The organism is Pseudomonas ovata, assembly GCF_003131185.1.
Classification (GTDB): Bacteria; Pseudomonadota; Gammaproteobacteria; order Pseudomonadales; family Pseudomonadaceae; genus Aquipseudomonas; species Aquipseudomonas ovata.
Genome location: NZ_QFFU01000010.1, coordinates 56264 through 112393, shown reverse-complemented (window position 1 = coordinate 112393; position 56130 = coordinate 56264). Strand labels below are relative to the sequence as shown.

Here is a 56130-nt window from a genome sequence, read left to right as displayed (position 1 = left end):
CAGCCAGCCCACGGCACCCATGTCGGCCCAGGTGAGGGTGGGGTAGTTGAAGATGCTCGAGTACTTGGCCTTGCCGTTGTGCAGCTTGGCGAATTCTTCGTCGCGGTCGGCACCCAGGGTTTCCATGGCGCTGTACAGGTACAGGCCGTGGCCGGCTTCGTCCTGGATCTTGGCCATCAGTTGCAGCTTGCGCTTGAGGGTCGGGGCGCGGGTCACCCAGTTGCCTTCGGGCAGCATGCCGACGATCTCGGAGTGGGCGTGCTGGGAGATCTGCCGGATCAGGGTCTGCCGGTAGGCGTCGGGCATCCAGTTCTTGGGCTCGATCTTGATTTCGGCGTCGATCTTTTCCTGGAAGGCGCGCTCTTCGGGGGACATCTCATCCAGCGACTTGATCCGCTTGACGCCGGTCTCGACCAGTTGTGCGTACATGCTGTGTCTCCAGCTCGGTTATCGGGTGGCTTGTGCCATGGGTGTAGTTGTAAGCGATACCGAAAAAAATATCAAACGTAAATTTATGTTTTGTTTTTGGTTTGTGTATCGCTTTGATGGGTTTTTCTTGGCTTTTAGGGGTTTTTGTTGGTTTCTTCGGGGTTTCATGGGTGTTCGCTTGGTTAGATAAGCGATACGGAATGTGATTTCTATTGTTGGTTTATGAGTTTTAATCCGTAGGAGCGACCAACGGTCGCGAAGGCGATGGGGCAGGCGATACAAGAGGGATGTCTTGCAAGAACGCTGTGTTCTGTCTGCCACAAAGGTTCCGGCCCTCTTCGGGCCGGAACCTCTCTAAAGGCCAGTCAAAGCAGCCCCGAACAACGCCGTATCAATAGGCGCCAGCCAGCACTTTGATTACCCATGACCGTAAGTCAGCCATCGCCGGCAAGCCGCCTCCCACAGGTGAGTGTCAGGCCAGAAATCCGGGGTTGCCGCCATCGACCGCGCTGGCCTCAACCCCGTGGGCGATTGTCAAACACATGGCACGCCTTGCCCTCGGACCGCTTGAGCGCATGGAACGGCTGGATCAACACCCGCGAACTGATGCCGATATGCGTCTTGATCTGCCGCCCCAGCTCATCGGCCACGCGCTTCTGCTGGTCGGCCTCCATGCCTTGCAAGTCATGCTTGAGCTCGACATGCACATCCACACTGTCCAGATTGCCGTTGCGATGCAGGTGCAGTTCATAGACCTCGGCCAGTTGCCTGATCTTGAGAATCTGCTCCTCGATCTGTGTCGGGAACACATTGACCCCACGGATGATCAGCATGTCGTCGCTGCGCCCGGTGATCTTGTCGATGCGTCGCATCGGCCGCGCCGTGCCCGGCAGCAGGCGGGTCAGGTCGCGGGTGCGGTAGCGGATCATCGGCAGCGCCTCCTTGGACAAGGAGGTGAACACCAGCTCGCCCATCTCGCCGTCCGGCAACACGGCACCGGTGACCGGGTCGATGATCTCGGGGTAGAAATGATCCTCCCACACGGTCGGGCCGTCCTTGGTCTCGGCGCATTCCATCGCCACGCCCGGCCCCATGATTTCCGACAGGCCATAGATGTCCAGTGCGGTAATGCCCAGCCGTTCTTCGATGGCGCGGCGCAGCTCGGCGGTCCACGGCTCGGCACCGAAGATGCCCAGGCGCAGCTTCAGATCATGCGGGTCGATGCCCTGGCGCTCGATCTCGTCGGCCAGGTTGAGCATGTACGACGGCGTGACCATGATGATGTCAGGCTGGAAGTCGCGAATCAGCTGCACCTGTTTCTCGGTCTGCCCGCCGGACATCGGGATCACCGTGCAGCCCAGGCGCTCGGCGCCGTAGTGCGCGCCCAGCCCGCCGGTGAACAACCCGTAGCCATAGGCAATATGCACCTTGTCGCCCCGGTGTCCGCCGGCGGCGCGAATCGAGCGTGCCACCACGTTGGCCCAGGTGTCGATGTCGTTCTGGGTGTAGCCGACCACCGTCGGTTTGCCGGTGGTGCCGCTGGAGGCGTGCAGGCGCACGATGTCGCTTTGCGGCACGGCGAACATGCCGTAGGGGTAGTTGTCGCGCAGGTCGCTCTTGCCGGTGAACGGGAATTTGCTCAGGTCGTCGAGGTGGTGCAGATCGTCGGGGTGCACGCCGGCTTCATCGAAGCGCTGGCGATACAGCGGCACATTGTCGTAGGCGTGCTTGAGGCTCCAGCGCAGGCGATCGAGCTGGTGCTGGCGCAACTGGTCGATGCTGGCGGTTTCAATGGGGTCGAGCAAGGCGGTGTTGGTGGCGATCATGTTCATGGTTCACTCGATTGTTTTTGTGCGGGCCACGGTGCCCTGAGTGTCAATGGCGAGGATACTCCCCGCGCCGGTAGTCACGCTTTTGTCTGCGTGTCAGAAGCTTTTGTGTTTCAGACCCGCTCGATGATCAGGGCGATGCCCTGGCCGACGCCGATGCACATGGTGCACAGTGCATAGCGGCCCTGACGCGCTTCCAGTTCATGCAGCGCGGTAGTGATCAGGCGCGCGCCGCTCATGCCCAGCGGGTGGCCCAGGGCGATGGCGCCGCCGTTGGGGTTGACCCGCGGGTCGTCATCGCCCAGGCCCAGTTCGCGCAGCACAGCCAGGCCCTGGGCGGCAAAGGCTTCGTTGAGTTCGATCACGTCCATGTCGGCCAGCGACAGGCCGGTCAGGGCCAGCACCTTGCGGGTGGCCGGCACCGGGCCGATGCCCATGATGCGCGGCTCGACCCCGGCGCTGGCCATGCCCACCACCCGGGCGCGGGCCTTCAGGCCGTGCAGGCGGGCCGCTTCGGGGCTGGCCAGCAGCAAGGCGCAGGCGCCGTCGTTGACGCCCGAGGCATTGCCGGCGGTGACGCTGCCGCCCTGGCGGAAGGGCGTGCCCAGCCGGGCCAGTTGCTCCAGGGTGGTGTCACCGCGTGGGTGTTCATCGTGCTCGACGACCTTGCCAGGGCCCTTGCGCTGGGCAATGGTCACCGGGACGATTTCCTGGGCCAGGCGACCACTGGCCTGGGCGGCGGCGGCCTTGTGCTGGCTGCGCAGGGCAAAGGCGTCCTGGTCGGCACGGGACACGTTGAACTGCTCGGCGACGTTCTCGGCGGTCTCGGGCATCGAGTCGATGCCGTACTGGTCCTGCATCAGCCGGTTGACGAAGCGCCAGCCGATGGTGGTGTCGAAAAGCTCGGCGGCGCGGCCGAACGCCTGCTCGGACTTGCCCATCACGAACGGTGCCCGCGACATCGACTCGACACCGCCGGCAATCGCCAGCCCCGCTTCGCCGGTGCGAATGGCCCGTGCGGCACTGCCCACCGCGTCCATGCCCGAGCCGCACAGGCGGTTGAGCGTCGTGCCGGGCACCGTGACCGGCAGGCCGGCCAGCAGGGCCGACATGCGCGCCACGTTGCGGTTGTCTTCGCCGGCCTGGTTGGCGCAGCCGTAGAACACCTCGTCGATGTGGCTGAAATCCAGCTCCGGGTGGCGCTCGATCAGCGCCCGGATCGGCACGGCACCCAGGTCGTCGGCACGCACGCCGGACAAGGCGCCGGCGTAGCGGCCGATGGGGGTGCGGATGGCGTCGATGATCAGCGCGTCAGTCAAGGAATGGCTCATTGGGGAAGCTCCGGGTCGATCAGGGTGCCGCGCACCTGGTAGGACTTGCCATGGAACAGGGCGATCAACTGCCCGTGCTGGTTTTCGATGCGCACGTCGTAGTTGCCGGTGCGCCCGCTGCGGCTTTGCTCGCTGGCAGTGGCGGTGAGTTCGTCGCCCAGCCGGCCGGGTGCCACATAGTCGATGCTGCAGCCAAGGGCCACGGTGACGGCGTTGTAGGTGTTGCAGGCAAAGGCAAAGACCGAATCAGCCAGGGCGAACAGATGGCCGCCGTGGCAGGTGCCGACGCCTTGCAGCATGTCGGGGCGTACGGTCATGACCATTTGCGCGTGGCCGGGGCTGATCGACAGCAGGCGCATGCCCATGGCTTTGCTGGCGGCATCGCGCTCGAACAGGGTGCTGGCGCAGGCTTCGGCCAGTTGCTGCGGGTCAGTGGTCATGCAGGGTGCTCCCTTGTTCGGCGCAGCGACGCAGCAGCAACGAGGGGCGATAGCGCGCCTCGCCGTACGCGGCCTGCAGGTTTTCCAGGGTCTTGAGCACCGGCTCAAGACCGATGGCATCGGCCCAGGCCAGCGGTCCGCGTGGATAATTGACGCCAGCACACAGGGCCAGATCGATGTCGGCGGCACTGGCCACGCCGTGCAGCAGCGCGTCGCAGCCTTCATTGGCGAGCATGGCCACGGTGCGCAGCACCACCAGTGCCGGGGTGTCGCTGAGCAGGCTGACCTTGATCCCGGCGCGTTTCAGCAGGGCGATCGCCTGTTGCCGTGCCTGAGGTGAAATGCCGGCGGCGCAACTGATGGCCAGGCGTTCGGCGCGTTGGTAATCCAGCGCCAGGTCGATCAGCACCAGATTGTGCAGCCCGTCCTGGCGGGCGCGCTGGCTGGCCAGCCGGCCATCGCTGAGTGCCAGGGTGGCGTCGCCGACCCGCAGCAGGCCGTGGCCGTCGCGCCGGGTGATGGTGATGCCGGCCTGTTGCAGGCGCTCGACCAGCGGGCCCGCGATGCCCAGGTCGCCTTCGACCACGCAGCTGTCGACGCAGGCGGTGCTGTGGGTTTCAACCGGCTGCGGGCGCTCGGCGCCCTCGTGGTAGGCGTAGAAGCCCTGGCCGCTCTTGCGTCCCAGGCGACCGGCATCCACCAGTTCTTTCTGGATCAGCGAAGGCTGAAAACGCATGTCGCCGTAGTAGGCGTCGAACACCGAGCAGGTGACCGCATAGTTGACGTCATGGCCGATCAGGTCGGTGAGTTCGAAGGCACCCATGCGAAAACCACCGGCATCGCGTAGCAGGGCGTCGAGGGTGGCGCAGTCGGCGGCGCCTTCCTGCAGCAGGCGCAGGCTTTCGGCATAGAACGGCCGCGCCACGCGGTTGACGATAAAGCCCGGGGTCGAGCGGGTGTGCACCGGTTTTTTGCCCCAGGCCTGCGCCGTGGCGTACAGGCGTTGGGCCAGGGCCGGGTCACTGGCCAGCCCTGACACGATTTCGACCAGCGCCATCAGCGGCGCCGGGTTGAAGAAATGCAGGCCGATGACCCGCTGCGGATGGGTCAGGCCCGCCGCAATGCCGGTGATCGACAATGACGAGGTGTTGCTGGCCAGGATGCACTCGGCGCTGCATACCGCTTCGAGCTGCGCAAACAGCCCGCGCTTGACCTCCAGGTTTTCGACGATGGCTTCGATCACCAGGCCCGCTTCGGCCAGGTCTTGCAGGCTGTTCGCCGGTTGCAACCGTGCAACCGTAGTGCGGCGGGCCTCGCCGTCGAGCTTGCCCTTTTCGACCAGACGGCCCAGTTGTCGGTCGATGCCGGCAATCGCCTGGGCGGCCGCGCCTTCACGGGTGTCGTAGAGCCTGACCGGGTGCCCGGCCTGCGCGGCCACCTGGGCGATGCCGGCGCCCATGGCGCCGGCACCGATCACGGCGACGACGGTGCGCGTATCGAGTGCGGTCATCGCTCAGCGTCCTTTGAAGGTGGGGGTGCGTTTGTTCATGAAGGCCGACACGCCTTCGCGGTAATCCTCGCTGCGCCCGGCCAGGCGTTGCAGGTCGCGCTCCAGCTCCAGTTGCTCGTCGAAGCTGTTACTGGCGCTGGCATTGAAGGCACGCTTGATCAGGGCCAGGCCATAGGTCGGCTGGGTGGCCAGGTGGCGGGCCAGCTTGAGGGCTTCATCGCGCAGGTCGGCGTCGTCGACTACCCGGTAGATCAGCCCCCATTGCTCGGCCTGCTCGGCGCTCAGGCGCTCGCCCAGCAGGGCCAGGGCCTTGGCACGGGCCGGGCCGACCAGGCGCGGCAGGTTCCAGGTGCCGCCCGAGTCGGGCACCAGGCCGATCTTGCAGAACGCCTGGATAAAGCTGGCCGAGCGCGCCGCCAACACCAGGTCGCAGGCCAGCGGAATGTTGGCGCCGGCACCGGCGGCCACGCCATTGACGGCGCAGATCACCGGCAGCGGCAGGTCGCGCAGGCTGCGGATCAGCGGGTTATAGAGCTGCTCGATTGACAGGCCCAGGTCGGGCATTTCGGCACCCGGTGCGACATTGCGGTCCGACAGATCCTGACCGGCACAAAAGCACCGGCCTTCGCCGGTCAGCAGCAATACGCGCACTTCATTGTGCTGGCGCACCTGCTTGAGGGCTTCGCGCACTTCAAGATGCATCGCGGCATTGAAGCTGTTGAGCTGCTCGGGGCGGTTGAGGCTGAGAAGGGCGACACCGTCCTCGATGGAAAACAGGATGTGCTGGAAGTCCATGCTTGCGCTCTCTTATAGGAATGAAGGGTTACTGGCCGGTGAAGGTCGGCCGGCGTTTTTCCTGGAAGGCCTGGATGCCTTCGCGCCGGTCGGCCGTGCCGGCCAGCACGGTGAACGCCTGGCGCTCGAAACGCAGGCCGCTGGCCAGATCAAGGTCTTGCGCCTTGAGCAGCGCCTCCTTGGCCAGGCGCACCGCCAGCGGCGCTTTTTCAGCGATGCTGGCGGCCACCTGCAGGGCGCGCTCGACGGTAAATTCCGGCTGGGTCACCTCGCTGACAAGCCCGGCGCGCTGGGCATGGCGGGCGTCGATCGGCTGGCCGGTGAGGACCATCTGCATGGCCAGTGACTTGCCCACGGCGTGCAACAGGCGTTGGGTGCCGCCGGCCCCGGGCATGATCCCCAGGTTGATTTCCGGCTGGCCGAAGCGGGCGTCTTCACCGGCGATGAGGATGTCGGCGTGCATGGCCAGCTCGCAGCCGCCACCCAGGCAGAAGCCGTTGACGGCCGCGATCAGGGGTTTGCGAAAGGTGCCGATGCGTTGCCAATAGCCGGCGCGGGGATCGTTGAGAATGCCCACCAGGTCGCGCTCGGCCATCTCGTGGATGTCGGCGCCGGCGGCAAAGGCCTTGCGGCTGCCGGTGATGACCACGACGCGGGTCTGGCTGTCGTGCTCGGCTGCTTCCAGTTCGGCGGCCAATTCGCCCAGCAGCTCGGTGTTCAGCGCGTTGAGCGCCTGCGGGCGCTGCAGGGTGATCAGGCGCACGCTGGCAACAGGGGTGGTCACGGCAAGGGTGTGAGGCATTCGAGAATCCTCCGGCGGCACGGGCGGCGTCGTGTGCGCCGCTGATTATTGGAATGGGCCCGCGTGGGGCCGTGCTGGGCTGAGTATAAGCATTAAGCGATACAAGACAATATGGTTTTTAATGATTTTTTGTGTCTTGATTGATTTTTGAAGAATCTAAAAAGAAAACGTTTTTATCTGTTAAGGCCGTCTGGATAGCGGTTTTTGCACGGTTTTTCGAGTGGGCCTGTATTCGATACGTCACTTGTGTTTTTCTGTGGTCAATTGTTGTGATACAAGAATTTAAAGCAGTTGCGATGCAGCGGCGTTTATTACAGGAGGATTTACCATGACCTGCTACAGCCTCGATGGCCTGACCCCGGTGATCCACCCCACCGCTTATGTGCACCCCACGGCCGTCCTGATCGGCGATGTGATCATCGGCCCTGGCTGCTATGTCGGCCCGCTGGCCAGCCTGCGCGGCGACTTTGGCCGCATTGTGCTGGAGGAGGGCGCCAATATTCAGGACACCTGCGTGATGCATGGTTTTCCGGACAGCGACACGGTGCTGGGGCGCAATGGCCATGTCGGCCACGGCGCGGTGCTGCACGGCTGCCGTATCGGCGAGGATGTGCTGGTGGGCATGAATGCGGTGGTGATGGACTATGCCGAGATCGGCGCGCGTTCATTCGTGGCGGCCACCAGCTTCGTCAAGGCGCGCTTCAGGTGTGAGGCGCAGTCGCTGGTGATCGGCTCGCCGGCGACGGTCAAGCGGGCACTCAGCGATGATGAAGTGGCCTGGAAACAGGCCGGTACCCGTGAGTACCAGCAACTGGCCCAGCGCTGCCTGGCGTCGCTGGTGGCGTGCGAGCCGCTGAGTGAAATCGAACCGCAGCGTCCGCGTATCAGCGACAGTGCATTTCGTCCCAAGGCCGGCGGTTGATGGGCAGGCTCGCCGCAATTGGTGCCGGGCAGGTATATTCGACGTCTTTATCGTCGTCGCCCGGTAGGCCCATGTCGTCCCTTGCTCCGTTGAACCACCTTATCCAGCGCTTTCAGGAGCGCACGCCGATTCGTGCCAGCTCGCTGATCATCACCCTGTATGGCGATGCCATCGAGCCGCACGGCGGCACGGTCTGGCTGGGCAGCCTGATTCAATTGCTCGAACCGATGGGCATCAACGAACGGTTGATCCGCACCTCGATCTTTCGCTTGAGCAAGGAGGGCTGGCTGACGGCCGAGAAGGTCGGGCGGCGCAGTTACTACAGCCTGACCGGCACCGGGCGGCGACGTTTCGAAAAAGCCTTCAAGCGCGTGTACAACGTCAACGTGCCGGCCTGGGACGGCGCCTGGTGCCTGGTGGCGCTCTCGCAACTGCCGGCTGACAAGCGTAAGCAGGTGCGTGAAGAGCTGGAGTGGCAGGGCTTTGGTGCCATTGCCCCGACCATGCTGGCCAGCCCTCGCAGCGACAAGGCCGATGTCAATGCCACGTTGCAGGAGCTTGATGCGCTGGAAGACAGCATCGTGTTCGAGACCCGCAGCCAGGACGTGTTGGCGTCCAAGGCCCTGCGGGCGCAGGTGCGCGAGAGCTGGAACATCGACGAGCTGGGCAAGCACTACAGCGAGTTCATCAAGCTGTTTCGCCCGTTGTGGCAAGTGCTGCGCGAGCAGGACAGCCTGCGCGGCGAGGACTGTTTCCTGGCCCGCACCCTGCTGGTCCACGAATACCGCCGCCTGCTGCTGCGCGACCCGCAGTTGCCTGATGAACTGCTGCCCGGCGACTGGGAGGGACGTGCAGCACGCCAGCTGTGCCGCAATATCTACCGGCTGGTGTGCGCCCGTTCCGAGGAGTGGCTGAATGCCGCGCTGGAAACGGCCGACGGGCCGCTGCCCGATGTGGGCGAGGGGTTCTACCAGCGGTTTGGCGGGTTGCGCTAGAAACAAGCCTACGCACAAGACCGGATTCTCCCACAGGTTTGATGTGACCCTGAGTTTCGTGTCTGGCACCAGGATTGGTGTTGTCCAGGATCTTGTGCCTGGCCCCGACTGTGGGAGGCAGCTTTGCTGGCGATGGCGGTGTGACAGGCGCAGCAGATGTGCCGGTCGTGCTGGCCGGTTAAAAATCCCCGCGCAAAGTCAGCACGTAGCTGCGGGGTTCGCCAAACAGGTTCGAGCGGTCCAGGGCCGCCGAGGTGGTGTAGTACTTGCGGTCGAACAGGTTCTCGGCGTTGAGCGACACTTTCCAGTGTTCGTCGAGCTTCCAGCTGGCGCGGGCGTCCCAGATGGCATAGCCGGCCACGCCGTAGTCGATCCCGGCAGTGTTGGGCACCGCGTACGCCGACTGGGTGGTGACGCCGGTGCCCAGGGTCAGGCGGTTCCAGTCACCGGGCAGGTTGTAGCTGGCGTTCAGGCGCAGCATGTGTTTCGGGGTTTCGTAAGTCAGCTGTTCAGAGGTGCTGCTGCGCACCATGTTGTAGGTATAACCGCCGAACACTTGCAGCCCCGGCAATACTTCACCGCTGGCCTCGATGTCGAAACCCTTGCTGCGCTTGACCGTGCCGTTGGAATAGCAGGTGCCGAACGAGTCGTTGCTCAGGCAGGCGCCGGAGTTGTCGACGTCTTCGACGGCCACATCTTCCTGCTTGATATAGAACAGCGCCATCGACAGGTTCAGGCGCTTGTCGAACAGCTCGCCTTTCAGGCCGGTTTCATAGTTGGTGCCCACCGCCGGATCCAGCGGCGAGCCGCTGACGTCGCGGTAGTTGCCTTGCGGGGTGAAGATGTCGGCGTAGCTGGTGTACCAGGTCCAGTTCTCGTTCAGGTCATACAGCAGGCCCACGAAGGGGGTCAGCTCGCGGGTTTCCTTGGAGGTGTAGCTGTTGGCCGCGCCGGTCTTGACGTCGTAGTCGTAGCTGTACCAGGTGGCGCGGCCGCCGAGTACCAGGCTCAACGGCTCCGCCAGGCGCAGACGCACGTTGCCGTACAGCCCGGAGCGCTCTTCGGTAGCATCGATGTCGGTGCCCCAGGCCGGCCGCGACGGCCTGGCCAGGGCATGATGATTGACGTCGAAGACATTGATCGGCGAGTTGACCGCGACTGTGGCCTGCTTGGTGTTGAATGCCTGACGTGACCAGGTGGCGCCGAGGGTGACCTCATGCTCAAGGCCGAAGGCGTCGAAGCTGCCGTTGAGGTGGCTGTCCAGGCCGGTGCTCTTGACCTCGTCGCTGCGCAACAGCACGCCCTGAAACCGCGAGCCGGCCAGGGTCGCCGGGTTGATCGCGCCGCGGGCGTAGGCGATGGCCTGGTCGAAGCTGCCTTCTGAATAGGTCAGCGAGGTCTTGCCGGTCCAGGTGTCGTTGAAACGGTGCGCGACCTCGGTGAACACCTCGTTCATGTCGCTTTCCAGGCGGTTCCAGTCCTGGGCCAGGTTGGTCGAGCGTGAGATGTCCAGGGCATTGCCGTTGTTGTAGCGCGGCAGGCCATAGATCGAGTAGCCGTTGATGACGTTGGTCTGCCGGCGCAGGCTCATGGTCAGGGTGGTGTCTTCGTTCAGGTCGGCCTCGACGATGCCGTACAACAACGGCGTGCGGCTGTCGCGGGCATCCATGTAGGAGCCGGCGTCTTCATAGGCAGCCACCAGGCGACCACGCACGCTGCCCGACTCGTTGAGGCTGCCGCTGCCGTCCAGGTCCAGGCGGTAGTTGTCCCAGGAACCTGCCCGGCTGGTGACCGAGAATTGCGGCACGGCGGTGGGGCGCTTGCGCACCATGTTCACCGCGCCACCCGGTTCGCCTGCCCCGACCAGCAGGCCGGTGGCGCCGCGCAGTACTTCGATGCGGTCATAGATGGCGGTGTCGGGTTTCATCCAGCCGGTGACCTGGTAGGCCTGGCCTGGCACACCGTCGTACAGGAAACTTTCGGCGGCCATGCTGAAGCCGCGCGAGGTGTACAGGTGGCCGCCGAAGTTACGGTATTGAAAGCTGATGCCGGGGGTCTTTTCCAGCACCTTGTCCAGGCTGTTGAGGTTCTTGTCATCGAGAAACTGGCGCGTGACCACGGTGACGGTCTGCGGCGTTTCACGCAGCGACTGGGTGCTCTTGCCAATGGTCGTGGCGCCGGTGGTATAGGAGCCGGTGCTTTCGGTAGTGGTACCCAACTGGCTGGAATTGACCGTGGTCGCGCCCAGTTCCACCTGCCCATTGCTCACCGCCACGCGTGGCACCACCCGGTAACCGCTGCCGGCCGCCAGTGCCTGCAGGTTGGCCGGCGCCAACAGCTGCTGCAAGGCCTCCTCGACGCTGTAGCGCCCCTGTAGCCCGGCACTGCGCAGGCCCTGGGTCAGCGAGGAGTCGACGGCGATCATCACGCCAGCCTGCTGGCCGAGCGCACCCAGGGCCTTGTCCAGGCTGCTGGCCGGGATGGCGAAGGCCTGACGCTGGGCGTCGTCTGTTGCCGCCTGGGCGGGTGCGGCCAGAACGACAGCGCTGGCACTGGCAATCGACAGACCAAGCAGGGTAGCGCGCAAGGCGCGGGCAAGCGGGGTAGGGCGGGTGAGCATTAGAGCGATCCGTTTGATAAATGAAGGCAAGGGCGCGCTGTTATTCAGCGTCTACACCTGTCTTGATGCTCGAGACGGGGAAAACTGCCTTGGTAGATGAAAAATAGTTTTATTTGCATTGAGGCAGTTGCAGAGCAGGGGGTAGCGAAACAATGAACTGGATATGAACTGGCCGGCTGTAGGAGCGCGCTTGCCGGAATGCCGGACCACCGCGACCGAGTGCGAAGCGCTCGTAAAATCTGCGAAACGCCACAAATTTACGACTGCTGCGCAGCCGGTCGCGGGCAAGCGCGCTCCTACGCAGCAGGCCCTAGGGTCTGTTGCCGTTTCAGCACGAGCCGCGTTGCTGGGCCAAATCTCGCCAGGCCAGGCGGAGGACGCAGAAAAGGGTCGCTCCCTTTTCAAGTCCTCCAACACCGCCTGGCGAGATTTGGCACGCAACCCGAAGGGCCGGGCCTGTTTTGCCGCGAGACTGCGTTACTCGCCACTCATTTGGAATGACCAAACGTCGCGGCTCCTGCCTTGCCTCGCGGCAAAACGGGCGCCGGCGCGGCCGTGATGAAACGGCAACAGACCCTATGCCGGGACGACGTTGGTCCAGTAGCCCAGCACGGTGTTGACCTGCACTGGCAGGGTGCGGGCCAGCAGGTCGAGGCTGGCCTCGGGACGGTCCAGGGAGAAGGCACCGGAGACCAGCAGGCCGGCCACGGCCGGGTCGCAGCGCAGCAGGCCGCGCCGGTAGCGGTCCAGTTCGGTGATGACTTCGCCCAGCGGGGTGCGCTCGGCGATCAATTGGCCGCGGATCCAGGCAGTCGTCGCCTGCGCCAGTTCTTCGGGGCGGGCGACGTGTCCGGCGTCGAACCGAGTCTGCTGGCCGGCATTCAGGTCTTGAGGTGTACCGCGGTCAGGTTGCAGCAAGGCCTGGCCGCTGAGCATCTGTACGTGAGTATCGCGGGCCTGGGCGACGATCAGACGGGCTTGCGCCGCCGGCCTGACCCAGCCGTTGGGGGTGCGAATGGCCAGGTCCTGGTCGGTGCCATTTTCCAGCCAGACCCGGCCACGGGTCAGCATGAGCTGTTGTCCGGTGCCCCGATGCTCAATGTCCAGCAGGGTTTGCGTGTCCAGTTGCAGGTCCAGGCTGCCCAGGCGCAGGGTGCGCCGTTCGCCGGTGCCGGTGTGGTAGTCGCTGAACAATTGCGGCAGCAGCACCCGCTCACGCGCCCCCCAGCCGGCGGCCGTGACGACGCCAAGCCCGGCAAAGCCCTTGAGCAGAGTGCGCCGCGAGGTGCCGCTGCGTGCCTTGAGCAACTGGCGGGTCTGCCGGGCCGGCAGGTTGGCGGCACCGCTGCGCAGGTCCTGGCCGATGCCCATCAGTCGTTGCCAGGCTCGCTCATGCTCGGCGGCGGCCTGGCGCCAGGCGGTACAGGCCGCCTGCTGGGAATGGTCGGCGGTGCCCGACTGCAGGGTCACGGCCCAGAGCATGGCCTGCTCCAGCACCTGCGGGTCGATCGGGCGACGATTGTCCAGGGGCTGGAACAGGCTCATTGCTCATAGACTGCGGCATAGCAATGCCGCAGCGCCTTGAGCATGGCCTTTTGCACGCTGTTGACGCTCAGGCCCAACTGTTCGGCAATCTGCGGGTAGGTCAGGCCATCGAGTTGCGAGAGCAGGAAGATTTCCCGCACCTTGCCACCCAGCCCGTCCAGCACCCGGCCCACTTCGTCCAAGGCTTCGAGCACCAGCAGACGGGTTTCCGGGGAGGGCCACAGTTCGGGCTCAAGCAGGGCCAGCGAATCGGTGTACGCCCGCTCCAGCGCCTGGCGGCGGTAGTGCTCGATGCACAGCCGGCTGGCAACAATATTCAGGTAGGCTCGCGGCTCGCGGATCGGTGGCAGCTTTTCGCTGCGCAGGATGCGCACGAAGGTGTCTTGCGCCAGGTCCAGGGCCGATTCCCGGTCGCCCAGCTTGCGCCGCAGCAATTGCACGACCCAGCCGTGATGCTGGCTGTAGAGCTCGCCCACGATGCGTTGCTGGGAGGAAGTGGCGGTCATGAAGATCGATCCTGTGCGAAAGGCGGTGGCAAATGCGACGTTCATGGTAATGGTTCTTATTAAGTTGTTGAATGATTAATTGCACTTTCGGATGAACGCAGGCGTCCATGTGCCTTCGCAGGGGCTGGATTGTCTTTGCCAGCGGACGGTTTTTCTCGTAGCGTGCTGCTGTCGTCTTGCCAGTGCGGTAATCCGCCCCACCCGTGCCGGACCGGCGTCTCAATTTCAGGATGTAACGCTGTGACCGATTACGATATTCAAGCCCTGCGCCATCGCGTCAGCGCCCTGGAAGCCGAAAACCACCGCTTGCACGACCAGCTCTCGCTGCGCAGCCAACAGGCCGATGCGGCCCTGGCCCGCTCGCAGGAACGCTATCGCTTTTTGTTCGATTCGATGGACGAAGGCTTTTGCATCATCGAGTTCTTCGATGGCCCGCACGGCCCCCTGAGCGACTACATCCATATAGAAGCCAACGCGGCCTATGCCTTTCATGCCGGAATTGCGAACGTGGTCGGGCAGAAAGTGCGCGAGATGGTCGGCGCCGAGGCCGACGGCTGGATCGAGCTGTACGGCGGGGTGCTGCGCACCGGTGTGCCGATCCGTTTCGAGCGCGAGCTGGTGGCCACCGGGCGTTACCTGGCCCTGACCGCCTTTCGTATCGAGCCTGCCGAACGTCATCAGGTTGCGGTGCTGTTTCAGGACATCACCCAGCGCAAGAACGCCGAGCGTGCCTTGCAGCAATTGAATGCCACCCTGGAAACCCGGGTGCGCGAGGCCGTGGCCGAGCGCAATGTGCTGGCCGACGTGGTCAATGGCACCGATGCCCGCATCCATGTGATCGATCTGAATTACCGCTGGCTGGCGGTCAATGCCATGGCGACCTGGGAATTCGAGCGCCTGTTTGGCGTGGTACCACGGGTCGGGCACAGCCTGCTCGAAGCCCTGGACGCTGAGCCCGGTATCCGCGAACAGGTGCGTCTGCTCTGGGCGCGTGCGCTGGCGGGTGAGGAGTTCATCGAGATCACCCGTTTCGGTGAGTCGGCGCGGGATTTCGAAATCCGCTACAGCCCCCTGCGCAACGCCGAAGGCCAGATGGTCGGCGCCTATCTGTTCGCCTATGACATCAGTGAGCGATTGCTGGAGCAGGAGCGTCTCAAGCAGGCCGAGGAGGCGCTGCGGCAGTCACAGAAAATGGAAGCGGTGGGGCAGCTCACCGGTGGCATCGCCCATGACTTCAACAACCTGTTGACCGGGATCAACGGCTCGCTGGAGCTGTTGCGCACACGGCTGAGCCAGGGGCGCTACGGTGAAATCGAACGTTACGTGTCTGCCTCGCTGGATGCCTCGCGTCGAGCGGCATCACTGACTCACCGATTACTGGCGTTTTCCCGGCGCCAGACGCTGGACCCCAAGCCGGTGGACGTCAATCGCCTGGTGGCGGGCATGGAAGAGCTGATCCGCCGCTCGGTAGGGCCGCACATCACCGTTGAGGTGGTGACAGCCGTGGGCCTGTGGTCGACTTTCATTGATGCGCCGCAACTGGAAAATGCCCTGCTCAACCTGTGCCTGAATGCCCGCGATGCCATGCCCGGCGGCGGACGGATCACCATTGAAACCGCCAACAAATGGATCGACGAGCGCGCGTCGAGGTTTCGCGACCTGTCACCGGGACAGTACCTGTCGCTGTGCGTGACCGACACCGGCACCGGCATGACGCCGGAAGTCATGTCGCGGGCCTTTGACCCGTTCTTTACCACCAAGCCGCTGGGGCAGGGCACCGGGCTTGGGTTGTCGATGGTATACGGGTTCGTGCGCCAGTCCGGTGGGCAGGTGCGTATCTATTCCGAGCCTGGGCAGGGCACCACCATGTGCCTGTACCTGCCACGCCATTATGGTGACGAGGTCGAGCAGTCAACGCAGGAAACCGGGGATGAACACGAGGCGCGCAAGGCCACGACCACCCGTACGGTCATGATCGTGGACGATGAGCCCACCATTCGCATGTTGGTTGGCGAAGTGCTCGCCGACCAGGGCTACAGTTCGCTCGAGGCCCCGGAAGGCGCCAGCGCGCTGCGTATTCTGGAGACCGATGTGCGTATCGACCTGCTGGTCACCGATGTCGGCCTGCCCGGCGGCATGAACGGCCGGCAACTGGCCGATGCCGCTCGCCTGCTGCGCCCTGAACTGAAAGTACTGTTCATCACCGGTTACGCCGAGAACGCCATTATCGGCAATGGCCATCTTGACCCAGGCATGTGGATCCTGACCAAGCCGTTCACCATGGAAGCCTTGGCCAATCGCATTCACGAGATGATCGAGCTGGATTAGCCGGCCTGAGCACCTTTGGCCTTGGGCTGGCTGGCCTGGGTGCGCGGCGCTGGCGTCTTGAGCAGCGCCTGGATGGCCTGGCTGTAGGCCTGGCGGCCCAGGCGCATGCTGTTGTTGTGAGTACCGCCGGGGATCAGCAGCAGGTTCTTGGGCTCGGCGGCGGCGGCAAACAATTCTTCGCTGAAGCGCGGCGGCACATAGCGGTCGGCGGTGCCGTGGACGATCAGCACCGGCATGTGGATGGTGGCGATCTTGTCCTGTGAGTCGAATTTCTGCGACAGCAGCCAGCGCACCGGCAACGAGGTGTAGCTGCTGGCGACCGAGGTGGCCACGTCTGCCAGGTTGGTGAAGGTCGACTCGATGATCAGGCCGCGTGCCTGCACCGGGCTGTTGTTCCTGGCGGCGTCACGGCCCAGTTCGGCGGCCAGGTCGACCGCGACCGCACCGCCCAGCGAATGGCCATAGATCAGGCGTCGGCTGGGGTCCGGCTGCAACAGCTTCAGACGCTCCCAGGCGATGCGCGCATCTTCATAGACGCTTTTTTCCGACGGCAGCTCGCCCACGCTCTGGCCAAAGCCGCGGTAGTCGATGGCCAGCACCGAAAAGCCCAGGGCGCGCAATTGCTCGATACGGAACAACTGGCCGGTGAGGTTCCAGCGCGAGCCATGCAGGTACAGCACGGTGGCGGCATCCTTGCGTGGCGCCGGCCACCACCAGGCATGGATATTCTGTTTATTGCCCAGCGCCGGGGTCTTGAGTTCCAGTTCTTCAACGCCGGCGGGCAAGCCGCCGTACCAACTGGCCGTGCCCGGCTCGATGCGAAATACCAGCTCGCGCTCCTTGCGCTCAAGAACCACGCAGCCGACAGGCAGGCCGATGATGATCACAGCCATCAGCGCCAGGACAAGGCGACGCCATTTGCGAGAAGCAGGTCGAGACAGCGGCATGCAGGCAATCCGTTCATCAAAATGAAATAGAGGCTGTTTATGCCGTGGCATTGCACCGCACGACAGGCATTATGCGTTACAGGATATTGCCCGAACGGACTGTTCGTGGATAACCGACTGCCGGCCTTGCAGAATCCTGTGTTGGCGACCCTTCAGGGGCTGTGCAGGCGGCTCGGGTTGTCAGGTCGCAGGGGGCGTGTCATTTTGCCTGCACGGATTAAAAGTCTGGCGGCTGCCGGGGGGGATATGGTTTATTCAACCGGTGTCACAGGATTTCACACCCCCCGCTGCAGCGCGTGTTCTTCAATTTCTTCAAAAGGTATTCGCAATGTTCCTACATCGTCCCATGGAAGAAAAAGACATCGCCGCCGTCTGTGCCCTTCCTCAGAATCCCGATGAGCTGTTCTACATGTTTCCCCAGGCGGTGTACCCGTTCACCCCGGCGCAACTGCAAGAGTCGCTGGAGCAGCGCTCCGACCCCACCGTGGTCGAGCTGCATGGTGAAGTGGTCGGCTACGCCAATTTTGTGCGTTGCGTGTTTCGTGATCGTTGCACGCTGGGTAACGTCATCATCGCCAGCCACGCGCGTTCCAAGGGCGTGGGGCGTTATCTGATCGCCTGCATGGCCGAGATTGCCTTCGACAAGCATGAAGCCCGTGAAGTGACCTCCTCGTGCTACAACCACAACGTCACCGGGCTGGTGTTTTACTCCAGGCTCGGGTTTCGGCCATTCTCCATTGAAGAGCGGCGTGACAAGCAAGGCGCACCGGTGGCGCTGATTCACCTGCGTCTGACACGGCCGGAATAAGCCCTTGCGTTGCCACCGGATCTGGTGAGTCAGATCCGGTCCGGGGCGGGCCGCTGCGCTTCACATCCCCTGTTCAAACGTTAACAAGTCTTACTCGTCCGGCCGCTAAAAATAAACTGTTTATAAGATGAAACGATTTTCCTTTGTCCGTTATCAAATAAATAACGGGTTGTTCTGCTGCACGTCGAAACTTCATTGCCGGTGCTGCCGCCAGCGCGTATAAGGGTTGAAGTTAACCGCTGCCTGCGGTGGCCGTTGTTGGGCAGGCCCGAGGCCTGTCTGTTATTAACACCAATAAGCGTAAGCGCCGGATGGATGATTCAAGGTGCTCGCAATAAGGAGATAGCAAATGATCGCTTGTGGACTGTCTACGCTCGAACTACGCAGTATTGTTGAAGGTGCTTTTCTGCCGCTCAGTTGCACCTGCACCATTGCGCCGGATCGCTCCATGACCATTCAGATCGCAGAGCCCACCACCGGGCGTGTCGATCTGCTGGTCACCGGCATTGACCTGATGCGCCTGGACAGCAGCCGGGCCATCAATGACCTGGTGGCCGGCCTGCGCGAAGAACTGGACAGCGTCAGCCGTCCCCAGGTCTATTCGCGTCGCGCCTGAAGCACCGCAGCACCTCCGAACACCCTGGTCGACACGGCTCTTGTGTCGACCTGCGGCGTTGCCATTTTATTGGCGTCGGTTTCCGGCGGCCCCGCGCAACACCCATCTAAAAAAACAACCAGGCCGGCGGGCCACGCGTGCCTGTCACGACCGCTTCCCGTTTGCGGAGGTTGGGCGAAATTGATCTGAAAATCAGGGCGTTGCCTAGCACTGCAAGTGTATTCAAGCCCCGGCTGGTTATTTGACACTGTGCCGGAATCTTTGTAACTATCGCGCCCAACACATGGCCTTGAAGACGGCCGCTCAACGCCTTTACCGGTATCACCTCAAGCGCTGTCGCGTGGGGCGGTAGCGTGGCTGCGTATTGTTTGAACTCCCTTTGCTTATTACAGTCACTGCCCGCCCGGTCGGGGGCGTGAGTGTGGCGCAAACGTTTGTCCGTTGCGTTATAACTTTGACAGGCCTGCAACGGGGTTAAAGAAGTTGTGCAACGTGATGATTCACAAGCCTCCACCACAGGAATGTAAGTTGTTGTTTCCTGCATCGGGAACTTGCCCTTCCGATGACGCAAGACAGGAACCTCTTATCAACAGGCCAAGGAAGACACTATGTTTGAAGATCATATGCACGTGACGTGTGCCTGCGTTGTCGGTGGCGCAGGGGTGGCGGGCATGGGCTTTCTGTTCAATGCCTTGAAAACCGGAACGCTTGCCGAACTGGCACGCAATGGCCTGATCATTGTCGACGCCAGCGAGACCCCGGGCATCGGCAGTCTTGGAAATTACTGCATCACCGCCAATTCGGTGGGCGATGTGTTCATCGATTGCCTGCGCGACCCGCGGCTGGCCGACATTTTCGAGCCGCTGGAGTATTCGCCGGCCTATTGGCGCATTCGTCGCCAGGCCAACAGCGCGCCACCGCTGGCCGAGGCCGGGGAACTGATGGCCGAGGCTTCGCAATTGGTGCTGCGCCATATTGTCCAGCACTATGGCGTCAGGATCTGGCACAGCACCACGATCACCGAAGTGATCTGGCAACCGGGTCAACTGTGCCTGCGGGTCGAGACCGCCGGGTACGAGCGGCGTATTCATTGCCAGGGCCTGGTGCTCAACCTGGGCGGTCGCCAGGACCCCCGGCATCTGGTCGAGCACCTGGCTGCACAGGGGCTGCACCTCTCACGATCAGCCCGGATCCTGGGCTCGGACGCCATCTTGCGCATGAATGCCGTGCAGTTGCGCGAGCAACTGATGCCCTTCATTGCCAATGGACAACGCATCAGCGTGATCGGCGGTTCGCACAGTGCCTTTTCAGTGCTGGAAAATCTGGCCGATGCGCTGGAGTTCGCCGGCTTGCGTGAAGTGACCCTGATTCACCGCACCCCGATCCGGCTTTTCTACGAAACGGTCGAGCAGGCGCAAGAGGAAGGTTGCCAGTTCGACCCGCAACAGGATGTGTGCCCGCTGTCCGGACGGGTCAACCGCTCGGGCGGGCTGCGCTACCGGGCGCTCGACATTGGCCGCGAAGTGCTGGCCCGTTCACGTATCGGCAAGACCGGCGTCGGCGTGCAACGCATGCAGACACACCAGGGGCCGCCGGGCGATCTGGAGCGGGCGGCGCAGGCCCTGGCTGAACCGGGTGCGGTGATCCAGTGCACCGGTTATCAACCCGTACTGCCTGTACTCAGCCACGCCGACGGTACGCCTGTCGAGTTGCGCCAGGCTCGCGGTGGCCTGGATTCCGATGCCAACGGTTGTCCGCTGGACCAGCAAGGGCGGCGGCTGGATGGCCTGTACCTGTTCGGCATCGGCTCGGGGCTGGCGGCCGATCCGCAGTTGGGCAGCGAGCCGTCGTTCGAAGGCCGTATCTATGGCGTCTGGCAATTTCACCATGATGCCAGCCGTGTGGTGATCGAGGCGTTGCAGGCGCGGTTGCGACGGCTGGCCTGTGCCGCGGATCATCCCCGGCAGACCCTGATCCAGGTCCTGGATGAGCGCATGCACCTGTTGCTGCCAGGCCTGGCCGGCAAGCGCTGAGCGCGCTTTAGCCGGTGCAGTCCCCTTTGTCCCGTACAGTCATCAGGCTGTCGGGATTTTTTTTGCGTCATCTATTCTTGTACGCGTTGAACTTCATCGTCCGATGCCTATCGATTGAGGGCATCAAGTCCGATGCACGCCATTCGGATCAAGCCAGGGAGAGCCACTTCATATGCGCATTCTGATGGTCGGTGCCGGTGCAGTAGGCGGTTACTTCGGTGGCCGGCTGCTGGAAGCCGGTCGTAATGTCACTTTTCTGGTGCGGCCACGCCGCGCTGAAAAACTTGAGCGCGACGGCCTGCGGGTGCGCAGTCCGCACGGCGATATTCATTATCCGTCACCGCCGTGTGTGCTGGCCCACCAGTTGACTACACCCTTTGATCTGATCGTGCTGACCTGCAAGGCCTACGACCTTGAAGAGACGATCAACGATTGTGCGCCGGCAGTCGGACCGGGCACGGCGATCCTGCCGCTGCTCAATGGCATGGCTCACCTGGACCGGCTTGTCGAGCGCTTCGGCCCTCAGGCCGTGCTGGGCGGGCAATGCCTGGCATCACTGGATCACAATGCCGATGGCGTGATCCTGCACCTGGGAATGCATCATCAATTGCGTTTCGGTGAACTCAGCGGCGCGTCCAACCAGCGCATCCTGCGGGTGGCTGAAGCGCTGGCCGATGCCGGTTTCGACGCCAGTTTCAGCCAGCACATCTTGCAGGACATGTGGGATAAGTGGTGCTTTATCGCCACTCTGGCCGCCGTGACCGGTACCCTGCGTGCCGCGCTGGGCGATGTGCTGGCTGGCGGCGGCGAGCCGCTGTTGGTCGCGACCCTGCAAGAGTGTGCGCAGATTGCCCTGGCGGCGGGTCATCCTTTGAGTGCCCAGGCGCAGCAGCAGTGCCTGGCAATGCTGACCACACCGGGTTCGACCTTGAGTGCTTCATTGCTGCGTGACATCGAGCGTGGTGCGACCACCGAAGGCGAGCATGTGCTGGGCGACCTGCTGGCGCGTCGTCAGGCGCTGGGTGTGGCGCCCAGGGGATTGTCGATGCTTGAGGTGGCGTGTATCCATCTGCGGGCCTTCGAGGTACGACGCCGGCGTGGAGGTTGAGCCTGGCTGGCTGACACCCTGTGGCCTGCTACCCTTAGGATTCCTTTTCATCCGATGGAGGCCGATTCATGCCAGTCAAACATGATCTGTACGCGGATTTGCATTTGAGCAGGGAAGACGTCATGGCGCGTGGCAAGCGCGACGAGCGTCTGCAGCAGTTGCTCCATGAGTACCAGCAAGCCGATGATGACGTCATCAAGGCCGAAAAAGGACCGGCAGGCGGCATCGGTGACGAGGAACTGAGAAAGCTCAAGGAGCATCGGCTGTTGGTCAAGGACCGCATCGCTGCCCGGCTTGAGGCCGCCGACTGAACCAGGCCGTGCGCGGCCCTGCCAGTGCAGGGCCGCTGCCCTGGTTCAACCCAGACCCGCCGAGGTGGTTTGCAGCGGGTCGTGCCTTGTCCACTTGCGCTCGACCGGCGGCAGGCTCCGGCCCAGAGCGGCACCCAGCGCCACGGCGATGCCTGCCAGGACCAGCGGCTGCTGATGCGCCAGATCACTCACGCCGGTCTGCAGGCGTTGGCCCTTGATCTTGAGTGTGCCTTCGGCGCTGCCTTTGTCAGGCGTCAGCTGACGGGCTTTTTCCTTCAGGCGCGAAGCCGTGGCCTGCACCTTGCCCTTGACGTTATCGACGCTGTCGGCGAGCGGTTCAAGCAGTGAGCCGGATGAGCCGCCGGCACGGGGCGAAGTGTTGCGCTGGCCGACCACCAGCCAGGCCACGCCCACCGACATCAACAGCGTGGGCAGCGGGTTCTGCCGCACGCTCTGCCCCAGGTTGCCGACAAACTCCCCACCGTTTTGCCGCGTATAGGCCAAGGCCTGATCGATCCATTGGCCGGGTGACATCTTTTTCTCCAGGGCATCGACGATCTGGCCGATGCTGGAGCGCTGGGCGTCGACTTCACGCTCCAGTTCTTCAGGGCTCTTTTGCCCGGGATCGGTGGCCTGGGCGGCGGTGTCAAACGTGCTGTCGTTGCTCATGATGCTTTCCTCTGGAGGGTTTGCTTGTCCTTGTTCAAGGCCTGGGCGGTGCGTTCAGGCGTCAGGTTGGAAAGGTCGAACTGGCGGTTGCCGGCCTTGAGCAATACGGCCCCTGCAATCATCGCCGCGATGCCGACGACCAGTGCGGCCAGCCACAGCGCGATGTACCAGGCCAGGATCTGCACCACGGCCAGCAAGACCACCACGAGACCGGCGAGCAACAGCACAATGCCACTGGCGATCGAGCGGGCGCCGTTACGCGTGGCCACCAGCGATTCGCGCAATTCGGCCTTGGCCAAGGCCATTTCCTTGCTGACCAGCAGTGGCACTTCATGGGCCAGTTGGCGCACCAGTCCCAAAACCGACGTGTCGCTGTCGGGACCTGGCGTGTTTAGAGAGTCGCTCATCGTCAGACTCCTTTTCTGGAGGATGCAGGAAGGTCCGGAACGGGCCCGGTAGTGGGCACGCCCGGGTCGCTGAGGTCAGCCGTACTGGCAGGTCCGGGCGGCACGCTGTTGTAGGCCATGCCGGCGGTTTCCTGAGCGGGGGTCGAAGGCATGGCCAGATCGGACGATTCTGTAGCCGCGCCGGGTCCAGCCTGTGGACTGTCGGTCCTGAAGGTACGTGACAGCGCAAAGCCCAGCGCAACACTGCCCAGCATGAACAGCGTCGGGTTGTCTTGAGCCATCTTGACCGCCTGCTGCAGCGCCTGGTCGGCATTCTGGTTGCGCAGGTTGTCGGCCAGGTGCGCAATGCGCTCGGCCAGTTCGTCGATATAGCCGGCCAGGCTCTGGGTATCGCTGTCTGCCGGGGCGGGCGAGGAGGCGAGCCGATCGCCGCTGGCAGCGGTTTCAGCGTACAGCGGGTCCAGCGGGTCCCGGATCAGGGAACCCTCTTTGCGGGCAGTGTTGCCCGCAGACGTTTGGTGGGTGTTTGCCATTGTCATTCACCGTTCGGGTTGACGGATAAAATGCGCGGCTCACTGCACACAACGGGCGGGCATCGAACAGGGTGTTCGCTTCAGATGGACTCAAGGGGAAGCGCCGGCGTTCCGGCAGAATGACCAATGGCCTGCCGGGCGGGAACCGCGACAGCAAGCCGATAACACAAATGAAAACGGCACCCTGGTGGGTGCCGTGATGCCATCCACCTGTTCAGGCAGTGCCGTTCGGGTGGATCGCTTGAATCAAGGGGGGAGCGCCAGGAATTATTGGGAGTTCTGGGTCGGGGCCAGTTCTGCCTGGATACGCTTGTAGATTTCTTCACGGTGCACGGAAACGTTTTTCGGTGCATTGATGCCCAGGCGTACTTGCAGCCCTTGAACACCAAGAATCGTCACGGTGATGTCGTCACCGATGTTTATGCTTTCGCCTACTTTGCGAGTGAGTATCAACATAATCTTTTCCTTGATGGCCTCTTGTAACGCCTCTATCAAGAGGCTGGCGTTTGCCTTTGCGTGGTGATTGTTGCCGAGTGCATCCAAATGCGTCCATCAGTATGACGTTGCAGCGGTGAATTTAATTCCCTCGGTTCATTACCCTGTCACCTTGATTTGCATCAACACAGTCAGGAGTGGACCAATTCTGCCCGTTTTATCCTGTAAATGCCCGTATTTACTGGTAAATGCTGCAAAAAGCCCTGATTGGATCCAGATTGACATGATCACTGCGCACGCATTGCAATGTAGGACACTGCACCTGATTGCGTAGTCCCTCGCCGACTTTCAGCGTAGGCGTTTGCACGCATCATTGCCTGAGGTTTCTGATAATTCAATTGGAAGAAGGTGATATCAGGTAGGAAACAGCGATTATGCAGGCGTTTGAACAGCGCGATCGAGCGGGCAGCACACAGGGGTGTGCGCCAGTCGACAAGAACAGAGTGTGTTGTTGAGCAAGTGTGCGGCTGTCGGAGGAATTGTCCGACAGCCGCCAGGGTGCAGTAGAGGCGTGAGGCGGAGGCTTTAAAGCAGGGTCGAGAGCAACATGATGAAGATGATGCCGACCACCGAAAGAATGGTTTCCATCACCGTCCAGGTCTTGAAGGTTTCGCTGACCGTCATGTTGAAGTACTGCTTGACCAGCCAGAAGCCTGCATCGTTAACGTGCGAAAGAATCAGCGAGCCGGCGCCAGTGGCCAGCACCAGCAGCTCACGGTTGACCCCTGGCACCATGCCGACCACGGGTGCGACGATACCGGCACCGGTGATGGTCGCCACGGTGGCGGAACCGGTGGCGATACGGATCACCGCCGCCACCAGCCACGCCAGCATGATCGGGTTGAGTTGCGCCTGCACGGCCATGTGACCGATCACATCGCCCACGCCGCTGGCGACCAGCATTTGCTTGAAACCACCGCCGGCACCGACGATCAGTACAATGGCGGCCACCGGCGTCAGGCTGTGGTCGAGCATTTTCATGATCTGCGAGCGATCAAAGCCGCGTGCTGCACCAAAGGTGTAGAAAGCCAGCAGCAGGGCCGCGAGCAGGGCGGTGATCGGGTGGCCGATAAAGTCCATCCAGATACGGAAAATGTTGTTTTCTGCCAGCACGACGTCAGCAAAGGTCTTGAGCAGCATCAGAAACACCGGCAGCAGGATCGTCACCAGCGTGATGCCAAAGCCGGGCAGGTTCTGGGTATTGGATTCCTTGGCGATCTGGTCCATCAGCTCTTGCGAGGGGCTGCCAGGGATGTATTTGGAAATCCACTTGCCATAGATGGGGCCGGCGATGATGGCGGTCGGCAAGGCGACCAGCAGGCCGTAGAAAATGGTCTTGCCAATGTCGGCACCGAAAATGCCGATGGCCAGCAGCGGGCCCGGGTGTGGCGGTACCAGGCCGTGTACGGCCGAAAGACCGGCCAGCAGCGGGATGCCGATCTTGATGATCGACACGCCGGTGCGCCGCGCAACGATGAACACCAGCGGGATCAGCAGCACGAAGCCGATTTCGAAGAACAGCGGGATGCCCACCAGAAAGGCGGAAAACATCATTGCCCAGTGCACCTTCTGCTTGCCGAAGACGCGGATCAGGGTCTGGGCAATCTGGTCGGCACCGCCGGAGTCGGCCATCAGTTTGCCCAGCATGGTGCCCAGGCCAAGAATGATGCCGACAAAGCCCAGCACGCCGCCGAAGCCGTCCTGGAATGCCTTCATGACCTTTTCCACCGGCATGCCGCTGGTCAGGCCGAGAAAGCCGGCTGCCAGGGTCAGGGCGACAAAGGGGTGAACCTTGAATTTGGTGATCAATATCACCAGGCCGACGATCGTAACCAGCGCGTCGACCAACAGGTAGGTCTCGTGGGTCATTCCGAACATGAGTGTTCTCCGGTTGTCATTATTTTATGGAGCGGTTGGGCGTGTGAGTGTTCATTTAAGGTAGCGCTGTCTTTTGCGCCCAGGCGTCTGGCCCGAGCGTTAGCCCTGTCGTGAAGCCTGCCACCAGTCGGCGGCCTGACGGCCAATATCCTCAAGGCTGTGGCGGGCATCGACCACCAGGGTGCGCGGTTCGCCATCGGGCTTTTCCAGCGCGGCAAACTGGCTGTCGACCAGGCTGGCAGGCATGAAATGGTCAGGCCGTTGGGCGCAGCGCTGGCGAGCCATTTCCGGGGACAGTTCGAGAAATACGAAGCCCAGCTGCGGTACGGCTTCACGCAGGCGCTCGCGATAGCGGCGCTTGAGCGCCGAACAGGTCAGCACCGGGCGTTCGCCACTGGCCACGGCGCGGGCCAGTTCTTCCCCCAGGCGCGTCAGCCAGCCGGCGCGATCGTTATCGTCCAGGGCAATGCCGGCGCTCATCTTCTCGATGTTGGCAGCCGGGTGAAAACTGTCGCCTTCGATCAGGCGGCCTTCAGCGTGGTCGGCAATACGCTGGCCGACCTCACTTTTGCCGCAACCGGAAACGCCCATGATCACCAAGGCAGAAATAGCAGTCGTATCTGTTGTCACTGTGGCCATCCTTGCTGAAGACAGCGCTGTCTTTCGCGCATTGGGCGTAAGACCAGCTGAACTGTTCCAGCGCTTGTCGTTGTTTTTGTAGGTAATATCCGCATCGCGCATCTCCGTGTGCCTGGCAGGCAGCAGGTGAGAGGCGCAATTCATTGCCACGGGCGATGAGATAGCGCTACCTTAGTGCCGCCCCGGCACCTTGGCAACCCCTCTTTCAGTTGGCAACACATGGCACGCATTGGTTCCCGCTCCACTGGCCGTCCGACCCTCAATGAAGTGGCGCACCTGGCCGGCGTTTCTCCCATCACCGCTTCCCGGGCTTTGCGCGGGGTGGCTACCGTGGCCCCGGCGCTGGCCGAAAAGGTCCAGGCGGCCGCCCAGCGGCTGGGTTACGTGGCCAACCCGGCAGCCCGGGCGCTGGCGTCTTCGAGCAGCCCGACCGTAGTAGTGCTGGTGCCCTCGCTGTCCAACCAGTTGTTCATCGAGACCCTGGAAGCGATCCAGAATGTGTTGCGCCCACGCGGGCTGGAAGTGGTGATCGGCAACTACCACTACAACCCCGCAGAAGAAGAAAAGCTGTTGCGCAATCATCTGGTCAACCGCCCGCGCGGCATCCTGCTGACCGGGCTGGACCACACCCCGGCGGCGCGACGCCTGCTGGCCGCCAGTGAGGTGCCGTGCGTGCACATGATGGAGCTGGACATTACCGAACAGGCGCACTGCGTCGGTTTTTCCCAGCACCAGGCCGGTGCCGAAGCGGCACGGCACCTGCTGGCGCGCGGGCGTACACGCCTGGCCTACATGGCCGCGCAGCTCGACCCGCGGGTGTTGCAGCGAGGTGCCGGTTTTCGTCAGGCGCTGGTCGAGGCGGGCCTGGACGATCCGCAATTGCACGTCATGTCACCGTTGCCTTCATCCATCGGCCTGGGCTGTGAGTTGTTCAGCCAGTTGGTCGAGGCGCACCCCGACGTGGATGCGGTGTTCTTCTGCAACGACGACCTGGCCCAGGGCGCGGCGCTGGAAGCCTTGCGCCGGGGCATCGATATTCCGGGACAGGTGGCGCTGGTGGGGTTCAACGACTTGCCGGGGTCGGCCCATATGGTGCCGCGCCTGACCTCGATTCGCACCCCGCGTGAGGCGGTCGGCCAGCGGGCGGCGCAGATGCTGCTGGCGCTGATTGATGAGCAGACGCTCGAAACCCAGGTTGACCTGGGTTTTGAGCTGGTGGTACGCGAGAGTTCTTGAGGATCACCGCCTGGTCGCGAACAACAGCAGTGCCAGCGCCGGGAGTACCGCGCCGGCCAGGGCAATGCCGCTCCAGGCAAACGACTGGTAGAGCATGCCGGCCAGTGCCGAACCGAGGGCGCCACCCAGAAAGATACTGGTCATGTACAGCGCATTGAGCCGCCCGCGGCTGGCCGCGTCCAGGGCGTAGACCTCGCGCTGGCCCAGCACCATGTTCATCTGCACTGCAAAGTCCAGCAGGATGCCGGTCAGGGCCAGGCCCCACAGGCTGGCGCCGGGCTGGCTGACACCGATCAGCATGGCCAGTGGCGCCAGGGCCATGGCCACCTGCGAGGCGCGGCGGGTGTGGCCGGCATCGGCCAGGCGTCCGGCAATCGGCGCGGCAATGGCGCCAATGGCACCGACCAGGGCAAACACCGCAATCTGGCTTTGCGACAGGCCGTGCGCCTGCATCAACTCGATGGGCACAGCGGTCCAGAACAGGCTGAAGGCCGCAAACATCAGGGCCTGGTACAGCGAGCGCTGACGCAGCAGCGGATAACGGCGCAGCAGGGTCAGCAACGAGCCCATCAGTTGGGTGTAGCTGGCGCGGTGCTCAGGCAGGCGACGTGGAATGAGCAACGACAGCAACGCAATGATCCCCAGCATCACCAGCGCCGCGCCCATGAACATGATTCGCCAGCCGAAATGATCGGCCACCAGGCTCGACAGGGGCCGCGCCAGCAGAATGCCCAGCAGCAGGCCGCCCATGATCGACCCTACCACCCGGCCACGGCTGTGTTCCGGCGCCATGTGCGCGGCCAGGGGAATCAGCATCTGCACGGCCACCGAGCTGAAGCCGATCAACAGCGACAGTGCCAGGAATACGCCACCCTGCTGACTGAGTCCGGCCAGCAACAGGCTGACTGCGGCGACCAGCGAGGTGCAGATCATCAGCTTGCGGTTTTCCACCAGGTCAGCCAGCGGCACCAGAAACAGCAAGCCCAGCGCGTAGCCGATCTGCGTCAGCGAGACAATCAGGCCGGCGCTGCCGGCGCTCAGGTGCAGGTCGGCGGCGATCAGTCCGACCACCGGCTGGGCGTAGTAGATGTTGGCGACGATGGCGCCGCAGCAAAAGGCGAATAGCATCACCAGCAGGCGCGACAAGGTGTGTGGGGGCGAGGCGGGGACAGCAAGGCTGGCATTCATGGCGGTGGCTCCGGCAAGGCGTGAGTGAACAGTGCCATGAAGGTTAGGTTTTGCGTGAAGTGGAGAGAATCCGTGCAAGGCGCAACACAGCATTGCGCCTGGCGCAAAGGCGTCATGCATCCACATCCTGGGGCGTAGGAGCGCGCTTGCCCCGCGACCGGCTGCGTCAGCAGTCGTAAATTTTCAGCGTTTCGCAGATTTTTCGGCCGAAAACCATAAATTTTCAGCGTTTCCGAGATTTTTCGGTCATTCGCTGTAGATTTTCAGCGTTTCCACAATTTTGCGAGCGCTTCGCACTCGATCGCGGGCAGAGCGCGCTCCTACAAGGGGTTGAACTGGATATCCAGCACTTCCTGCAGGAAATCGATAAAGGCGGTCACGCGCCGTGAGCCGCGGTGGTTGGGCAGGTAGAGGGCGTTGATGCCGTGGCTGGCCTGGTCCGGGTTGCATTGCCACTCAGGCAGCACCCGCACCAGCCGGCCGGCGCGCACATCTTCAGCCACCAGCCAGTCGGCCAGCAGGGCGATGCCTGTGTCGTCGAGGGCGGCCTGGCGCAGGACATCGGCATTGTCGCTGCGCAAGCGCCCCTGGATCGGTACGTCAATCTGTTCATCCAGGCGCTTGAAGCACCACACCTGGCGCGCCGCGCCATAGCTGAAGCGCAGGCAGGCGTGGGTCGCCAGTTGCTCTGGGCGTTCAGGCTGCCCATGGGTGGCAAGATAGGCCGGGCTGGCCACGCTCCAGCGTCGAAAGTCCGCCAGGTGCCGACACACCACCTCGGCGTCGGTGGCCGCCTCACCCAAACGGATGGCAACATCGAAGCGGCCATCGAGCAGGTCGTCGAAGCGATCACTCAGACTGATGTCCAGCGCAAGGCCCGGATACTGCTTGAGCAGTCGCCCCAGGTGCGGCGCAATCAGCCTTCGGCCAAACTCCACCGGCACACACACGCGCAGGCTGCCCACTGGTTCCAGGCCACGGTCGGCGACTTCGGCGTCGGCCTCGGCCAGGTCTTCCAGCAGGCGCCGGGCCTTGTGGTAATAGCGTGCCCCGGCGTCGGTCACGGAAATCTGCCGGGTCGAGCGGTTGAGCAGGGTGGCGCCCAGTTCGCTTTCCAGCGCGTCGATCGCCCGGCTGACCGAGGACGTCGCCAGCCCCAGCTTGCGCGCTGCGGCGGAAAATCCGCGGGCATCGACCGCTTCGACGAACAGCGTTATCGCCAGCAACTTGTCCATGCCTGTTTCCTTGCCCTGATCGAGTCGCGATTCTACCCACTGTGCGCCTGCGCCATGTCCACTAACCGTTCAAGCAGGGCGGCGCATGGCGGCAGCAGATCCTGTTGTTCCAGCTCGCGCAGGACCTGGGCGTAATCGAGGCGATGGTAGTCCAGGGCCTGCAACGTGGCGGCCATTGGCGAGCCGGCCGGCTCGGTGCTGCCCAGTTGCGCCCGACCGCGCAGGCCGCAGGCCAGGCCGACCAGGCGATTGCGTTGCTGCACAGCCTCGACGCAGGCGCTGTGATCGGCGTCGACGCTGGCATCGCACGGTAAAGGATCGGTGCCCAGCCAGGCAAGACGCGCTGCCACGGCCTGAACGCAGGCTTCAAGGTTCAGCGTGGTGCGCCAGTGCTGGTCGATCAGCCCGGCCTTGAGCGTATGCGGGGGCAGTTCGAGCAGGGTTTCCAGGCGCTCGAACAGCAGATTGACGAACGCCGTTTCCTGAGGTCCTTGCAGGTACGGCACCAGCAAATAGACACTGCCGGTTCTGGAGTTGCCACGCCTTTGCAGATCGTGCAGGGCAATCAGGCTGCCCAGCAGGGAGTCAAGTATCAGGGCGGGAATGGCCTGGCCGTGGGCGTCGAGCATCACGGGGCAGTACCGGTGCAGGCCATTGACCCGCAGCAGCAACAAGGCCCGCCCCGGCAGCCTCAATTCGCCCCCACCGGCGGCCTGGTAGTGTCGGTCGGCCGCCAGTTCGCCGGCCGGGTACAGGCCGCCTTGCATCAGGGCCAGCCAGTGACGATAGAGGGTGAACCGGTCCAGTGCCGTGCCGGTGTCGACGATCACCGACACCGCCGCTTCCAGCAGTACATCGCTGATGCCGGCAACATCGCAGACGCCGGCCCGGCTTTGCGCGGCGAGGCAGATTTGCAGGTGCAGGCCGTGGTGCCTGAGCAGGATCGCGCTGGGCTGCCGGGGGTCGCCCTGAAAGCCCAGGTAGTGCTGCGGGTGCTGCAGGCCGGTCTGCTCACCGCCCACCCGGGTCACGGTCAACTGGCCGTTGATGATCCGGTAGTGGCGGGCATCGACATGGCTGCCGGTAGCCAGTGGCGCGACGCTGTCAAGCCATTCACGCGTGCGCACCACGACGTGCGCGGCGCGTTGCGGGTTGTGCCCGGCGTCGGGCTCCAGGCCCGGCTCCAGGGCAATGGCTTCGCTGTTGTATAACGCCTGGTACAGCGAGCCCCAGCGGGCGTTGGCAGCCTCAAGCAGTGGCTTGAGCAGGGTGGCAGGCACTTGCAGGCACGGGCCGTACTGGTCGCTGATTTCCAGGTCGACATTGGCCGTGCTGGCACGAAAGGGCGCCGGCACGGCTTGCAGGTAGCCGATCTGTTGCAAATGACGATGCCAGTCACCGGGTGCAACGGACTTGCCCGCATGGGCCTGATGCCAGTGGGCGAGGGCGTGCTGCAGGCGCTCGCGCTCGACCAGCAGGTCGCGCACCAGAGGGGCCAGCTCATGGACCAGTGCATCGCAGCGCTCCCAGAACAGATCCGCTGCCAGAGGAATACCGACCAGCACCTGCTGCTCGACGAAACGGTGCAGGCTGGCGGCGACTTTGAGGCGGTTGCAGCACACATAGTCCATCATCGGGGCTCCTTTCGAAGAGGCCGTGCGGGGTGGATGAAACGCTCATCCGTGTCAGGCCGGCACCCGCAAAGGGCTCGAAAGGCGTGCGGCAGTGTTGCTCAGTCGGCGTTCAGGACCTGGATGCCGACCTTGGCCACCTGGGCATCATGTTCAGACTTGACCCCGGACACGCCCACGGCGCCAATCACCTGGCCATCAATGATCACCGGCACGCCGCCTTCCAGCGATGTCAGCAGTGGCGCGCTCAAAAAGGCGGTGCGGCCACCATTGACGATTTCTTCATAGCCCTTGGACTCACGGCGACCCAGGGCGGCGGTCCGGGCCTTTTCGATACTGATATAGCTGCTGATCGGGTTGGCGCCGTCCAGGCGTTCGAAGGCCAGCAAGTGACCGCCGTCATCGACGATGGCAATGGACACGGCCCACTCGTTGGCCAGGGCTTCCTGGCGTGCAGCCGCCAGGATCTGGCTGATTTCGGTCTGGGTCAGTACGGCTTTGATTTTCATGCAGCATCCTTTTCAATGGGGCAACGGGTGCCCTGTACGCGATCAAGGTTGGCAGCATAGCGGCTGCTGCCTGAACGGCAATACGCCTGATCATTGTGGCGCAGCGCCTGGATTGTCCATGCACAAACTGCCGGTCTGCGCCTGCCAGTGCCTCGGCAGTGCGGCCAATGCATTGGTAAAGTCTCGACGATTCAAAGGCTTATAAAGCACTTTTACGTTCGTCGCCGCGCTCTGGCAAAGTCAATGGTTTGCCGCGCTATGCACAGCGCTTGACTCAGGCTAGTCTCAGGGAATGAAAATCCTCGCCTTGCAGTTGCTATTCGGAGACTTCCTCGCCCGCAGCGTGCGAGGTATCTCGTGCGCGCCGCCTCGCAAAAGCTGAACGCCACCCAGGGGGCACCCCCTGAAAACCCGCGTGTTCACTTTTCTGCAAGGAGCCAGACCATGGCTGATCTCTACGACAACCCGATGGGCCTGATGGGCTTTGAATTCATTGAGCTGGCCGCGCCCGCGCCTGGCATTCTGGAGCCGGTGCTGCACAAACTGGGCTTTACCGAAGTGGCGATTCATCGCTCCAAGGCGGTGAGCCTGTACCGCCAGGGCGATATCAACCTGATTCTCAATAATGAACCGCACAGCCTGGCGTCGTACTTTGCTGCCGAGCATGGGCCTTCGGTGTGCGGCATGGCGTTCCGGGTCAAGGACTCGCACAAGGCCTACGAGCGCGCCCTGGCACTGGGTGCCCAGCCGCTGGACATCGCCGTCGGCCCCATGGAGTTGCGCCTGCCGGCGATCAAGGGCATCGGTGGCGCGCCGCTGTACCTGATCGACCGGTTTGGCGAAGGCACCTCGATCTATGACATCGACTTCAATTTCATCGAAGGCGTCGATCGTCACCCGGTGGGCGCCGGGCTCAGGTTCATCGATCACCTGACCCACAATGTGTACCGCGGGCGCATGGCCTACTGGGCCGGGTTCTATGAAAAACTGTTCAATTTTCGCGAGCTGCGCTACTTCGACATCAAGGGCGAATACACCGGCCTGACTTCACGGGCCATGAGCGCCCCTGACGGCATGATCCGCATTCCGCTCAACGAAGAATCGTCACGCGGTGCCGGGCAGATCGAAGAGTTCCTGATGCAGTTCAACGGCGAAGGCATCCAGCATGTGGCGTTCTGCACCGATGACCTGCTCAAGACCTGGGACGCACTCAAGGCGTTGGGCATGCCGTTCATGACGCCACCGCCGGACACTTACTACGACATGCTCGAAGAACGCCTGCCGGGGCATGGCGAGCCCGCAGACCAGCTCAAGGCCCGTGGCATCCTGCTGGACGGCACCTGCGAAGGCGGCCAGCACCGGCTGTTGCTGCAGATCTTTTCCGGGACCTTGCTGGGGCCGGTGTTTTTCGAATTCATCCAGCGCAAGGGCGATGAGGGCTTTGGCGAGGGCAATTTCAAAGCGCTGTTCGAGTCCATCGAGCGTGATCAGGTGCGGCGTGGGGTGCTGGCAAGCGAATGATGGCGATGGCACAAGAACAACATCAGGAGACCGCCATGACAACCCTGCCTGCCTTGAACTACCAATCCGGCTTTGGCAACCATTTCACCAGCGAGGCGCTGCCCGGCGCGGTGCCGGTCGGGCAGAACTCGCCGCAGCGCCCGGCACTGGGGCTGTACGCCGAGCAGTTTTCCGGCACCGCCTTCACCGTGCCGCGCAGCGAAGCGCGGCGTACCTGGATGTACCGGATCATGCCGTCGGCGGCCCACCCGGCCTACACGCCACTGGCGCGTCAGATCCGTGGCAGCGAGGACGGCACGCCGACCCCCAACCGATTGCGCTGGAACGCCTTCGACGTACCGGCCGAGCCCACCGACTTTCTTGATGGCCTGGTGGCCCTGGCGCGTACCGCCGCCGCCGAGCAGGCCGAAGGGGTCAGCGTCTATGTGTACGGTGCCAACCAGTCGATGCAGCGCGCGCTGTTCAATGCCGACGGCGAATGGCTGATCGTGCCGCAGCAGGGACGCCTGCGCATCATCACCGAACTGGGCCTGATCGAGGTGGCGCCACAGCAGATCGTGGTGCTGCCACGCGGGCTGAAATTCAGTGTGCACCTGCTCGATGCCACGGCACGTGGCTATATCTGCGAGAACCATGGCTGCCCGTTGCGCCTGCCGGAGCTGGGGCCGATCGGCAGCAATGGCCTGGCCAATCCGCGCGACTTCCAGGCCCCGTGCGCCTGGTTCGAGGATCGCCAGGAACCGGTGGCGCTGGTGCAGAAGTTTCTCGGCAGGCTATGGACCACCACCTTGAGCCATTCCCCGTTCGACGTGGTCGGCTGGCACGGCAATAACGTGCCGTACCGCTATGACCTGCGCCAGTTCAATACCCTGGGCACGGTCAGCTTCGATCACCCGGACCCGTCGATCTTTACCGTGCTGACCTCACCGGGCGCCGTGCCGGGCCAGGCCAATGTCGATTTCGTGATCTTCCCGCCACGCTGGATGGTGGCGCAGAACACCTTCCGCCCGCCGTGGTTTCATCGCAACCGGATGAACGAATTCATGGGCCTGATCGAAGGTATCTACGATGCCAAGGCGGCAGGCTTCATGCCCGGCGGTGCGTCGTTGCACAACTGCATGAGTGCCCACGGCCCCGATCACCTCACGGTGCAGAACGCGATGGCCGCTGACCTGGTGCCGCACAAGATCGAAAATACCCTGGCGTTCATGTTCGAGACCGGCAAGGTCCTGCGGCCCAGCCACCATGCGCTGGCGTGCCCGCAACTGCAAAACGATTACGATCACTGTTGGGACGGCATGGCCCGCACCTTCGGGCGGGAGCCGCAGGCATGATCACTGCGATGCAACGCCGCAGCTGGCTGGCCTCTGCCAACGGTCACCCGGACTTTCCCTTGCAGAACCTGCCGCTGGGTATTTTCAGCCATGGTGATGAGCGCCGTCGGGGCGGGGTAGCCATCGGCGACCAGGTGCTGGACCTGGGGGCGGCCGTGCAGGCCGGGTGGTTCGAAGGGCTGGCCCACACGGTTGCCCACATCGCCAGTGGGCCGAGCCTCAATGCCTACTTTGCCTTGGGCGCACCGGCCTGGCAGGCACTGCGCCGCGCCTTGCAGGTGCTGTTTGACCAGGACAGCCCGCACCCCCAGGCGCTGGCGGCCTGCCTGGTGCCCATGAGCGAGTGCCACATGCATCTGCCTGCACAGGCAGGCGACTACACCGACTTCTATGTCGGCATTCATCACGCCACGAATGTCGGCACCCTGTTTCGCCCGGACAACCCGTTGCTGCCCAACTACAAGTACGTGCCCATCGCCTACCACGGGCGGGCGTCGACCCTGTGTGTTTCCGGCACGCCGATCAGCCGGCCCCATGGCCAGATCCTGCCGCCGGGTGAGTCGGTGCCGGTGCTGGCGGCGTGTCGCCGGCTGGACTATGAGCTGGAGCTGGGTGTCTGGGTCGGACCCGGCAATACACAGGGCCAGGCCATCGCCATTGCCGATGCGCCCGGGCACATTGCCGGTTTCTGCCTGCTCAACGACTGGTCGGCGCGTGATGTCCAGGCCTGGGAATACCAGCCTTTGGGGCCGTTCCTGTCCAAGAGCTTTGCCACCAGCCTGTCACCCTGGGTGGTCAGCGCCGAGGCACTGGCGCCGTTTCGCCGTGCACAACCGGCGCGACCGGCCGGCGACCCGGCGCCTCTGGACTATCTGCTCGATCCGGCCGACCAGCAGGGCGGCGCGCTGGACATCGAGCTTGAGGTGCTGCTGCTTACCGAGCGCATGCGCCAGCAAGGGACGCCGCCGCAACGCCTGGGGCTGAGCAACAGCCTGCACATGTACTGGACCGTGGCGCAAATGATCACCCACCACAGCGTCAACGGCTGCAAGCTGCAGGCCGGGGACCTGCTGGGCACTGGCACCTTGTCCGGTCCGCAGGCCAGTGAACGGGGCAGCCTGCTGGAAATGACCCTGGGCGGCCAACAGGCCGTGGTGCTGGATAACGGCGAAGAACGACGGTTTCTGCAAGACGGCGACGAAGTGATCCTGCGCGCCCGCTGCCGGGGTGAAGGGCAGGTGTCGATCGGCTTTGGCGAATGCCGGGGACGGGTGGTGGGGTAGGGTGCATGGGTCATGAGTTCTGACTCGGACCCTGATTCAAGACAACTGATACCAGCCCAGAAACAGGTCCAGCGCCGACTCCACGACATCATGGCGTTTTTGTTCGTCCAGCAACGGGGCGTTGAGAGTCAGTTGTGGCCAGAAGGCAAAGGCCTTGAGCAGGGCGTGGATCTGGGTGGCGGCAAAGTCCGGGTCGACGGTCTTGAGACGGCCATCCTGCTGGGCCGCACGGATCCACACGGTGAAGGTTTCTTCACGCTCATTGAGGCGGTTCATCCAGTCCTGGGCGCGGTCCGGCGAATGCATGGTCGCCCCCAGCACCACACGGGCCAGGTCCAGGAAGTTGCTGTCGTTGAGCGTGTCCATCTTGACCTGCAGCAGGTCGCGCAATTGCTCGCGCAAGCCGCGCTCTGCGCTGTAGGCCGCGTCGGGCCGGGGCGCCGCGCAGATCCACAGGCGCTGGAGGATCTCGGCGAACAGTTCTTCCTTGCTCGGAAAATGGTTATAGACCGTGCGCTTGGACACCTGCGCACGGGCGGCAATACGGTCCATGCTGGTGACTTCGAACCCCCGGTCGCGAAACTCGGCAATGGCTGCCAGGACAATGGCTTCGCGTTTCTGGTCGGTCAGGCGTAGGGGGGTGCTCATAAGGTCCGTGGCTTCAAACGTGCGTTTAGAGAAAATTACACTCGGCAGTTTACTTGCCTCACGCATTCCTGCAAGCTTAAAACTACACCGTGTAGTGTAATTGTTTCGTCTTGTTACCTTGCCTTCATCGTCATTCGCACACCCAAGGAGCTGCGCCCCATGGCCAAGACCCACCGAACCCCGGACGTCACGACCTTGCCTGTCTTGCCTCGCGAGCAGGGGCGCTACCGTAATCAGGCGGCGATGAAGCCCCTGAGCCTGATGCGCACCCTGGGCGTGTTCTGGGACCAGTTGTTCAATAAACCCGCCGGCACCCGGCCGGCCGGTCCGATTCCCGTGCAGGCCTTGTCGCGCCAGCAATTGCTGGCGGCGCCCGACAACAGTGTCTGGCGCCTGGGCCACTCCACCGTACTGCTCAAGCTGCGCGGCAAATTCTGGCTGACCGACCCGGTGTTCGCCGAGCGGGCCTCGCCGGTGCAATGGGCCGGTCCCGAGCGCTTTCACCAGCCACCGATCAGCCTTGCCGACTTGCCGCCGCTGGAGGCGGTGATCCTCTCGCACAACCATTACGATCACCTGGACCACATGACCATCCAGGCCCTTCAAGCCCGAACCGCATATTTCCTGGCGCCGCTGGGCGTGGGCGACACCTTGGTGCAATGGGGCGTGCCGGCCGGCAAGGTGCGTCAGTTGAACTGGTGGCAGTCCACAGAAGTGGCGGGCATCGAATTCATTGCCACCCCGTCACAGCATTTTTCCGGGCGCAGCCTGTGGGACAGCAATCGCAGCCTGTGGTGTTCCTGGACAATCATCGACGGTTCGCAGCGGATCTTCTTCAGTGGCGACACCGGTTATTTCGATGGCTTCAAGCTGATCGGCGAGCAGTATGGGCCGTTCGACCTGACCCTGATGGAAACCGGGGCCTATAACGTGCAATGGCCCATGGTGCACATGCAGCCTGAAGAAACCCTGCAGGCGCACAAGGACCTGCGCGGGCGCTGGTTGCTGCCGATCCATAACGGCACCTTCGACCTGGCCATGCACGAATGGCACGAACCGTTCGACCGCATCCTGGCGCTGGCCTGGGAGAACAACGTCAACATCACCACACCGAGGATGGGGCAGGCGTTTTATCTGCAATACCCCAGCCACGGCGACACCTGGTGGCTGGAGGTCGACGAGGCGCCCGAGCCTGGCGTACAGCCCAAGGCGAGCCCGTTGCGGTGCAGCGGCCATTGCGCCGGTCGGCGGCAGAACGCCTGATCCTGATTTTTCGATAGGACGCGCTGTTTTCTGATTTGCACCCGTCGTGCACCGTTTTGCCTAATGAGGGCCTGACCCGGACAGGAGAACCCCGTGCAAGACGCCCCAAGCCCCCCATTGCCCATGACCCGCCTGCAGCGCTTCGGGCTGCTGGCCTGCCTGATCGGTGTCGCCCTGAACCTGCGCCCGTCGATGGCCGCGGTGGGGCCTTTGCTGTCGGCGATTCGCCTGGAGATACCGCTGGGGTTCGGCCTGGCGTCGCTGCTGACCATGCTGCCGGTCATGGCCATGGGGCTGGCGATGTTCTTCGGCCTGCGCCTGGCCGGCCATTTGGGGCTGTACCGCAGCATCAGCCTGTCGCTGTGGGTGATCGGCCTGGCCACCGTGGCACGTCTGTTTGCCGACTCCAGCCTGTACCTGATTGTCAGCGCCGTGCTGGCAGGTGTTGGCATTGCCATGGTCCAGGCCTTGATGCCAACCCTGATCAAGACCCGCTTCAAGGACCATGTGTCGCTGTGCATGGGGCTGTACGTGACAGCGATCATGGGCGGCGCGGCGCTGTCGGCGTCACTGGCGCCCTCGGTGCTGAGCCTGACCGGCAGTTGGCGGGTGGCGCTGGCCATCTGGGCGGTTTTGGCAGGTGTGGGCCTGATGCTGTGGACCTGGCAGCGCCGCCGCCTGCACGACGGCAGCGCGCCGGTCTCCACGCGTGGGGTTTCGTTTGCCCGTGTGCCGCGGGCCTGGACGCTGGGCGTGTTCTTCGGCCTGGGCACGGCGGCCTACACCTGTGTACTGGCCTGGCTGGCGCCTTATTACGTGGAGCAGGGCTGGAGCGAGCAACACGCCGGCCTGCTGCTGGGCTACCTGACCCTGATGGAAGTGGTATCGGGGCTGGTGGTGCCGGCCCTGGCCAACCGCAGCCGCGACAAGCGCCGGGTCGTGGCGGCGTTGCTGGGCTTGATGCTGTGCGGCTTTGCCGGCCTGATCCTGGCGCCGCAACAGGCCAGCCTGGTGTGGGCCAGCCTGTTGGGGCTGGGCATTGGCGGGTTGTTTCCCATGAGCCTGATCGTGTCCATGGACCATGTGGAGGACCCGCAAGGCGCCGGGGCCTTGACCGCGTTCGTGCAGGGCATCGGTTACCTGATCGCCAGCCTGTCGCCCTTGCTGGCCGGGATACTGCGCGACCAACTGGGCAGCTTCAGTACCGCCTGGTGGTCATTGCTGGTCGTGGTCGCGGTCATGCTGGCGATGGTGGTGCGTTTCGACCCGCGGACCTATGCCCGCCACCTGCAAGTCAAGGCAGAGAAGGCGCCGGTGCCTGCCGTCTGAAAGGGTTTGATGCTATTGTGCTATCGGCGGATCCGATCAGCGCCGGCGAGACCTCACCATGCTCAACAGCAACGCCCTTCGCAAACTGGACATGCAGGACCTGATGGTCTTCGTGTCGGTCTATGAGCAGCGCAACCTGACCCTGGTGTCCGAGGCGCTGCATGTCAGCCAGTCGACCGTCAGCTACTGCCTGAAAAAAATGCGGGCCCAGTTTGACGATGACCTGTTCATCAGCACCCGCAACGGCATGCACCCGACCCGCAAGGCGGTGGCCATGCTCAGTCATGTGCAGCAGATCCTGCATCAGGTCAACCTGTGCCATGACGGGCTGATGACCTTCGACCCGCGCCAGCAAGCCATCACCTTCAACCTCTGTGCGCCGGAGTATTTCGAACTGCTGGTGTTGCCGCACCTGATGCGCGGCTTCGACGAGGCGGGGTTTGCCGTGACCGTCAATGTGCACAAGCTCGACCGGGACCTGCCGGCCGATGCCCTGCAGGATGGCCGCTACGACCTGGCCTTGTGCTTTGGCCCGGGTTTTCATCGACTGCCGGCCGGGTTGTGCAGCCAGGTGCTGCTCGAGGACGATCTGGTGGGCGTGATGGACCGCCAGAGCCTGCCGGTCGATGCCCGGCTGGAGCTGGAGGCCTACGCCGCCAGGCGGCACGTCTACCCCACGCCGTGGACCTCGGACAACAACATGGTCGATGGCTGGCTGCGCCAGCAGGGCCTGACCCGCGAGATTGCCGTGCGCAGCAACAGCTACCGTGCGGCCCTGCAACTGCTCGAAGGCAGCGATTGCGTGCTGGCACTGCCCCGACGCATCGAAGCCCTGCTGGGCAACGAGCCCTGGCTGGGCGTGTGCGAACTGCCGTCGCAGTTGCCAGGCTTTACCCTGGACATGATCTGGAGCGAACAGGCCGAACGCCTGGAAGCCAACGGCTGGCTGCGCGAGCAGGTGGTCAAGGTCTGCGCGGCAAGAGGGCTGTTATAAGCTACTGAGGACCTTCTTCGGCCGTGCCATCGGACTGCTCCCGTGGTCTTGGCTGCTCGCCTTTTTCATTGGCCTGCTTGTTCTGCTCACCCACGTTGCCGGCGTTTTCCGGCTTGTGGTCGAGGTCTTCGCGTTGCGCGTGTTCTTTATCATTCGCGGCAGTCATGGTCGTTCTCCATCAGGGAATCACTTGAGATTGGGCCGCAGCCGACGCACAAGATTCCCTGAATCGCTCACTCGCCTGTCTCTTGTGCCGGGGCACCGAACAGCGCAGTCCAGTAGATACCGGCATTGCTTTTCGGGTCGGCGGCATAGGCGGCGCCCACCTCGCTGTAGCCAGGGTTCATCAAGGCTGCGCAATGACCGGGACTGGCCAGCCAGCCGTCGACCACCTTGCGCGCGTTGTCTTGCCCGGCGGCGATGTTTTCGCCGATCTGCTGGCCCAGGTAGCCGGCCAGTTCGGCGCGATCACCCGGGGTATCGCCGTTACGGCCCTTGTGGTCGAAAAAGTTGTTGTTGGCCATTGAGCGGCTGTGACCTTCGGCAGCGGCGGCCAGGTTGGCGTTCCAGCTCAGCGGGGCGGCCGCGTTGAACGCCTGCTCGCCACATTGGCGTGGCTGGCTGCGGGCAGTATTGAGAAAACTCAGAATGGCCTGGCCTTCGCTCTGCGAGGGGCCCAGGCGCGAGGTCAGCAGCGGGCGAGCCAGCACGATGCGCCAGTCGCGGCCTTCGCGGCTGATACCGATGTCGACGAATTGCGGGTCGAGCACCACCTGGCAGAAGCTTTCGCGGATCGCCTGCATGGCGGCCTCGGCATCACGCGGGCCCGACAGGGTGATGGCCTGCACCGTGACCATCGGATAGGACGCCTGGGTCATGGCCTGGCGCAGATCGATGGTGTTGCTGACCGGCATGATCAGGCGCGGATCGCGTGCCAGCGGCGGCAGTTCGGCCGAGGCCTGCCCGGCACAGGGTTGCACCTGGCTGCGGTAACTGTTGATCGATTCCTGCAGGCGGCCTTCTTCACGGGCCATGACTTCATCGGCGGTGGCCATGGCGCTGAACGTCAGACTCAATGACAACGCCGCAAGCGGCACAAGGGTGGATATCAAGCGCATGGAGAACTCCCTTACAACAGTGGGCACATGATGCGCGATTTCACCGGCTGCGGCGACCTGCCTGGCTTCGCGTTATCATCGTGAGCCTCTGACAACGGATGACGTCATGCAACTCCCGGACCTTAATCTTTTGATCGCCCTCGACGCTTTGCTCGATGAGGGCAGTGTGGTGGGCGCGGCGCGGCGCATGCACCTGAGCCCGGCGGCCATGAGCCGGACCCTGACCCGTATCCGTGAAGCGCTGGGCGACCCGGTGCTGGTGCGCGCCGGCCGCGGCCTGGTGCCCACGCCCCGGGCACTGGCCTTGCAGGCCCAGGTGCGCGAGTTGTTGGAGCAGGCCGGCCAGGTGTTCCAGGCCCGTGACGAGGTGGACATGAGCACCCTGCAGCGGTGTTTCAACGTGCGCTCCAACGATGTGTTCTTCGGCACCTTCGGCGCCCGCCTGATGGACGCCATGCGCGCCGGTGCACCGGGCTGCACCTTGCGCTTCGTGCCCGAGGGCATGGGCGACGACAATGCCCTGCGCGAGGGGCACATCGACCTGTACATCGCCTCGCGGCGCAATTTCGGTCCGGAAATCAAGATGCAGAGCCTGTTCACCACGCGCTTCTGCTGCCTGGCAAGGGAAGGGCATCCGATTTTCGAGGCGCCCATCACGCCTGAGCGCTTTGCCGCCTTCGACCATGTCAGCGTCTCGCGCCGTGGCCGTGCCCAGGGGCCGATTGATCCTGCGCTGGCGGCGTTGGGGTTGCAGCGTCGGGTGGCGCTGATCACTCCGCATTTTCACTCGGCCATCTTCGGCGTGGCCGGTTCAGACCTGCTGTTGCCGCTGCCGGAGCCGGTGATCTGGGGCATGCAGGGGCTGGGGCTGCGCATGCGTGCCTTCGATGTGCCGCTTGATCTGGAAGAAGTGACGGTGATCCAGGCCTGGCACCCGCGCTTCGACAAGGACCCGGCGCACCGCTGGCTGCGCCAGACGCTCAAGACGATCTGTGCAGTGCTGCCTGGCTAGCCGGGCCATTCACCTGCGCGCGATGACTGGCCGGTCCACGTGCACGGCTTCAGGGCTTCCAGAATCGCAGGCTTTGCAGATGGCGTTCGATATCGTCCATTTCATCCTCCCCGAGCGTCGTGTCGAATTTTTTGCTGATGATCTTTCTGGCCTTGGCCAGCCGATGAGTGACGTTTTCATCATCAATGAAATCGGTGGTAGCTTTGCGGTACTGCGCGACAGGTTTGTCGCGGTAGTAACTGCCCATTTGATGCAGCGAAATCAGGATGAACTCTATCTCTGCCAGCACTTCAAGCGCTTCTTCGCCGGTCAGGGCAATGTGTTTGTTGCTTTCGAGCATGGTGTTCTCACAAAAATCCGGTTCGGCTGAGCAGTCCGGCTCGCAGTCATGCCGGTAATGGGTGTTCATCAAACATCGGCCTGTTCAGCCGGGACTTGCATCCGCCATGGCTTGAGCCACAGCCCCAGCCCGGCCAGCAAGGCCGCACCATACAGCGTGGCGAGGGTCAGTTGCAGCACGATCGATTGCAGCGGGTGCAACAACAGCGCTGCCAGCAGCATGACGAGCATGGCCAGCAGCCCATGACGGCGCCAGGGCGTAACCTGCGTCAATCCCTGGCGACGCAGCAACAGCGCACCGGTGAGCAGCGCACCACCCAGCGCCGCCAGGGCAATACCATCGATGCCCAACGCCCAGGGCAGCAGCGCCAGCAGCACGGCATTGCACAGGCTACCCAGCAGTTCGCAGTTCAGCGGCAGGCGGGTGTCGCCGTCGGCATAGGCATAACGCGCCAGCAAGGCGTTCCAGGCATTGAACAGCAACGGCGTGGCAAACCAGGCCAGCAGGGCCGGCAAGGGGCCGCCGTGGGTCTGTTGCGGCAACAACAGCACCACCAGCGCGCCGGCCGCGCCGATCAGCCCGGCCACCGCCGGCAAGGTCAGCAGCGTGGCACTGGCCAGGCCGCGTCGCAACAGGTCCAGGCGTTGCTGGCCGGCGCTGGCGCTCATCAGGCCAAGCAGCACCTGGTTAAGGCTCATCAGCGCAATCAACGGCAGGTTGATCAGCTTGCGCGCCAAGTTGATCCAGGTCACCGCGCCTTCACCGAGCAACGAGGCAACCATGCGCTCCAGCAGCGCCAGGCCCTGGCTGGCCAGGTTGCTGCCCAGCAAAGGGCCGATCCGCTGCAGCAGTTCACGCACCGCGAAGGTTTCGGCGTCGCGTTGCCAGGGTCGCCAGCCAAGGCGGCACAGGCTGGGCAGCAAGACGGCGGGCATCAGCAGGCTGCCGAGCAGGCAGGCACCGGCCAGGCCCATCGGGCTGGCGACATGGCCCTGGACCGCCAGGTACAGCACCGGCGGCAGGTTGAACAGCAGCGAGCCGAGCCCGGCCAGGACAAAGCGCGCCCTGGCCTGCAACGGCACGCACAGCAAGGCATGCAGGACAAAGCCCGGTGCGCACCAGGCCAGCCATTGCAGGCTGTTGGCCGCTTGCGCATAGGCCCCGGCCTGCAGGCCCGGACCGATCAGTCGCACCCACAACCCCGAACCCATGCTCAACAACAGCCCCAGCAACACCGCGCCCAGCACCAGCGGCAGGGTCAGGCCGGCCAGCCAGCGCCGTTGCTGGTGCTCATCGCGCTGCTGATAAAGCGGCAGCGCTGCAGCGCTGAGCAACCCTCCGGCCAGGGCCATGCGCAAGGCCTCAGGGAGGAACATCGACACCAGGAAAGCATCGCTTTGTGCCCCGGCACCCCAGGCCGCGACCAGCAGCCATTCACGGGCAAAGCCGGCGGCCAGGCCGGTAAGGGTGGCCAGGGTCAGCCACAGAGTCGAGCCGAGCACGGTGCGCGGGTCAGTGGAACAAGGTGAACAGGCCTTTGCCGCCCACCTTGTACTTGAGGTTGCGCGCCCGTTCGCCCTTGATCTCGGCATTCGGGCCACTGACGATGGCGTACGGCGGGATGGGCTTGGACACCACGCTGGCGCCCCCGACCACCGCGCCCTCGCCGATGTCGGCACCGAACGACAGCAGGGCGCGGCTGCAGATCCAGGCGTAGTCGCCGATGAACACCGGTCCCCCGACTGCCCAGAATTCCGGCTCCTTGAGGTCATGGCCGCCGGCGATGATCAGCACATGCGAGGCGATGGTCACGTGGTCGCCGATGATCAGCCCGCCGCGTGCATCGAGCTGGCAATGCCAGCCGACCGTGCTGTCGGCGCCGATGCGCAGGCTGTCGACGCCCAGCACCTCGGTGTTGCGCCATACGGTGGAGCCCTTGCCGATCTTCGCACCGCCCAGACGCAGCCAGGCCAGACGCAGGGTATGGCTGGGAATCTTGCAGATCAGCAGGTTGTACAGCTGCTCCCACACCCGCAGCATACGGTCGCGCAGGGTCGGCCAGTTGATGCCGTACAGCGGAATCAGCGCACCGTGCATCTCGCTGGCCAGCAACCGATAAAAGCGCCGTGCCAGAGGCGGCTCGATGCGCGGCTCGATGTTCAGGTAGCAGATGAATGACAGGGTGGTGTCCTTGATGCGCGTTTCGAAGGCCACCTCGTTGTCGAGCATCCACTGCCAGGTCGCTTGCAGCTCCTCAAGGCTGACGCCCATTTTCTCGGCGTACTGGGGCAGCGCCTCGCGCAGGTTGTGCGAGTGCATCAGGCGATGTTTCATGGACGTTCTCCCGGATCGGGTTGCGCAACGTGGGATTTGAAATCGGCCACCACCCTGGCGCGCAGGCGCCTGGACTCATGCAGGCTGATGCCGACAAACAGCCAGAACAGGGCGACCAGCACGCTGGTGAAGCTGAAGTAGTGGTCGAACAGGCCGCTGAACAGCGCCGCCAGCACGCCGCTGAGGGTGCCCAGGGCAATGGCGTTGTCGGCGGTCAGCACAATCGCCCCTTTAAGCGGACGTACCTGGTGCCACCAACTGACGCTGACCGCGATAAACAGCAGCATGCCGGGCAGGCCGAGCTTATAGACGAAGTTCAGCCACAGGTTGGAAATGCCGAACTCGGTGTAGTTGACCACAGGCGGATCGACCTTGAAGCCGATGCCGAACGGGAAGGTGGCCACGGCATCGGGAAAGTGCGTGTACTCCAGAAAGCGAATGGCGGTGCTGGCATCGTCGTCGGAAAACAGGCTCATGATCCGGTCTTGCAGCGGCGGGTAGAACAGCAGCAAGGCAATGCCGGCAAACACCCCGGCCAGCAGGATACGGCCCAGGTGCGGAATGCGCCGCCGGGCCATCCACAGCATGATCGCCACCAGGCTCAGCAGTGCGCCGCGCGAGCCGGTCAACAGCAGGCCGATCACCCCCAGCACCGCCACGGCCAGCGCCACGCTGCGCGGTCCGCCACTGCGGGTCATGCCGAAACAGAACGCCAGTGGCACGATCATCGCCAGTGCCCCACCGGCCACGTTGGGGTGCATCCACGGCGAGCCCATGCGATTGGCCAGCGCCGTCAGGCTGCTGCTAAGGACATCGACGCCGCTGTAGCCGAGCACGCTCAGCACTGGAATCATCGACACCGCCGAGCGATTGACCAGAAACACCGGGATCGACAGCAACAGCATGGCCAGGGTGCCGAGCATGACGGCCATGACCAGGCGTTCCAGGGTCTGGCGGTCGAGCAACAGGCGCGGCACCAGGAACAACACCGACAGGTTGAACAGCCAGCGCACCCAGTTGATCGGCCCGTTGCCTTCGGCAACCACGGTCACTTCGCCGATCACGAACGGGAAGGCGCTGTAGAGCATCAGTGCCAGCAGCAGGCGCTCGGTGCGCAGCATGGCGGGCAGCCTGGGCTTGTCGAAGAACATCGATTGCAGCAGGTAACTGCCCCAGGTCAGCATGATCAGGGCTTCGGACACCGTGGTGCGCACCCCGATCTGGATGGTCGAATAGGGTATGAAGGTGCCCAGCACGCAGAACAGCAGCAGCCCCAGTTGCGGGCGGCGCACCACGGTGACGACCGACGCCATCCCGGCCAGCACCAGCAGCACCATGGGCAGCGGTGCCAGCCAGATCAGCAGGCCGAAGATCACCGCCACGATTACGCCAAGGGGCAAGGCAATGGGCATCAGCGCAAGGTCTCCAGGGCGGCATGGATTCGCTGCCTGAAAGCGTCCACGCCATACTGCGCGGCCCAGTCCTTGAGCGGCTGTGGATCTTCAGGGCCGGCGCTGGCCAGCACACCCATCAGGCGCACCAGGGCGGCACTGGCGCCGGGGACAAAACGCGGGCTGTCGGGCGGGGTGATTTCATCCAGCGACGAGCCGCTGGCCACCGCCACGGGCGTACCGGTGCCCAGCGCCTCGATCACCGGCAGGCCGAAGCCTTCGGCCCGCGACGGGTGCCAGAGCCGCTCGGCCCGGGCATACACCGCATGCAGTTCGGCGTCCTGCAGCCCGCGCAGTACATGCAGGCCTGGCAGGCTGCGTTGCGCAGGGCTCAGCGGCTCATCGCCGCCCACCAGCACCAGGTCTGGCACTTGAGCGGTGCGCAGACGGGCGGTCTGCCAGGCCTCGACCAGCCAGGCGATGTTCTTGCGCGGCTCGCGGGTGCCGACGCACAGCCAGTAGCGCTCAGGCAGGCCCAGGGCGCCGATGTCGGCAGGTTCCCCGGCAAAGCCTGCGACCACATGCGGCAGGACCCGCAGCTTGTCCTGTGCCCATGGAAACAACCGCCGGGCCTCGTCGGCGGTGAATTGCGACGGCACCCAGACCTGATCGGCCACGCGCAGCGAATGAGCGATCGACAGCCGGTCGGTGTGGCGGTACACCTGCGCCTTGAGCCTTGATCCGTGGCTGTTGTTCTCCGTCAGCTGGAACAGATCATGCAGTTGCAATACGTACTTCAGGCCGTCGGGTTTGCGGCCCAGTGGCAGACCCATGTTGATATTGGCCACATACAGCTCGATGCCGGCATCGCGCAGCGCACCGGGCAGAAACAGCCCTTCGAATCTGAGGCGCTCGGGCAGGCGGTGCACCGCATCGAGCGGGGTGGCCCAGCGCGGCGCGAAGATCCGCTTGCGGATCGGGTGGTCATGGGGCGCCACGCCGAACAGTTGCAGGCTGACCTGGGGATGGGCACGAAAGGCCGCTTCCAGGGCCAGGTTCTGCCGACCGATCCCGCTGAACGGGTAACCGGCAGCGGCACGGTAATCAAGACCTATCTGCATGAACGCGCTCCAGGCTGAGGGGGCGTGAGTCGGGTATAGAGGCCTTCGAGCTGGGCGGCCGCCACCGACCAGTCATGGCGTGCACGCACATAGGCACGACCGGCTTCGCCGATCTGCGCCAGGCGCAGGGGGTTGTCGATGGAGTCGCTGATCAGTTGTGCCAATGCCTCGGCCTGCTCGGCGCCCAGATAGTGCTCGGTGTTCTGTACCGCCAACCCCGAGACGCCCTGGCGGGTGGTCATGACCGGCAGGCCGGCGGCCATGGCTTCGAGAATCTTGAGCTTGGAGCCGCCGCCCTGACGCAGTGGCGCAAAGAACAGCGCCGAGCGGCCCTGCAAGGCACGCAGGTCCGGCACATAGCCCAGCCATTCGATGCGCGGGTCGGGCCATTGCTCGCGCCAATGGGCCGGCAGGGCGAAACCGGCGAGGGTCAGGTGTACGTCGGGCTGCAGGGCCCAGACCCTGGGCATGATGGCCTGCAGCGCCCAGTGCACCGCATCGACATTGGGCGCGTATTCGTAGTTGCCGATAAACAACAGGTGACGGCTTTCGCGGTTGGGGTACACGCTGGCGTAATAGCCGCAATCGACGCTGTTGACCACGATCGACACCGGCTTGCCACTCAGGCGCGACAAGGCCTTGGCGTCGTCCTCGGTGACCGAGATCAACTCGTGGGCCTGGCGGAACACCCGCGCTTCCCAGCGCCGGTAGCGCCAGCGGTCATACACCGCGAACGGCGCCGCCCAGCGTGGCAGCTTGTCGTAGCTGGCCGCGCCCAGGGCCGATTCGACGTTGTGTTCGGTGAGGATGAACGGCTTGCCACTGCGTTGCAGGGCGCGCTCGAACGGCTGGAAGGCGTAAGTGTGCTGGATCTGGATCACGTCCCAGTGTTCTTGCAGCAGTGCCTCGAAGGTGCGCTCCAGTTCGGGCGCATAGCCGTTGATGCTGGCCAGCATCGGTGCGGGCGCGAAGGCCACCGCCAACAGTGTGCGCAGGCTGCGCAACGGGCGCCGGGGCAGCACGATCAGGCGCTCCAGCCAGGGCTCCATGGCCTGCCGGCATTGCGGGTCAAGGCCGGTCTTGGACTGCACCAGCAAGGTGATGCGGTGCCCGCGCGCGGCCAGGTTGCGCAGCAGGTGGTATTCGCGGGTCTTGCCGCCGCTGGTGGTCGGCCAGGGCAGGTACGGCAGGGTCCAGAGAATGCGCATGGCTCAGGGCTTCCATTCCAGGATCTGCAGGGTCGGGCGCAGCGCCAGGGTCACGCCTGCACGGCTGGCCAGCGAGTTTCGTGTGCCGTCCAGCGGATCATGGACCACGGCTTCCCGAATGTTCGGGAAGGTCAGGCTGGCGCTGCTGGCGCTCCACACCATCAGCAGGCGCGTGCCGTCCGGGCGGCTCCAGGGCACGGCGTACAGGTCGCGCGGGACACTGCTGACCGCTGGCGGGTCGGCAGGCAGCAGGCGCGGGCCGGTGATGGCCAGGAAGTTCTGCAAGGCCAGGTACACAGGTTTCGGCCGGGCCTGCAGGTCAACCAGTCCATAGCCTTGGTCGCGGGCGCTGGCACGTTCGTCCAGATCGCTCAGGTTGAACAAAAAGATGCGCTGGTAATCCATGGCGCTCATCAAGGCCAGGCGGCGCAGGGTGTAGTCGGCCTGGCCGCGCAAGCCGATGATCGCCTGCATTTCCACCGGCCCGGCATAACTGGACCAGCCCCATTCGGTGGCCCAGACGTTTTGCACACCGTTGCCGTGCAGCAACTGGTTCATGGCATTGCCGCGCACCAGGAAGTCGCGGTCGGGCGGCGAGTCGCCTTCGGGGAACTCCGAGTACGGGTGGTAGGCGGCGACGATGTTCTGCTGGCCCAGGCCGCCGTCGACCAGGGTCTGCAGCAGGTAGCCCGGGGTGCTGTGCATCTGGCTGTAATAGGCCATGCCGGCGGTGGCGACCGACTTACCCGGTGCCACGCTGCGGATGGCCTCGGCGGTGACGCTGAGCAGGCGGCCATAGGCGACCGGGTCTTCCTTGGGGCGCCAGATGATATTGGGCTCGTTCCACACCTGCCAGGTGTCGACCTGCGGGTAGCGCTGGGCCAGGCGCGCCATGCGCGAGGCGAACAGGGCGAAGTCGACGGGCGGGTACTGGTCGCGGCTTTCGGCATCCAGCGGTGCGCTGCTGGCGAACGGTGCCGAGCCGACCAGGTACGCCAGGGTCTTGTAGCCCCGGCTCTGGATCGCGGCCATGGCCGCGTCCACGGTCTGCAATTGAAACTGATCGCGCACCGGTTCGATCAATGGCCAGTGCAGGGTCAGGCGCACCCAGCCCAGCCCGAGGGCATCGAGGCGGTCCATCTGCTGCTGGTAAACCTCAGGGGCGAAATAGGGGAACTGCACGTTGACCCCCAGAAAGTCGCGCCACTCGACCGGGCGCGGGGCCTTGAGCACCGTCTCGGCCAGGCCTTCGCCGGTGTAGGCAAGGCCGGTGGCCAGCAGCGCGGCCGCCAGCCAGGGTGTGGAAGGGACGTGCATGGTCATTCACCTCGCCTGACAGGCATGCTGGAACATTTCGCGAAAGCGCTCGGCCGTGTGTGGCCAGACCCTGTGCCGGCCCAGTTGCGCGGCGTGCCCGGCCCAGTCCTGGGCCTGATGCGGTTGGCTGCACAAGTGCGCCAGCGCCTGGCCCAGGGCCGCGACGTTACCTTGCGGGTACAGCGCGCCGTTGCCATGCGAGACCTCCTCGGCAAACGAGCGGGCATCGGAGGTGATCACCCCACGCCCGCAGGCCACGGCCCACGACAAGGCCCCGCTGGTGCCGCGCAACTGGCCCAGCAGCCTGAGCTTGCTCGACTCGCGGTACGGCAGGACCATCACATGGTGGGCCTGGATCACGCTGGCAATGTGCTCGGCCGGCAGGTCCAGTTGCCAGTCGATCAAATCGCTCAAGCCCAGTTGGCGGATGCGCAGGCGCAACTGGTCGAGGTAACTGCCGGCGCCAGCGAAGGCCATTTCCGGCTCGCTGCCGCCGGCCAGGGTCAGGCGCACGCTCTGGCGTAGGGCCGGCTGGCTGACGAACAGCCCCGCCAGCGCGTCGAGCAGGTCCTCGATACCTTTGCCACGGTAGATAAAGCCGAAGTACAGCAGGCGCAGCGGTTGCAAGGGCGGCAGGGGCACGGGTGCGATGTCCAGGTTGCCGTGGGGGATAACCACCATTTGTTGCTCATGCAAGCCCATGCGCTGGCGCAGGCTCTGGCTGCCGGTGCGCGTCAGCGTCACCAGGCGGGTCATGCCCCTGGCCAGTTGCCGTTCCTGACGCAGGCACAACGGGTCGGCCAGGACGGTGGCCACCTGTGTGGCAGGGGCTGGCAGGCGGTTGGCCAGCGACAGCGGCCAGGGCAGGCTTTCCAGGCGCCAGACCAGCCGCTCCGGGTCATGCACGGTGGCGGTCAGCGGCAACCCTGGCCAGCGCTGGTGCAGGGTCTGCAAGGCGCGAAACTCGGCCAGCCGGCCGCCGCCCAGTTCAGCGTGCACCAGGTCGATGCCTTGCCAGTCGGTGTCGAGCACCCGCTGCCGGGCCTGTCGGGGGTCGTTGCCCATGCCCTGCAAGGGTGTCAGTACCTCGACATCCAGCGCCTGCAAGGCCTGGCGCAGATGGCCGGCATAATCGGCAATGCCGTTCTGTTCGGGCGGCAGCGGGGCGAGCAGGGCAATACGCATCAGGCACGGCTCCCCAGGCGCTTGATGAACCTGAGCACTTTTTCCGGCACTTCGAAGCGGCGACGGTTGAGAATGATGCCGTCGACCCGCTTGAAGGCGGTGTTCAACGTGGTCAGGGCGTCTTCGAGCATCGGCACGGTGGTCTGTTGCGCACGCACCACCAGCACGATCAGGTCGGCCTCGCGCAGCAGTACGAACGGCTGGTCGTTGCCGTACAGGCCCGAGGCGTCGATCAGGACGATCTCGCCGGGGCTGGCCGGGCCCGCGCCTTCGGTGCGTACACGGTGGCCGTGTTCGACCAGCACGTTCTTCAGGCGCGCAATCACGAACTTCACCCCTTCGCCGGGGTGCTCGGAAGTAAAGCCGATGGCCAGGCCTCTTTCCGCTACCTGCTGGAGCGGCAGGATGCCGTACACCCGGTGCAGGTTGGAAGTGAACGCCGCACTGCGTTCCTGGGCGCGTTCCAGGTCTGGCAGGCTGGTCCACACCGGCACCCCGAAGCGGCTTTCGATCTTGTCGCCGTCGTGGATGCGCTGGTCCAGCAGGTAGAAGAAGTACAGCGCCAGCAGGCCCACCAGCAGGCTCAACGGCAGGGCCAGCAACAGCATCAGCATGCTTTTGGGGAAGACCCGGCTCGGGTTGAGGGTGGCTTCTTCGATCAAGGCGATGTTGCTGATCTGGCTGTTGTCCAGTTCACGGTCGATACGGGCCTTTTCCAGGCTGTCGGAATACAGGGCGTAGCTTTTTTCGGCGGCGTCCAGTTCGCTTTGCAGGCGCGACAGCTCGGGTTCCAGGCTCAGGGCCTGTAGCCGGTCCTTTTCCAGTTGGGCCAGTTGCGTGTCTTGCTCGGTCAACTGGGTCAGCAGCCGCGCATAGCTGGTCTGCTGGTCGGCGTAGACGTTCTGCATGCGGTTGTAGATCGGGTTGGGGGTGATGCTTTCCGAGCGCTGTACGGTCGTTTCCTGCTCCTTGAGCAACTTCTTGATGTTATCGATTTCCTCGCTGATCGCCCGGATCGGTGGGGCGGTGTCGAAGAAGGTCCGGCGCAGTTCCTGGCGCTCGACTTCCTTGGCGTTGATGCGGTTCTGCAGGTCCTGGCGATTGGGGTTCAAGGTCAGTTCGCGACCGGCGGAGACGGTCTTGGGCTGACTGGCCAGTTGTTTTTTCAGGGTTTCCAGGCCGGCCTTGGTCGAGGCGATGGCGCGGATGGTGTTGTTGCGTTCGGTGCGCAGGTCGTTCAGGCCCTGGGAGGTATCGGCCAGGCGCTGGGAAATGCTGACGGCGCCCAACTGGTTGAGGTAGGTCTGGATCTGTTTCTTGTAGACGATGATATTGGCGCCGGTTTCCTTGACCTCGGTGTCGAAGAACGTATACAGGCTGACCCGGCCCAGGGTCTTGGTGCGTTGCAGCTGGTACTCCTCGATCCAGTTGCGCAGCACGTCCTGGGCCACGGCCGGATCGTCCCAGGTGAAGGTCAGTTCCATGACCGACGAGCCTGGCTCGTGGCGCACCTTGAAGCCCTTTTCCAGGTTCTCGGCCAGGCGCTCGGCTGCCGAGCGCCGTTCGGCCAGGCCGATCAGTTCGAACAACCGGTGCACGGTGTCGAACACTGCGTAGACCGAATCCTTGAGCAGGTTCTTGACCGAACCCATGAAGCCCGCTTCTTCCCGGGCCTTGGACATTTCGGCCAGGTATTTTTCGGCCACCGTACGGGTGATCGGTCGGCCGGTGAGCATCCGTTCTTCGTCCAGCAACGGGTCGCGCAAGGCACTGGGCAACACGATCGACTGGCGGTTGGACAGCTCGATCGGCACCGTGCTGCTGTCGCGGCCAGGCTTGACCAGCAGCAGGGCGGTGGACTCGTAGCGGTTGGGCAGCAGGAAGGCACCCAGCACCACGATGACAAACGTCACCAGCACCGTGGTCTGCACTTCACGCCTGAAAATGAAAAACAGGCGCAGCAGATCACGAAATGAACGGATGTTGATCATGTGTCTTTTCCCTGACAGTTAGTTCTGCAACTCGTAATTCACGCCAAAGCCCAGGGACTTGGAGAACGGGATCAACTGGTTGAAGTACAGGTTGACGCCATCGGCCTTGTTGCCGACCGTGGATTTGGGCACGAACACCACATCGCCGCGTTGCAGCAGTACCGGACCCCGGGGCGCCTGGGGGCTGGACCAGAGCATCTTGCTGTAGTCGAAGAAATAGGTCTTGTAGAGGCCGTTGTCTTCCTGGCGCAGCAAGGCCACCAGTTGCGCGTCGCCGTCAGGGGCCACGCCGCCGGCGCCGATGATGGCCTGGTCCAGGGTAGTGGCGACGGTCACCGGCAGGTTGGTCGAGTTGCGCACCGCGCCACCGATGAACACCGTGTTGCCCGGCGCCTGGTTGATGTTGATGGTCATCGCGGTCTCGCGATAGATGTCCTTGAGCTGGTTCTGCAGGTGCGCGGTCAGTTGCGGGACGGTCAGGCCGGCAGCTTGTACGGTGCCGACCCAGGGATAGGAAAAGGTGCCGTCGGTGAGCACCTGAAACAGCGTCAGTTCATAGAGGGTGTTGGCCGTGAAGGCCGAAATGGTCGGCGGCTCGCCGGTGTTGCGCACGATACGCAACGTGTCGCCGGCTCGAATCTTCTGCGCCGGCAACGGCTTGCCGGCCAGCGCAAGCCCGGCGGTGCGGCCGGCCTCGATCAAGGCGCTGTCGTCCGGTACGCCGACCCTGGCCGGGGTGTTGCAGGCACCGAGCGCCAGCAGGCAGGCGGCCAGCAGCACGGATTTGAAAGGGCGCATATACATCCGATCCATGAATACAGCTCCCTGACGGGGAAAACATGCCGGCCCACAGCGCCGGGTTGCAAGTGCCGCGTGCCAGAACGCACACGCGGCCGGTCACGCAGCGGTTCAGGCCTTGGCGGTCTGGGCCGGCACGCGCCCGTAGATGTCGGTAAAGCGCACGATGTCGTCTTCGCCCAGGTACTCGCCGCTCTGCACCTCGATCATCACCAGGTCGATGACCCCGGGGTTGACCAGACGGTGAGTGTGGCCGGGCTTGATAAAGGTCGACTCGTTGGTGTCGAGCATGAATTCGCGCTCGCCATTGGTGACCGTGGCCATGCCGCTGACCACGATCCAGTGCTCGCTGCGGTGGTGATGCATCTGCAACGACAGCGAAGCCTGCGGGTGCACCACGATGCGCTTGATCTTGAAGCGCTTGCCCTCCTCAAGCACGGTGTAGGTGCCCCACGGCCGGGTGACGGTGCGGTGCAGGCGATAGGCTTCGTGGTCCTGGCGCTTGAGTTCCTGGGCGATGAGCTTGACGTCCTGGCTGCGGTTGCCGTCAGCGATCAGCAGGGCGTCGGGGGTGTCGATGATAATCAGGTTGTCCAGGCCGACCGCGCCGACCAGGCGCTTGGGCGAGTCGATGAAACAGTTGGTGACCTCGTGCAGCACGGTCTGGCCGTTGCACTGGTTGCCCTGGGCGTCGGCCGGCGTCAGTTCGCGCAGGGCCTGCCAGGAGCCAATGTCGCTCCAGCCCAGTTGGCAGGGCACCACCGCCACTCTGGCCGAGTGCTCCAGCAGGGCGTAGTCGATGGAAATGTCCGGCACCTGGGCGAACAGGTCATTGTCCAGCTCGACCTGTAATTCATGGCTGCCTTGCTTGGTGGTGCTGTGGGCCAGGCAGGCGCTGACTGCGTCGAGCACCTCGGGGGCATGCAGGCGCATCTCGGCCAGCAGGGTGTCGGCGCGCAGGCAGAACATGCCGGCATTCCACAGGTGCAGCCCGCCGTCGACCCAGGCCTTGGCCGTGTCGGCGTCGGGTTTTTCGACAAAGCGCGCCACCTGGTAGCCGTCGCCATTGAGCTTCTGGCCCTTTTCGATGTAGCCAAAGCCGGTTTCCGCTTTGTCGGGCACAATCCCGAAGGTCACCAGCCAGCCCTGTTCGGCCAGGTGCCGGGCCTGGGCCACGGCGGCCTGAAAGGCCTCAATGTCCGAGATCAGGTGGTCGGCCGGCAGGATCAGCATCTGCGCATCCTCGCCGTACAACGTGGCCACGTGCAGCGCAGCGGCCACGATGGCCGGTGCCGTGTTGCGTCCCACCGGCTCCAGGATGAAGTCGAGTCTGGCGCGCTTTTTATTCAGCGGCCGGTAGTCGTCGACCGTGCGGAAATACACTTCACGGTTGGTGACGGTCAGCAGGTGTTCGACCTGGGGAATGCCGGTGGCGCGGTTGAAGGTCTTTTGCAGCAGGCTTTCGCCATCGGGCAGGCGCATGAACGGCTTGGGCATGGCCTGGCGCGAGACCGGCCATAGCCGGGTGCCGGAACCGCCGGCGATGATGCAAGGGATGAGGGTACTCATCAATCAATAAACCTCTCGGTTGAGCAGCACGGCCGGAACCGTGCGCAGAAGGATGTAGAGATCGAACCAGACGGACCAG

General features: G+C 63.9%; 52 protein-coding genes (2 of these 52 only partly in view). 16 read left to right on the top strand and 36 right to left on the bottom strand.

Translation table 11 applies throughout. From position 1 onward, the window contains the following. From paaA to paaF, 7 genes are all read right to left on the bottom strand, one after another. Positions 1-429, bottom strand: partial view of a 1,2-phenylacetyl-CoA epoxidase subunit PaaA gene (paaA, locus tag DGA31_RS15460; RefSeq protein ID WP_056838851.1) — the 5' portion only. 564 nt of this gene lie to the left of the window's left edge; the window shows 429 of its 993 coding nt (coding positions 1-429); it begins with the start codon at positions 427-429; its stop codon lies beyond the left edge, outside the window. A 515-nt stretch (positions 430-944) separates the two neighbouring features. Continuing rightward, a complete protein-coding gene (paaK, locus tag DGA31_RS15455) occupies positions 945-2261 on the bottom strand; it encodes a phenylacetate--CoA ligase PaaK (protein ID WP_109513145.1) in 1317 nt (438 codons plus the stop codon). Positions 2262-2371: 110 nt separating this feature from the next. Further along, the gene (gene pcaF / locus DGA31_RS15450; RefSeq protein ID WP_109513144.1) at positions 2372-3589 is read right to left on the bottom strand and encodes a 3-oxoadipyl-CoA thiolase; all 1218 of its coding nucleotides are present in this window, start codon (positions 3587-3589) and stop codon (positions 2372-2374) included. Beyond that, entirely contained in the window at positions 3586-4029 is a 444-nt protein-coding gene (gene paaI, locus DGA31_RS15445) for a hydroxyphenylacetyl-CoA thioesterase PaaI (protein WP_109513143.1), read from the bottom strand. Before paaI ends, pcaF begins: the two co-directional genes overlap by 4 nt. After that, positions 4019-5539, bottom strand: a complete 1521-nt coding sequence (gene paaH, locus DGA31_RS15440; RefSeq protein WP_109513142.1) for a 3-hydroxyacyl-CoA dehydrogenase PaaH — start codon at positions 5537-5539, stop codon at positions 4019-4021. The genes paaI and paaH overlap by 11 nt, the downstream gene beginning before the upstream one ends. A gap of 3 nt (positions 5540-5542) precedes the next feature. After that, the gene (gene paaG / locus DGA31_RS15435) at positions 5543-6334 is read right to left on the bottom strand and encodes a 2-(1,2-epoxy-1,2-dihydrophenyl)acetyl-CoA isomerase PaaG (protein WP_109513141.1); all 792 of its coding nucleotides are present in this window, start codon (positions 6332-6334) and stop codon (positions 5543-5545) included. Between the two features lie 28 nt (positions 6335-6362). Then, on the bottom strand, positions 6363-7136 hold the full coding sequence (gene paaF / locus DGA31_RS15430; protein WP_109513140.1) for a 2,3-dehydroadipyl-CoA hydratase PaaF: 774 nt from the start codon (positions 7134-7136) through the stop codon (positions 6363-6365). Between the two features lie 328 nt (positions 7137-7464). Between paaF and paaY the strand changes: the two genes are divergently transcribed. Together paaY and paaX are read left to right on the top strand one after the other, a co-directional pair. Beyond that, entirely contained in the window at positions 7465-8058 is a 594-nt protein-coding gene (paaY, locus tag DGA31_RS15425) for a phenylacetic acid degradation protein PaaY (protein ID WP_109513139.1), read from the top strand. Positions 8059-8129: 71 nt separating this feature from the next. Continuing rightward, positions 8130-9053, top strand: coding sequence for a phenylacetic acid degradation operon negative regulatory protein PaaX (gene paaX, locus DGA31_RS15420; RefSeq protein ID WP_056838866.1), 924 nt, complete (start codon positions 8130-8132; stop codon positions 9051-9053). Between the two features lie 178 nt (positions 9054-9231). Here paaX and DGA31_RS15415 read toward each other — a convergent pair whose 3' ends face one another. The 3 genes from DGA31_RS15415 to DGA31_RS15405 all read right to left on the bottom strand — a co-directional run bounded on the left by DGA31_RS15415 (position 9232) and on the right by DGA31_RS15405 (position 13724). Then, the gene (locus tag DGA31_RS15415) at positions 9232-11673 is read right to left on the bottom strand and encodes a TonB-dependent siderophore receptor (protein ID WP_109513138.1); all 2442 of its coding nucleotides are present in this window, start codon (positions 11671-11673) and stop codon (positions 9232-9234) included. 576 nt (positions 11674-12249) lie between these two features. Further along, entirely contained in the window at positions 12250-13218 is a 969-nt protein-coding gene (locus tag DGA31_RS15410) for a DUF4880 domain-containing protein (RefSeq protein WP_109513137.1), read from the bottom strand. Further along, positions 13215-13724, bottom strand: a complete 510-nt coding sequence (locus tag DGA31_RS15405) for a sigma-70 family RNA polymerase sigma factor (RefSeq protein WP_056838871.1) — start codon at positions 13722-13724, stop codon at positions 13215-13217. Before DGA31_RS15405 ends, DGA31_RS15410 begins: the two co-directional genes overlap by 4 nt. 240 nt (positions 13725-13964) lie before the next feature. Here DGA31_RS15405 and DGA31_RS15400 point away from each other — a divergent pair, with 240 nt between their 5' ends. After that, positions 13965-16052 (top strand): ATP-binding protein, encoded by a 2088-nt coding sequence (locus DGA31_RS15400; RefSeq protein ID WP_161959191.1) that lies wholly within the window; start codon positions 13965-13967, stop codon positions 16050-16052. Here the strand turns inward: DGA31_RS15400 and DGA31_RS15395 are convergent. Further along, positions 16049-16999, bottom strand: coding sequence for an alpha/beta hydrolase (locus tag DGA31_RS15395; protein ID WP_161959190.1), 951 nt, complete (start codon positions 16997-16999; stop codon positions 16049-16051). The two genes, DGA31_RS15400 and DGA31_RS15395, sit on opposite strands and share 4 nt — an antisense overlap. 328 nt (positions 17000-17327) lie before the next feature. Between DGA31_RS15395 and DGA31_RS15390 the strand changes: the two genes are divergently transcribed. From DGA31_RS15390 to DGA31_RS15370, 5 genes are all read left to right on the top strand, one after another. Further along, positions 17328-17807, top strand: a complete 480-nt coding sequence (locus DGA31_RS15390) for a GNAT family N-acetyltransferase (RefSeq protein ID WP_056838877.1) — start codon at positions 17328-17330, stop codon at positions 17805-17807. Between the two features lie 349 nt (positions 17808-18156). Beyond that, a complete protein-coding gene (locus DGA31_RS15385; RefSeq protein ID WP_056838878.1) occupies positions 18157-18423 on the top strand; it encodes a DUF1652 domain-containing protein in 267 nt (88 codons plus the stop codon). Positions 18424-19031: 608 nt separating this feature from the next. Further along, on the top strand, positions 19032-20456 hold the full coding sequence (locus tag DGA31_RS15380) for an NAD(P)/FAD-dependent oxidoreductase (RefSeq protein ID WP_109513135.1): 1425 nt from the start codon (positions 19032-19034) through the stop codon (positions 20454-20456). A gap of 172 nt (positions 20457-20628) precedes the next feature. Beyond that, entirely contained in the window at positions 20629-21564 is a 936-nt protein-coding gene (locus DGA31_RS15375; RefSeq protein ID WP_109513134.1) for a ketopantoate reductase family protein, read from the top strand. Between the two features lie 68 nt (positions 21565-21632). Next, positions 21633-21875, top strand: a complete 243-nt coding sequence (locus DGA31_RS15370) for a DUF465 domain-containing protein (protein WP_056838883.1) — start codon at positions 21633-21635, stop codon at positions 21873-21875. A 45-nt stretch (positions 21876-21920) separates the two neighbouring features. Here DGA31_RS15370 and DGA31_RS15365 read toward each other — a convergent pair whose 3' ends face one another. The 6 genes from DGA31_RS15365 to DGA31_RS15340 all read right to left on the bottom strand — a co-directional run bounded on the left by DGA31_RS15365 (position 21921) and on the right by DGA31_RS15340 (position 26448). Beyond that, entirely contained in the window at positions 21921-22544 is a 624-nt protein-coding gene (locus tag DGA31_RS15365; RefSeq protein WP_109513133.1) for a DUF3618 domain-containing protein, read from the bottom strand. Then, the gene (locus DGA31_RS15360) at positions 22541-22951 is read right to left on the bottom strand and encodes a phage holin family protein (RefSeq protein ID WP_109513132.1); all 411 of its coding nucleotides are present in this window, start codon (positions 22949-22951) and stop codon (positions 22541-22543) included. The genes DGA31_RS15365 and DGA31_RS15360 overlap by 4 nt, the downstream gene beginning before the upstream one ends. 2 nt (positions 22952-22953) lie before the next feature. Beyond that, a complete protein-coding gene (locus DGA31_RS15355) occupies positions 22954-23484 on the bottom strand; it encodes a hypothetical protein (RefSeq protein WP_109513131.1) in 531 nt (176 codons plus the stop codon). Positions 23485-23751: 267 nt separating this feature from the next. Then, positions 23752-23940: a carbon storage regulator CsrA gene (gene csrA / locus DGA31_RS15350; RefSeq protein WP_056838891.1), complete on the bottom strand. Its 189-nt coding sequence runs from the start codon at positions 23938-23940 to the stop codon at positions 23752-23754. 564 nt (positions 23941-24504) lie between these two features. Next, positions 24505-25857, bottom strand: a complete 1353-nt coding sequence (locus tag DGA31_RS15345; RefSeq protein ID WP_056838893.1) for a GntP family permease — start codon at positions 25855-25857, stop codon at positions 24505-24507. 99 nt (positions 25858-25956) lie between these two features. Next, the gene (locus tag DGA31_RS15340; protein WP_056838895.1) at positions 25957-26448 is read right to left on the bottom strand and encodes a gluconokinase; all 492 of its coding nucleotides are present in this window, start codon (positions 26446-26448) and stop codon (positions 25957-25959) included. 267 nt (positions 26449-26715) lie between these two features. Between DGA31_RS15340 and gntR the strand changes: the two genes are divergently transcribed. After that, positions 26716-27732 carry an HTH-type transcriptional regulator GntR gene (gene gntR, locus DGA31_RS15335; RefSeq protein ID WP_056838898.1) on the top strand — a complete coding sequence of 339 codons (1017 nt, stop codon included), beginning with the start codon at positions 26716-26718 and terminating at the stop codon, positions 27730-27732. 3 nt (positions 27733-27735) lie between these two features. Here gntR and DGA31_RS15330 read toward each other — a convergent pair whose 3' ends face one another. The 4 genes from DGA31_RS15330 to DGA31_RS15315 form a co-directional block, all read right to left on the bottom strand. Next, positions 27736-28920: an MFS transporter gene (locus DGA31_RS15330; protein ID WP_109513130.1), complete on the bottom strand. Its 1185-nt coding sequence runs from the start codon at positions 28918-28920 to the stop codon at positions 27736-27738. A gap of 320 nt (positions 28921-29240) precedes the next feature. Continuing rightward, positions 29241-30155: a LysR family transcriptional regulator gene (locus DGA31_RS15325; protein WP_109513129.1), complete on the bottom strand. Its 915-nt coding sequence runs from the start codon at positions 30153-30155 to the stop codon at positions 29241-29243. Positions 30156-30187: 32 nt separating this feature from the next. Further along, complete coding sequence (locus DGA31_RS15320; protein WP_109513128.1) at positions 30188-31789, bottom strand: aldolase/citrate lyase/malate synthase family protein; 1602 nt, start codon at positions 31787-31789, stop codon at positions 30188-30190. Between the two features lie 98 nt (positions 31790-31887). Continuing rightward, the gene (locus tag DGA31_RS15315; RefSeq protein ID WP_109513127.1) at positions 31888-32295 is read right to left on the bottom strand and encodes a heme-binding protein; all 408 of its coding nucleotides are present in this window, start codon (positions 32293-32295) and stop codon (positions 31888-31890) included. Between the two features lie 444 nt (positions 32296-32739). On the opposite strand from DGA31_RS15315, the gene hppD reads away from it, so the two are divergent. From hppD to fahA, 3 genes are read left to right on the top strand one after another with little or no spacing between them, the layout of a single operon-like run. Continuing rightward, entirely contained in the window at positions 32740-33816 is a 1077-nt protein-coding gene (hppD, locus tag DGA31_RS15310; RefSeq protein ID WP_109513126.1) for a 4-hydroxyphenylpyruvate dioxygenase, read from the top strand. Between the two features lie 35 nt (positions 33817-33851). Next, on the top strand, positions 33852-35150 hold the full coding sequence (gene hmgA / locus DGA31_RS15305; protein WP_109513193.1) for a homogentisate 1,2-dioxygenase: 1299 nt from the start codon (positions 33852-33854) through the stop codon (positions 35148-35150). After that, positions 35147-36433: a fumarylacetoacetase gene (gene fahA / locus DGA31_RS15300; protein ID WP_109513125.1), complete on the top strand. Its 1287-nt coding sequence runs from the start codon at positions 35147-35149 to the stop codon at positions 36431-36433. The genes hmgA and fahA overlap by 4 nt, the downstream gene beginning before the upstream one ends. Before the next feature lie 36 nt (positions 36434-36469). Here fahA and DGA31_RS15295 read toward each other — a convergent pair whose 3' ends face one another. Further along, entirely contained in the window at positions 36470-37081 is a 612-nt protein-coding gene (locus DGA31_RS15295; protein WP_109513124.1) for a TetR/AcrR family transcriptional regulator, read from the bottom strand. A 159-nt stretch (positions 37082-37240) separates the two neighbouring features. Here DGA31_RS15295 and DGA31_RS15290 point away from each other — a divergent pair, with 159 nt between their 5' ends. The 3 genes from DGA31_RS15290 to DGA31_RS15280 all read left to right on the top strand — a co-directional run bounded on the left by DGA31_RS15290 (position 37241) and on the right by DGA31_RS15280 (position 40667). Then, positions 37241-38344 (top strand): MBL fold metallo-hydrolase, encoded by a 1104-nt coding sequence (locus DGA31_RS15290; RefSeq protein ID WP_056838914.1) that lies wholly within the window; start codon positions 37241-37243, stop codon positions 38342-38344. A gap of 123 nt (positions 38345-38467) precedes the next feature. Beyond that, positions 38468-39673, top strand: coding sequence for a cyanate transporter (locus tag DGA31_RS15285; protein ID WP_109513192.1), 1206 nt, complete (start codon positions 38468-38470; stop codon positions 39671-39673). Positions 39674-39731: 58 nt separating this feature from the next. Continuing rightward, on the top strand, positions 39732-40667 hold the full coding sequence (locus DGA31_RS15280) for a LysR family transcriptional regulator (RefSeq protein ID WP_056838918.1): 936 nt from the start codon (positions 39732-39734) through the stop codon (positions 40665-40667). Between the two features lies 1 nt (position 40668). On the opposite strand, the gene DGA31_RS30015 is transcribed toward DGA31_RS15280, so the two are convergent. Then, complete coding sequence (locus tag DGA31_RS30015) at positions 40669-40833, bottom strand: hypothetical protein (protein WP_164708306.1); 165 nt, start codon at positions 40831-40833, stop codon at positions 40669-40671. 67 nt (positions 40834-40900) lie between these two features. Then, on the bottom strand, positions 40901-41785 hold the full coding sequence (locus DGA31_RS15275; RefSeq protein WP_056838919.1) for a CAP domain-containing protein: 885 nt from the start codon (positions 41783-41785) through the stop codon (positions 40901-40903). A 106-nt stretch (positions 41786-41891) separates the two neighbouring features. Between DGA31_RS15275 and DGA31_RS15270 the strand changes: the two genes are divergently transcribed. Next, positions 41892-42797: a LysR family transcriptional regulator gene (locus tag DGA31_RS15270; RefSeq protein ID WP_109513123.1), complete on the top strand. Its 906-nt coding sequence runs from the start codon at positions 41892-41894 to the stop codon at positions 42795-42797. A gap of 49 nt (positions 42798-42846) precedes the next feature. Here DGA31_RS15270 and DGA31_RS15265 read toward each other — a convergent pair whose 3' ends face one another. The 12 genes from DGA31_RS15265 to DGA31_RS15210 all read right to left on the bottom strand — a co-directional run. Beyond that, a complete protein-coding gene (locus DGA31_RS15265; protein WP_241509594.1) occupies positions 42847-43206 on the bottom strand; it encodes a hypothetical protein in 360 nt (119 codons plus the stop codon). Then, entirely contained in the window at positions 43206-44639 is a 1434-nt protein-coding gene (locus tag DGA31_RS15260; protein WP_109513122.1) for a lipid II flippase MurJ, read from the bottom strand. The genes DGA31_RS15265 and DGA31_RS15260 overlap by 1 nt, the downstream gene beginning before the upstream one ends. 10 nt (positions 44640-44649) lie before the next feature. Next, positions 44650-45471: an acyltransferase gene (locus DGA31_RS15255; protein WP_109513121.1), complete on the bottom strand. Its 822-nt coding sequence runs from the start codon at positions 45469-45471 to the stop codon at positions 44650-44652. Beyond that, positions 45468-46883 carry an O-antigen ligase family protein gene (locus tag DGA31_RS15250; RefSeq protein WP_109513120.1) on the bottom strand — a complete coding sequence of 472 codons (1416 nt, stop codon included), beginning with the start codon at positions 46881-46883 and terminating at the stop codon, positions 45468-45470. Before DGA31_RS15250 ends, DGA31_RS15255 begins: the two co-directional genes overlap by 4 nt. Beyond that, positions 46883-47983, bottom strand: a complete 1101-nt coding sequence (locus tag DGA31_RS15245) for a glycosyltransferase family 4 protein (protein WP_109513119.1) — start codon at positions 47981-47983, stop codon at positions 46883-46885. Before DGA31_RS15245 ends, DGA31_RS15250 begins: the two co-directional genes overlap by 1 nt. Further along, on the bottom strand, positions 47974-49191 hold the full coding sequence (locus DGA31_RS15240; RefSeq protein WP_109513118.1) for a glycosyltransferase family 4 protein: 1218 nt from the start codon (positions 49189-49191) through the stop codon (positions 47974-47976). The genes DGA31_RS15245 and DGA31_RS15240 overlap by 10 nt, the downstream gene beginning before the upstream one ends. Before the next feature lie 3 nt (positions 49192-49194). Next, entirely contained in the window at positions 49195-50508 is a 1314-nt protein-coding gene (locus DGA31_RS15235) for a glycoside hydrolase 5 family protein (RefSeq protein ID WP_056839093.1), read from the bottom strand. Positions 50509-50514: 6 nt separating this feature from the next. Beyond that, on the bottom strand, positions 50515-51693 hold the full coding sequence (locus DGA31_RS15230) for a glycosyltransferase (protein ID WP_109513116.1): 1179 nt from the start codon (positions 51691-51693) through the stop codon (positions 50515-50517). Next, complete coding sequence (locus DGA31_RS15225) at positions 51693-53684, bottom strand: exopolysaccharide transport family protein (RefSeq protein ID WP_109513115.1); 1992 nt, start codon at positions 53682-53684, stop codon at positions 51693-51695. Before DGA31_RS15225 ends, DGA31_RS15230 begins: the two co-directional genes overlap by 1 nt. A gap of 18 nt (positions 53685-53702) precedes the next feature. Next, positions 53703-54482 carry a polysaccharide biosynthesis/export family protein gene (locus DGA31_RS15220; RefSeq protein ID WP_109513114.1) on the bottom strand — a complete coding sequence of 260 codons (780 nt, stop codon included), beginning with the start codon at positions 54480-54482 and terminating at the stop codon, positions 53703-53705. 111 nt (positions 54483-54593) lie between these two features. Continuing rightward, positions 54594-56051 (bottom strand): mannose-1-phosphate guanylyltransferase/mannose-6-phosphate isomerase, encoded by a 1458-nt coding sequence (locus tag DGA31_RS15215; protein ID WP_109513113.1) that lies wholly within the window; start codon positions 56049-56051, stop codon positions 54594-54596. 3 nt (positions 56052-56054) lie between these two features. Then, on the bottom strand, positions 56055-56130 hold the end of the coding sequence (locus tag DGA31_RS15210; protein WP_109513112.1) for an undecaprenyl-phosphate glucose phosphotransferase. The gene runs 1361 nt beyond the window's last position; only the last 76 of its 1437 coding nucleotides appear in the window; its start codon lies off the right edge, out of view; its stop codon occupies positions 56055-56057.

Bases quoted from the DNA above. Each gene is read 5' to 3' on its own strand.
- paaK (WP_109513145.1), bottom strand. From the start codon at position 2,261: ATGAACATGATCGCCACCAACACCGCCTTGCTCGACCCCATTGAAACC.
- pcaF (WP_109513144.1), bottom strand. From the start codon at position 3,589: ATGAGCCATTCCTTGACTGACGCGCTGATCATCGACGCCATCCGCACC.
- paaI (WP_109513143.1), bottom strand. From the start codon at position 4,029: ATGACCACTGACCCGCAGCAACTGGCCGAAGCCTGCGCCAGCACCCTG.
- paaH (WP_109513142.1), bottom strand. From the start codon at position 5,539: ATGACCGCACTCGATACGCGCACCGTCGTCGCCGTGATCGGTGCCGGC.
- paaG (WP_109513141.1), bottom strand. From the start codon at position 6,334: ATGGACTTCCAGCACATCCTGTTTTCCATCGAGGACGGTGTCGCCCTT.
- paaF (WP_109513140.1), bottom strand. From the start codon at position 7,136: ATGCCTCACACCCTTGCCGTGACCACCCCTGTTGCCAGCGTGCGCCTG.
- paaY (WP_109513139.1), top strand. From the start codon at position 7,465: ATGACCTGCTACAGCCTCGATGGCCTGACCCCGGTGATCCACCCCACC.
- paaX (WP_056838866.1), top strand. From the start codon at position 8,130: ATGTCGTCCCTTGCTCCGTTGAACCACCTTATCCAGCGCTTTCAGGAG.
- DGA31_RS15415 (WP_109513138.1), bottom strand. From the start codon at position 11,673: ATGCTCACCCGCCCTACCCCGCTTGCCCGCGCCTTGCGCGCTACCCTG.
- DGA31_RS15410 (WP_109513137.1), bottom strand. From the start codon at position 13,218: ATGAGCCTGTTCCAGCCCCTGGACAATCGTCGCCCGATCGACCCGCAG.
- DGA31_RS15405 (WP_056838871.1), bottom strand. From the start codon at position 13,724: ATGACCGCCACTTCCTCCCAGCAACGCATCGTGGGCGAGCTCTACAGC.
- DGA31_RS15395 (WP_161959190.1), bottom strand. From the start codon at position 16,999: ATGCCGCTGTCTCGACCTGCTTCTCGCAAATGGCGTCGCCTTGTCCTG.
- DGA31_RS15390 (WP_056838877.1), top strand. From the start codon at position 17,328: ATGTTCCTACATCGTCCCATGGAAGAAAAAGACATCGCCGCCGTCTGT.
- DGA31_RS15385 (WP_056838878.1), top strand. From the start codon at position 18,157: ATGATCGCTTGTGGACTGTCTACGCTCGAACTACGCAGTATTGTTGAA.
- DGA31_RS15380 (WP_109513135.1), top strand. From the start codon at position 19,032: ATGTTTGAAGATCATATGCACGTGACGTGTGCCTGCGTTGTCGGTGGC.
- DGA31_RS15375 (WP_109513134.1), top strand. From the start codon at position 20,629: ATGCGCATTCTGATGGTCGGTGCCGGTGCAGTAGGCGGTTACTTCGGT.
- DGA31_RS15370 (WP_056838883.1), top strand. From the start codon at position 21,633: ATGCCAGTCAAACATGATCTGTACGCGGATTTGCATTTGAGCAGGGAA.
- DGA31_RS15365 (WP_109513133.1), bottom strand. From the start codon at position 22,544: ATGAGCAACGACAGCACGTTTGACACCGCCGCCCAGGCCACCGATCCC.
- DGA31_RS15360 (WP_109513132.1), bottom strand. From the start codon at position 22,951: ATGAGCGACTCTCTAAACACGCCAGGTCCCGACAGCGACACGTCGGTT.
- DGA31_RS15355 (WP_109513131.1), bottom strand. From the start codon at position 23,484: ATGGCAAACACCCACCAAACGTCTGCGGGCAACACTGCCCGCAAAGAG.
- csrA (WP_056838891.1), bottom strand. From the start codon at position 23,940: ATGTTGATACTCACTCGCAAAGTAGGCGAAAGCATAAACATCGGTGAC.
- DGA31_RS15345 (WP_056838893.1), bottom strand. From the start codon at position 25,857: ATGTTCGGAATGACCCACGAGACCTACCTGTTGGTCGACGCGCTGGTT.
- DGA31_RS15340 (WP_056838895.1), bottom strand. From the start codon at position 26,448: ATGGGCGTTTCCGGTTGCGGCAAAAGTGAGGTCGGCCAGCGTATTGCC.
- gntR (WP_056838898.1), top strand. From the start codon at position 26,716: ATGGCACGCATTGGTTCCCGCTCCACTGGCCGTCCGACCCTCAATGAA.
- DGA31_RS15330 (WP_109513130.1), bottom strand. From the start codon at position 28,920: ATGAATGCCAGCCTTGCTGTCCCCGCCTCGCCCCCACACACCTTGTCG.
- DGA31_RS15325 (WP_109513129.1), bottom strand. From the start codon at position 30,155: ATGGACAAGTTGCTGGCGATAACGCTGTTCGTCGAAGCGGTCGATGCC.
- DGA31_RS15320 (WP_109513128.1), bottom strand. From the start codon at position 31,789: ATGATGGACTATGTGTGCTGCAACCGCCTCAAAGTCGCCGCCAGCCTG.
- DGA31_RS15315 (WP_109513127.1), bottom strand. From the start codon at position 32,295: ATGAAAATCAAAGCCGTACTGACCCAGACCGAAATCAGCCAGATCCTG.
- hppD (WP_109513126.1), top strand. From the start codon at position 32,740: ATGGCTGATCTCTACGACAACCCGATGGGCCTGATGGGCTTTGAATTC.
- hmgA (WP_109513193.1), top strand. From the start codon at position 33,852: ATGACAACCCTGCCTGCCTTGAACTACCAATCCGGCTTTGGCAACCAT.
- fahA (WP_109513125.1), top strand. From the start codon at position 35,147: ATGATCACTGCGATGCAACGCCGCAGCTGGCTGGCCTCTGCCAACGGT.
- DGA31_RS15295 (WP_109513124.1), bottom strand. From the start codon at position 37,081: ATGAGCACCCCCCTACGCCTGACCGACCAGAAACGCGAAGCCATTGTC.
- DGA31_RS15290 (WP_056838914.1), top strand. From the start codon at position 37,241: ATGGCCAAGACCCACCGAACCCCGGACGTCACGACCTTGCCTGTCTTG.
- DGA31_RS15285 (WP_109513192.1), top strand. From the start codon at position 38,468: ATGACCCGCCTGCAGCGCTTCGGGCTGCTGGCCTGCCTGATCGGTGTC.
- DGA31_RS15280 (WP_056838918.1), top strand. From the start codon at position 39,732: ATGCTCAACAGCAACGCCCTTCGCAAACTGGACATGCAGGACCTGATG.
- DGA31_RS30015 (WP_164708306.1), bottom strand. From the start codon at position 40,833: ATGACTGCCGCGAATGATAAAGAACACGCGCAACGCGAAGACCTCGAC.
- DGA31_RS15275 (WP_056838919.1), bottom strand. From the start codon at position 41,785: ATGCGCTTGATATCCACCCTTGTGCCGCTTGCGGCGTTGTCATTGAGT.
- DGA31_RS15270 (WP_109513123.1), top strand. From the start codon at position 41,892: ATGCAACTCCCGGACCTTAATCTTTTGATCGCCCTCGACGCTTTGCTC.
- DGA31_RS15265 (WP_241509594.1), bottom strand. From the start codon at position 43,206: ATGAACACCCATTACCGGCATGACTGCGAGCCGGACTGCTCAGCCGAA.
- DGA31_RS15255 (WP_109513121.1), bottom strand. From the start codon at position 45,471: ATGAAACATCGCCTGATGCACTCGCACAACCTGCGCGAGGCGCTGCCC.
- DGA31_RS15250 (WP_109513120.1), bottom strand. From the start codon at position 46,883: ATGCCCATTGCCTTGCCCCTTGGCGTAATCGTGGCGGTGATCTTCGGC.
- DGA31_RS15245 (WP_109513119.1), bottom strand. From the start codon at position 47,983: ATGCAGATAGGTCTTGATTACCGTGCCGCTGCCGGTTACCCGTTCAGC.
- DGA31_RS15240 (WP_109513118.1), bottom strand. From the start codon at position 49,191: ATGCGCATTCTCTGGACCCTGCCGTACCTGCCCTGGCCGACCACCAGC.
- DGA31_RS15235 (WP_056839093.1), bottom strand. From the start codon at position 50,508: ATGCACGTCCCTTCCACACCCTGGCTGGCGGCCGCGCTGCTGGCCACC.
- DGA31_RS15230 (WP_109513116.1), bottom strand. From the start codon at position 51,693: ATGCGTATTGCCCTGCTCGCCCCGCTGCCGCCCGAACAGAACGGCATT.
- DGA31_RS15225 (WP_109513115.1), bottom strand. From the start codon at position 53,684: ATGATCAACATCCGTTCATTTCGTGATCTGCTGCGCCTGTTTTTCATT.
- DGA31_RS15220 (WP_109513114.1), bottom strand. From the start codon at position 54,482: ATGCGCCCTTTCAAATCCGTGCTGCTGGCCGCCTGCCTGCTGGCGCTC.
- DGA31_RS15215 (WP_109513113.1), bottom strand. From the start codon at position 56,051: ATGAGTACCCTCATCCCTTGCATCATCGCCGGCGGTTCCGGCACCCGG.